The sequence below is a fragment of the Winogradskyella sp. genome (assembly GCF_013213835.1).
Taxonomy (GTDB): domain Bacteria; phylum Bacteroidota; class Bacteroidia; order Flavobacteriales; family Flavobacteriaceae; genus Winogradskyella.
This window is the reverse complement of the sequence record NZ_JABSSU010000004.1, coordinates 346,029-403,699: the sequence shown is the minus strand read 5'-3', so window position 1 is coordinate 403,699 and position 57,671 is coordinate 346,029. Positions and strand designations below refer to the sequence as shown.

The following is a 57,671-nucleotide window of genomic DNA, read 5'->3' as shown; positions in this document are numbered from 1 at the left end:
AAAAAATCTAAGTTAGAAAGATGCTTATTTCGTGTATAGATTTTGTTAATCGAAGAAATCTTTAAAACCTTCATGAGGATCCAACCAAAAAAAGTACCCAAAAAGCCATACTTGTCTGCATTAATAGCCTTGGCAACCTCCTTTGCGGTAACTAAACCAGAATTAGTTGATTTCCCCATATAACAAATCTAAAAAAAATTACTTAGTAACAATCTGTACTGTTTCTTGTGTTAATTGCTTCAATAATACGGTTTTTTCTTTTTCTAATTCTTTAATCGCGCTATCATTGTAGTGTCTTATAGTGTAGAGACTCACATTATCGTGCAATGTTACATTAAACTTAGCCTTTAGATGCTGAATTAACTTATCCCTATTGTCATAAAGGTTATCTATACAAACCGAGAAACTAATTGCTGAATTTTGAATAAGGTCTACCTTCATCTTATAGAGATGTAGCAGGCTAAATATCTCACTAATATTTTCTTCAACGATATATGAAAAATCTAATGAGGACAATGAAATAAGAATTAGATTTTTCTTTACAATAAAGCACGGAATCTCAGGCTCTAACGTTTTACCTTTGCTTACACAAGTTCCACTAGCTTTAGGATTTAAAAAGGACTTTACATGTAGTGGTATTTCTTTTTGCTGAAGTGGCTGCAGTGTTTTAGGGTGAATAACGGAGGCGCCATAAAACGCCAGCTCTATAGCTTCTCTATATGAAATTTGATTGAGTAGTTGGGCATTTTCAAAATATCTTGGGTCTGCATTTAATACACCTGGTACATCCTTCCAAATAGTAACATCAAGAGCATTTAGGCAATAGGCAAAAATTGCAGCTGTATAGTCACTACCTTCTCTTCCTAAGGTCGTTGTAAAATTATTAGCATCACTTCCTAGGAAACCTTGGGTAATATTAAGTTGTGTTGTATCAAAATTAGATGATATAATATCTTGTGTTTGTTCCCAATTTATATTTGCTCTTCTGTAATAATTATCTGTTTTTATAAATTCCCTCACATCTAACCATTGATTATTTAGTCCTATTTGATTTAAATAGTGACTTACGATAGTTGTGGAAACTAACTCTCCAAAACCAATAGTTTGGTCATAGACATAATTGTAATCTGGCGACTTATTAGTCTTAAAAAAAGTCTTTAATTCATCAAACAGCGCTTTAACAGATTTAAAAACCTCGTGCTGTTCATTATCAAATAAATCTAATAATATTTCATTATGAAACTTAATAACTTCATGGATGGAACTCTGCAACTCTTCTTTGTTTTCAAAATAGTTCTTTATCACAAGCTCCATGGCATTAGTTGTCTTTCCCATTGCGGAAATAACAACTAAAGTATTGGCGTATCCTGTTGTTTTTAAAACTTCAGCCACGTTTTTTACACCTTCTGCATCTTTAACTGATGCTCCACCAAATTTGTAAACTCTCATTACTTCTATCTTGTCTAAAAAACTTAAGACGTTATATTTTTTACATAGTTATTAATCCCCTTTTCATCTAACTGTACCACATCCCAATCTCTCATTACGTTTGCACCTTTACTTTCGTAAAAGTCTATAGCTGATGTGTTCCAATCTAGAACTTCCCAACACACACGTCTTACCTTTTTTTGGTATGCATATTTTACAACCTCATCCAATAACAAAGAACCTAATCCTTTTCCTCTGTGTTTATGACTTACTATTAAGTCTTCGAGATGAATTGCTTCACCTTTCCAAGTAGAGTATCTTGAATAAACTAAAGCTATACCTTCGACCACACCATCAATTTCTAAAACAAAACATGTGAATTTTGGTTTGTCTCCAAAACCATCATTTTGCAAATCAGAAACCGTTACTTCTACAGCATCAGGTTCTTTCTCAAAAACAGCGAGTTCTTTTATAAGTTCAAGAACTCTTGGCATATCATTTTTAGTGGCTAATCTTGGCTGATTCATCATCAAATAAATAAGGATATCAAATATACTTTAAAAGTAGGATTACTTAACAATTAATTTCACTTACGAAAACGTTGTAGTTTGTTAAAAAATGCGATATTTGTGTAATAATCAATATCTCACTCCATGTCTCAAACCAATCAAACTCTAGGAGAGTTTATCATTGAAAATCAAACGTCTTTTAAATATTCTTCTGGTGAATTATCTAGACTTATCAATTCCATTAGACTTGCAGCAAAAGTGGTAAACCACGAAGTTAATAAAGCTGGACTAGTTGATATTATTGGTAATGCCGGCGATACCAATATACAAGGTGAAGATCAACAGAAGTTAGACGTATATGCCAACGATAAATTTATTCAGACTATGACCAATAGAAATATTGTTTGTGGTATTGCGAGTGAAGAAGAAGATGACTTTATTACCATTAATAGCCAAGATGAAAACCATCAGAATAAATATGTAGTTTTAATCGATCCATTAGATGGCTCGTCAAATATTGACGTAAATGTATCTGTTGGGACAATTTTTTCAGTTTACAGAAGAGTAACACCTGTTGGAACGCCGGTTCAAATTGAAGACTTTCTTCAAAAAGGTGTGAATCAGGTTGCTGCTGGATATATTATTTATGGTACCTCTACAATGCTTGTGTATACTACCGGTGATGGCGTTAATGGTTTTACATTAAACCCAGCTATTGGTTCTTATTATTTATCACACCCTAATATGCAATTTCCAGAAGACGGTCGTATATACTCTGTGAATGAAGGTAACTATACGCATTTTCCAAGAGGTATAAAAGACTACATTAAATATTGTCAAAAAGAAGAAGGAGATAGACCATACACTTCACGCTACATTGGTTCGCTGGTTTCGGACTTTCATAGAAATATGATTAAAGGTGGCATATACATGTATCCAAAAAGTTCAAAATCTAGTAATGGTAAACTTCGTCTGCTTTATGAATGTAATCCTATGGCCTTTTTAGCAGAGCAAGCAAATGGGAAAGCAAGTGATGGCTATATGAGAATTATGGAAATTGAACCAACTGAACTTCACCAACGTGTACCTTTTATATGCGGAAGTAAAAATATGGTAGATAAAGCAGAAGAATTTATGAAGAATGCTGAATCCTAATAAAATCAAAAGCGACTAAATTAAAACCTAGTCGCTTTTTTTATGTTTTTAAATCAGATAATACTACTGATTCATTTTCTTCATTCTATCTGTAAACTCATCTAAGTCTACTTCATAATGTACAAGTGTTAATGCTTTATCTGCGATGTACTTTACATTATCTTGATTAAAACCTAAACCAACACAAAGTTTTTCTAATAAACCTAATTGGTTTGGTCCTTCTATATGATCAGCCCATACCATTCTAGCTAAATCATATAAACGTTCTAAACGCATATCATAAGATACTGGCGGATTAATAGGATGTGAATTATAATCCTTAAGTATAGCTTTATAATCTGACTCCGTGATGTCTAATCTTGTAGCTAATCGATCTAAAAAGGCTTTTTCGGCATCATTAATAATACCATCGCTCATAGCAACTCTTACAATTGCCGCAAAATGATCTTCATTTCGCTTCTTAAATCCACTTTCGAATAAATCTGAAATTGACATATATTGTTTTGATTTTTAGTATGGCAAATATAACTTAAAGGTTTAGCTTATTAAAAGGAAATATGGGCTTTTTTAACATATTGGTTCTAAAGACTTACAATCTTACAAGCTTCAAATTCTGTATCGGTAAAACTTTCGGCAGTCCATGTACTTAAAGCCTTTAAAATTGGCAATAGAGCTTCACCTTTTTTAGATAATGAATACTCAACCCTTGGTGGTGTTTCAGCAAAACGCTCTCTTATAATTAAACCATCTTCTGCCAATTCCTTTAACTGGTCTGTGAGTACTTTTTTTGAAATATTAGGTATAAATAACAGCAGTTTTCCAAAACGTAAACTTCCGTTGGCTAGTAAGTAAATAATGATTGGTTTCCATTTTCCACCTATAACGTTCATTGCAAATACTAAAGAACAATGATTCGGATTATCAATTACTTTTCTTGCCATAGTTACCTTTTTGTTACCACAAATTTAGGTAAAATTTTATTAATTGTTTATAAAAGAAACTATTAATAGTATATTTGCTAAACTTTTAAAATAAAGAATTGAAAATATTATAGATTATGAAAAAAGTATTCATTATAAACGGTCACCAATATTATCCTTTTGCAGAAGGAAGATTAAACAAAACTTTGGTAGATAAAGCTTCCAATTTACTTGAAGATGCTAACTTCGAAATTAAAACAACTGCAACGCAAGAAGACTATAATGTAGAGGAAGAATTAGAGAAATTCCTTTGGGCAGATGTTGTGTTATTTCAAACACCACTAAACTGGATGGGCGTGACTTGGAGTTTCAAAAAATACATTGACGAAGTACTAACTGCAGGTATGATGGGAACCTTATCTCAAGGTGATGGTCGTAGTAAAGAAGAACCAAAGAAAAACTATGGTTTAGCAGGTTTACTAAAGGGGAAATATATGATTTCTGTAACTGCAAATGCACCAAAAGAAGCATTCAATAATCCTGAGGAAAAGTTCTTTGATGGCAAAAGTGAAGACGATTTATTATTACCAATGCACCTTAACTTTAAGTGGTTTGGTTTAGAACCATTAACAACATTTTTTGCTTACGATGTGATGAAGAATCCAGATATAGAAAACGATTTTATTCGTTTTGATAAGCACATTAAAGAAGAATTAATCGCAAAAGCATAACACAATGACATTACAAGATAGTTTAGATAAATTAAAAGCAAAGATTGAAGGCAGTATGCCTGCTGAAAATGTTGCAATTATGCACCAAACAACCAGAGATTTAGAAAATTCTGGTATTGGTGAAGGCATTTTAAAAGTTGGTGATAAAGCACCAATATTTTCATTACCAAATCAAGAAGGTAACCTTGTGTCTAGTTCAGAATTATTAAGCAATGGTCCATTAGTGGTTACGTTTTACAGAGGTGTTTGGTGTCCTTATTGTAATCTAGATTTAGGAAATCTAAAGCGTTATAACTCTCAATTAGAAGAGCAAAATGCAACAATGTTGAGTATTTCACCTCAGCTACCAGAATTCAACCAAAAAATTGTTGAACAACAACGCTTAAACTTCGATTTGTTAAGCGATTCTAAAAACACTATTGCTGATGCGTTTGGCCTACGATGGACAATGGTTGACCCATTAAAATCATTATATAATGATACATTCAGAATAAATTTACCAACTTACAATGGTGACGAATCCTGGACACTTCCTGTTCCTGCACGTTTTATTATTGGTACAGATGGTATTATTACATACGCTGAATATTCTGTAGATTACACAAAACGTCCTAATCCAGATGTTTTAGTTGATGCTTTAAAAGCTATTTAATTTGTATATTTCAAGAACATCTGAGATATCAACATATGACTACTGAGTATTTAAAATCTACACATTATTTTGATTACGAAAGTCCTGAAATCCAAACTTTGGTTCAGGACTTTCATAGTCTTTCAGAACAAGAAAAAATAAAACAATTATATCTTAAAGTTAGAGATGGTTGGCGATACAATCCGTATAATATCGGATTAACCAACGACCATTTTAAAGCAAGTGCTATTTACAACAAACCAACCGCGCATTGCATTGACAAATCTGTATTATATGTTGCAGGACTGAGAGCTTTAGGAATTCCATCAAGAATACGTTTAGCAAAAGTCTCTAACCATATTGCTGTAGAACGCTTAGTTGAAAAATTAGGCACTAGCGACATTGCACCTCACGGCATGGCTGAAGTGTTTTTTGATAACAAATGGGTTAAATGTTCACCTGCCTTTAATACAGAACTTTGCGATAAATTCAATGTAGATGTTTTAGAGTTTGATGGTACTGAAGATTCTATTTTTCAAGAATTTAATAAGGATGACGCTCAATTTATGAGCTACAAGGAAGATTATGGAAGTTTTGATAATGTACCCATTACATTTATAAAAGAAACTTTCAAAAACAACTACCCTAAATTATACCATCAATTTAAGGACAGTAAAGAAATTAATATTTAAAGATCCCAGAAAGTTCCTAAAGAATACGGTATCAATAGGTACTTAGCGTTATATTTGCACCACTAATTTCTATTATACGTGAGCAAAACACATATTTCGCAAACGTATGCACAGACTTTACAACTTCAAAGTCTGCAAAATACTATTGCTCAAACTCAAGTAAAAACACATCTAAAAGGACTTATTGGTTCCTCGTTATCATTTGCAATTTCTAGTGCTTTTAAATCCGCAGAAAAGCCATTCTTATTAGTCTTTAATGATAAAGAAGAAGCGGCTTATCATCTGAATGATTTAGAACAATTACTTGATGCTAAAAACGTCCTTTTCTATCCAGGAAGTTATAGAAGACCATACCAGATAGAAGAAACAGATAATGCAAATGTGCTATTACGTGCAGAGGTTTTAAACCGCATTAATTCGCGCAAAAAACCTGCTGTTATTGTTACTTATCCAGATGCATTATTCGAAAAAGTTGTAACCAGAAGAGAACTAGAAAAGAATACTTTAAAAATTGGCGTCAACGATGAGCTATCAATAGATTTTGTAAACGAAGTTCTTTTTGAATACAACTTTAAGCGCGTAGATTTTGTAACAGAACCTGGTGAGTTTTCGGTGCGTGGTGGCATTGTTGATGTGTTTTCATTTGCGTATGATGAACCTTATCGTATAGAGTTTTTCGGTGATGAAGTAGATAGTATTAGAACTTTTGATGTAGAAACACAACTCTCAACTGAACAGATTAAAAAGATTAGCATCATCCCAAATGTTGCTAATAAATTTTTAGAAGAAAGCAGACAAAGTTTCTTTAAATATGTCGCTCAAAAAACAGTAGTTTTTGTCAAAAATGCTGAACTATTATTTTCGAGAGTAGACAAACTTTTTGAGAAAGCCTCAGAAACCTTTGAAACACTTTCTAACGAACTCAAACATTCTGAACCACAAGAGCTTTTTTGCGATTCAGAATTACTAAAAAGACAGTTGTTAGATTTTAACTTGGTTGAATTTGGATCAACAGCACTTTTTAGTTCAAATAAAAAAGTCATTGAATTCAACACCAAACCACAACCTTCATTCAATAAGCAGTTTGAACTTTTAATTGATAACCTTAATAGTAATCATAACAAAGGTTACACCAACTACATCGCTTGTTCTAGCGAACAACAAACAAAACGTTTGAATGATATTTTTGAAGACGTTAAACAAGATATCCACTACAAAACAATTGTATTACCATTATATCAAGGTTTTATAGATGATGACAATAAAATAGTATGTTATACCGATCATCAAATTTTTGAACGTTATCACAAATTCAACCTTAAAAATGGCTACGCTAAAAAACAAGCCATAACACTCAAAGAGTTAACCAATCTAGAGATTGGTGATTACGTGACTCACATAGACCATGGTATTGGTAAGTTTGGAGGATTACAAAAAATTGATGTTGAAGGAAAAAAACAAGAGGCTATTAAACTTGTTTATGGTGAACGCGACATTTTGTACCTCAGCATTCATTCTTTACATAAAATTACCAAGTTTAACGGTAAAGATGGTAAACCACCAAAAGTCTATAAACTTGGTAGCAAAGCCTGGAAAACGCTTAAACAAAAAACCAAGAATAGAGTTAAAGAAATTGCATTTAACCTTATTCAGTTATATGCTAAGCGAAAACTAAAAAAAGGCTTTCAATATGCACCAGACAGCTACTTACAACATGAGCTAGAGGCATCATTTATTTACGAAGACACACCAGACCAAATGTCTTCTACTGCAGATATAAAAGCCGATATGGAAAGCGAACAACCTATGGATCGCTTGGTTTGTGGTGATGTTGGTTTTGGTAAAACTGAAGTTGCCATTAGAGCAGCTTTTAAAGCAGTAGATAATGGTAAACAAGTTGCAGTTTTGGTACCTACAACTATTCTGGCTTTTCAACATTTTAAAACATTTTCTGAACGTTTAAAAAACTTACCTGTTACTGTAGATTATGTGAACCGATTTAGAACGGCAAAACAAAAACGCGAAACCTTAGAACAACTAGAAAATGGTCGAGTTGATATTATTATTGGCACGCATCAATTAGTCAACAAAAATGTAAAGTTTAAAGACTTAGGATTGCTCATTGTTGATGAAGAGCAAAAATTTGGAGTTGCTGTTAAAGACAAGCTAAAAACCATTAAAGAAAATGTTGATGTTTTAACGTTGACGGCTACACCAATTCCGAGAACGCTTCAGTTTAGTTTAATGGCAGCAAGAGATTTATCTGTTATAAATACGCCACCACCAAATCGCTATCCTATAGAAAGTAGAGTCATTCGCTTTAGTGAAGAAACCATTAGAGATGCTGTGTTGTACGAAATTCAGCGTGGCGGACAAGTGTTTTTTATTCATAATCGTATAGAAAACATTAAGGAAGTTGCTGGTATGATTCAGCGGTTGGTGCCAGATGCTAAAATTGCAATTGGTCATGGACAAATGGATGGTAAAAAGCTAGAACAGTTAATGCTCGGTTTTATGAATGGTGAGTTTGATGTACTAGTCAGTACAACCATTGTAGAAAGTGGTCTCGATGTTCCTAATGCGAATACTATTTTCATAAACAATGCTAATAATTTTGGATTAAGCGACTTGCATCAAATGCGTGGTCGTGTAGGTAGAAGTAACAAAAAAGCCTTTTGTTTCTTTATCACACCAGAATATTCTGCAATGACTACCGATGCCAGAAAACGTATTACTGCTTTAGAGCAATTTACAGAACTTGGTAGTGGATTTAATATCGCTATGAAAGATTTAGAAATTCGTGGTGCGGGTGATTTACTTGGTGGCGAACAAAGTGGATTTATTAATGATATAGGCTTTGATACGTATCAAAAAATACTAAATGAAGCCATTGAAGAACTCAAAGAAAATGAATTCAAAGACCTTTACCAAGACGATACCGAAGATAAAGTGTATGTAAAAGACATCACGATTGATACTGATTTTGAATTGTTATTTCCGGATGATTATGTAAATAATATCACAGAACGATTGAATCTTTACACCAAACTCAACGCGCTTAAAAACGAAGAAGAACTAATTCAGTTCGAAAAAGACATTATAGATCGTTTTGGTGAAATGCCTCAACAAGTTATCGATTTATTTAATAGTGTTCGTATCAAATGGATTGCAACGGCAATTGGTATTGAAAAAATCATCATGAAGCAAAACAAGCTTATTGGCTACTTTATAAACGATCAGCAAAGTGCTTTTTATCAAAGTGCTAGTTTTACTAAAGTGTTGCAATTTGTGCAAACCAATCCGAAGGCATGCAAAATGAAAGAAAAGCAAACCAGAAACGGATTACGTTTGTTACTCACTTTTGAAAATATTAAATCTGTAGATATTGCTTTAAAAGCATTGTCGAGAATATAGTATCACGTCAGTTTGAGTGTTTTTACCATAGCAAAAATGTATCGAAAACAAGTGATGCTATTTTCAAACTCTTATTCTCGATACAAATTTTACTCATTAACAATCGTAAAATTCACTCGAATTGACGACTTTTAAATAATGAAACAAAACTCACATCTAAATCACGTCTTCTGGCTTATTATCGCCTGTGTTTTTGTGAGTAGTTCTGGTGCTTTAGGTAAATTTATTGATATGCCCACACCAGTTATTATTTGGTTTAGAGCTGGTTTAGCTGCATTATTTTTATTTATCTTTTGCATCATTAAAAAGATTAGCTTAAAAATTGAAAAAGGTAGGGATCGATCTACTTTTTTATTGGCTGGTTTCTTCATGGGAGCGCACTGGATCACCTATTTCTATGCTTTAAAATTATCTAATGTTGCTATAGGAATGTTATCTCTATTTACATTTCCTGTTATTGTCGCACTATTAGAACCTTTATTCTCTAAAGTTAAATTTGACCCAATGCATGTGCTATTAGGGATCCTCGTTTTAGTTGGCATTTATATACTTTCACCAGAACTAAATATAGAAAACAACACGCTTCAAGGCATACTTTTCGGAATACTTTCTGCGGTTTGTTATGCACTTCGTATTCTAATTCTAAAAGGACATGTTGCAAGGTATAACCCTACAATGCTTATGTTTTATCAAGCTGCAATTATTACAATACTTCTAGTGCCTGTGTTATTCTTTATGGATTCGACGAATATCACAACGCAATATCCATATCTTATTTTATTAGCGTTGTTAACCACAGCTATTGGACATACACTATTCGTAAACAGCCTCAAATATTTTAAGGCAAGTACAGCAAGTATAATCGGTAGTAGTCAACCTATATTCGGAATTATTATTGCCTTCTTTTTCTTGAATGAAATACCAACATTAAATACATTTGTTGGAGGCTCACTAATTTTAATTACTGTAATCATTGAAAGCTTAAGATCTAAAACTTAAATAATGGCGTAATTATTGAGTATACTATCTAAAAAAACATCAAAAAATGCATAAACTACTATTTCTTATTCTGCTTTTACCAAGTCTTTTAATTTCACAAAGTGTAAAAGGTACATTTTCACCAGCTGAGGATTTTACACATGCATTTTTATATCAGGCGACACCAGATGGTGCAACTTACATCAATCATGGTAAACTAGATGAAAACGGTAGTTTTGAAATCGCTTTAGACTCTACGGCAGCACCTGGTATTTATAAAATTGTGTATGCAGTACCAGCAGAACAAAATAATTTTGACTTTATATACGATGGCAAAGAAAATGTGGCGTTCAATTTCAATCTAGAGACTGGAGTTGAATTTACAGCTTCTGAAGAAAATAAACTTTGGACCTCTTATTTAAATAGTATGGCCATGGTAAACCAAACCATAAGTAATTATTATGCTTCCAACAAAGACGATAAAGAAGGTTTCAATTCAATTTTTAAAGTTGCTAAAGACACACAAGCAGCTTATGAAGAATCTGCTAGTGGTAAAATTGTATCTGCGTTTATAAGTGCCAACAAACCATATTTACCTAACGAATATGAAGATGTAAGTACCTATTCACAACATCTGAAAGACAACTTTTTTAGTCAAATAGATTTTAGTAATTACATGCTTCAATGTTCAACATTTTTGGTAGATCGTGTGGTCGGATATGTATTTAATATAGTTGAAAATCCAAATGATAGCACCTATAAAAACCTTGTCAATGATGTGGCTAATACTATAAGTGACGATAATGCTGCAATTAAAACCAGCATATTAGAAATTTTATGGCAACGTTTTGTATCCTTGGACAATCACGAACTAGCAAATTACATTACAGATAACTATCTTCTAGAACTAGCAAACAAAGTAGGAAATATTGCAATGGCAGAAATGCTAGTGTCATATAAAAATACTTCCATTGGTGCTTTAGCGCCAAATTTTGAAATAGCTTCTACAGAAGCGACAACAAGCCTTCATAATCTCAATGGTTCTCAACACTATTTATTAGTGTTTTGGAGTAGTGGTTGCGGACATTGTTTAAATGAACTTCCAAAATTAAAAGAGATTGTAGCAGATAAGCCAGATCTTAAAGTAGTTGCCTTTGGATTGGAAGATGACCCAATGAATTGGTCTCAAGAAATTAAAAAATACCCTGAGTTTATACACACGATTGGCTTAGGTAAGTGGGAAAACAAAACTGTTAAAACCTATGGTATTGCAGCTACACCTTCATACTTTTTACTTGATAGCTCTAAATTAATTGTAGCCAAGCCATATGAATTTAAAGATTTAGAGGTCATCTTAAGTAATTTATAGATATGCCTTCTTTGAAGGAGTTAAAAGAGAACTATAGAGGATTCTCTGATTCAAAAATTGAAAATATAGCCAGAAAAGAGTCTAAAGGACTCATGAAAGAAGTACTTCCCATTCTTAAGGAAGAAATTATAAGAAGAAAACTCGATCAAAATTTAATTTCTCGGATAGATACAGAAGCGAACCCTTTTGAAGGTGTTGAACGTAAACAGCTAATTCAAACAATAAAATCTCAGAGATGTCCCAAATGTAATTCGGAGCTAGAACTTTTTGGATTTGAAACAAATACAATTAAGAGTTTTTTGTTTTTTACTTGTATTGAAAAAAGAGAATATATCCTGTGTATGTCTTGTGGTGTATCAAAAAAACTTACTGCCATAGTCACAACTCTATTATTAGGTTGGTGGTCTCCAAAAGGATCCCTTAGTACTCCATTTATTCTAATTACTGACATCATTAACTTTATGTACTTGAATAAAATAAGCAAGCGTATAATTAATGATTTTATTGATGAAACCAATGGAACAATAAGACGATACGGGTCAAATGATGATGTTATCAAGAGACTTATTCAATGGAAGAATAAATCTAGCAAATAATACAAAAAACGCCCAGCAAAAAAAGTGTTTGCTGAGCGCTTTGAAACTAAATAACCAACCAAAATTTAGCTCTATGAATGTCTTTTACTTTCTCTAGGGTTATCTACCTTAGGTGTACGTTGTTTACGCTTCTTTGGTTCACCTTCTATATTAGACTTTCCTTCTACATTAGAACCTCTATAAAACGCCGTGTATCCTCTACCTTCAAACTCGTAGACTGTTCCGGAATTTGCATGAAACAACTCTATAGTTCCATCATTAATAACTGTCATTTCAAAGAATTCATTGCCTAAGAAATCATAATCTAATGTTAAGTTTTTAGTGTATAAACTACCGTTTATATTTCCAACTCCATAAATCCCTGTGTAATCCCAAAATATGTTATTGGTATTATTAATATTAACGTCTTGAGAACTTCTAAATGTCGAATCATTTCCACCAGCTAAAAACTGTAAATAGTTCTCATTATCAAACTCATTTAATGCTCCAAAATTACTAGTATATACTTTTTCCCAAGCCTCGTATTCTTGTAAGAAATAGTGAATATTTTCTGAAAAGACCAGATCATAGTCGAAAGTCGATCTTTGGTAACCATCTAAAAAGTATGATGTATCATTAAATGGGTTGTATAACTCTATAGTATTATTATCTATTTGATATACATCAAAGCTGTTATAGCCATCAATGACATGATTAATATCTAATATCATATCATACGCATTATAGGTTCCTATTTCTACACCAAAACCATTTCCTTGACTTCCAAAACCTACCAAGTTATTGTTAGCATAGACTACACCTCGATCAAAAGTTAAGGTAAATGCAATCTGTAAAAATGGTGTTTCGCCGTATCCTTGTGTTCGGTTTACATCAACATACCATAAGTCGTAAGAGTGCAATAACTGATCTAATGAAATCGATGGACCATTATCTACAATTACCTGCTCTGTGTAGCACGATGTCAGCATCGTAGCACTCAACATAAATCCTAAGAGTAATTTTATCGTTTTCATAATTAATGGTTTTAAGGTTTCTATTGAAGTAAATTCAAAACCTATGCCAAAATGAAAATTGACTCATAGACTAACACTTTTCACAACCTAATAATTCTTTAAATTTTGTTTACTTTTGGGTAACTAAATTCACACTATAATATATGAGTGACACTAAAAAATATGCTGTATTTGGTTCTGGTAGTTGGGCAACGGCAATTGTAAAAATGCTTTGCGAAAACTTAAATGAAGTTGGCTGGTATATGCGTAGCGAAACCATTAAAGAGCACATTAAAAATGAACAGCATAATCCTAGTTATCTCAGTTCTGTAGAGTTTCATACTGAGCAGTTAAAACTCAGTAATGACATGAATGAAATAGCATCATGGGCAGATGTTCTCATTTTTGTAATTCCTTCGGCTTTTATGCATTCTGAATTACTGAAACTTTCAGTAAATATTAGTGAAAAAACTGTGGTCTCTGCGGTAAAAGGTATCATTCCAGAATCTGGTTTATTAGTTGGTGAACATTTTCATGACATCTATTATATTCCGTTTGAAAATATTGCTGTTATTGCTGGCCCTTGCCATGCTGAAGAAGTAGCGCTAGAACGTTTATCATACTTAACGATTTCGTGTGCTGATGCTAAAAAAGCACAAGAGATTGCCGATAAATTTTCGAGCTCTTACATAAAGACTAAAATTAGTGATGATATTATTGGTGTAGAGTATGCTGTAATGCTTAAAAATATTTATGCTATTGCAGCTGGTATTGCACATGGATTGGGTTATGGTGACAATTTTCAGAGTGTATTAATGAGTAACGCCATTAGAGAAATGAAACGTTTCATTAAGAAAATGCACAAAATGAAACGTAACATCAACAACTCAGCATATCTAGGTGATTTGCTCGTTACTGGATATTCTATTTTCTCTCGTAACCGTATGTTTGGCAACATGATAGGAAAAGGTTATACGGTAAAATCAGCACAGATGGAAATGAACATGATTGCAGAAGGTTATTATGCTACTAAGAGTGCTCACTTACTCAATAAGAAAAATCTAAAGAAAACAAGATTGCCAATTATAGATGCGGTTTATGCGGTGTTATACGAAAACAAAAACCCTAAAAAAGTCTTTAAAAAACTGACTGAACAGTTGGATTAAGAATTGGCTTGAAAGTCACCAATACTGAATATAAAAATCTATTTTTTGCTAGCGTCGATGATAGGGCTGAAAACTTCTGGATCGATTTTGCAGTCTCGTCTGCAATAGGTGTTGGTTTTGCTTGGATAACGTACACTGGAATAACAACTACTGTTTTAATTTATTATTTCTGCAGATTCTTGTATTACTTTTTATCTGAAATAAACTCAGGACGTACTTTAGGAAAGTGTCAGACACAAAACCTCGTAGTGGATAAAAGCGGAAATGAACCTTCAATAATGCAACTTGCTATTAGGTCTTTATCTAGATTCATAAGTTTACCCTCAGGAGTTAGCGATGACGAAAGGGCTATCCATGACGTACTTTCTAAAACCTTTGTAATAAAGGACAACTCTTAAAAGAAAATTGAAATAAAACAACCACTATATCTAATATTTAGACAAGTAATTTTTGTTTATTTTATATATTATTTTCTAGATCAGCCTACATATAAAACTATAGATTATATCGCTATTGTAGCCTTCTCACTAGGAATAATTGGTGGTTTTATAGCCCTTTTTCGAAAGTAAAAATCTACTCTTCTTCATCAAAAGCCATAATCTCATCAATTTACTTTTGAGTTTTTGCTAATCGCTTATTAAGGAAGTAATTCCATCCTAGAATTGATATTAAGGATATAAGATTTAAAGGTATGTAGATATACAACACCCATTTTACCCAATCATAATCCCATAGAAAGTATATGATTGTAACGGCAATTAGTGTTCTTACTAAATAAACGAGTAATTTTTTATTTCTATGCTTTTTTGAAAGAATAGGATCTTTAGATAACTGTTGTAGTTCTTTTTTTAAAGCATCCATAGCACTATTATTTGATTAAAACACCTTTCACTTCCATTAAAGGAATATTCTGTAGCGCTTTCTGATTAATGGTATTCTTTCTAAAAAGATAGGTTTTATCAAACATTTGATTACCATCAAAAAAAGTGACCTTAAAGGTATTATTAAGTTCTAGCACCTTCTCTTGTAAAAACTCAATTTTCGCGTAACTTTTAGCTGGTAGGTTAGCAATTGAATGTCTCATAGGAGGTGTCATCTTCGACTCTGAGTACCCTTGTGATACAATTAAAACAGTATCTAAATCCCTATCAGAATCATTTATGATATATGCAAACCAGTCCGAATCTTCTGATGTTTTTTGCTACTTTCGTACAACGGCAATATGAACACCTTTAACTTCGGGGATGGTGATGTCTTTTTTCACGACTTTAAAGTGCTGACTTAAACTGCTCTAAGAAACGGACATCATTTTCGCTTAATAAACGAATATCACTAATTTGGTTAAGTAGCATCGCAATACGATCTATTCCCATTCCGAATGCGAAACCAGAATACACTTTAGAGTCAATGCCGCAGTTTTCTAATACGTTAGGGTCTACCATACCACAACCCATTATCTCTAACCAACCTGTACCTTTAGTGATTTTATAATCTGTTTCGGTTTCAAGTCCCCAATACACATCAACCTCTGCACTAGGTTCTGTGAACGGAAAGTAAGATGGACGTAATCTAATCTTAGATTTGCCAAACATTTCTGTTGTGAAATATTGAAGTGTTTGTTTTAAATCAGCAAAACTCACATCCTTATCAATATACAAGCCTTCTACCTGATGAAAGAAACAATGTGAACGCGCAGAGATAGCTTCATTTCTATAAACTCTACCTGGCGAAATAGTTCTTATTGGTGGCTTATTATTTTCCATGTAACGTACCTGTACAGAACTGGTATGTGTACGTAATAATATATCTGGATCTGTCTGAATAAAAAAGGTATCCTGCATATCTCTAGCAGGATGATATTCTGGTAAGTTTAAGGCTGTAAAGTTATGCCAATCATCTTCAATCTCCGGACCTTCACTTACGTTAAAACCAATCCTTGAAAAAATATCGATGATTTCATTCTTTACAATAGAAATTGGATGGCGCGCACCAAGAGATACTGGCTCTCCAGGACGAGATAAATCACCATAAATACCTTTATCTTCTTCTAAACTTTCAAGAGCTTCTTTTAGCGTGTTTACTTTCTCTTCAGCAGTTTTTTTAAGCTGGTTTATAGTTTGCCCAAACTCTTTCTTTTGTTCGTTAGCAACATTTTTAAATTCAGCAAAATATTGCTTCAATAATCCTTTAGAACCAAGGTATTTAATTCTAAACGCCTCAACTTCTTCTTTTGACTGTGCCGTAAATTCCTCTGCTTCAGCTATAAGCTCTTTTAACTTGTCTATCATCTTATGCTATACCTGTTAATTATCAGGTAATTGAGTTTTTATTTTGAACCGCAAATTTATAAAAACTTAATCTATATACTCAGTTTCTACAAAATAGTTTACGATTGCTTCTTTCATTAATACACTTTGCTCTCCTGCCTTAAGAAAAGGCAATTGTGCTTTTACTTTATAATGTGGCCAACCATCTTCGTCTACAAAATCAAATTCATAAAATCCATAGGGTTCTAAAACTATACAAATGGCAATATGCATTAAATCTAATTTTTGATCTTTTTTAAACTCACGATGCAATTGACCAAGTTCTTGAACACCTATTAAATAGATAATTGAATCTAAATCTAAGGTGTCTCCATCCGCAAACTGATTAGAGAGTTTCTCCACTACCAATTCCCATCGTTCTTTAAGTTTTTCGTCTCTCGCCATGATTCTAAACTCTATTTTCTGCCTTCATTTTTTAGAAGTTTCAAATTTAATAAACTAATACGGCTTCATCCACGTTATTATATTAAATTCAAAAATATCTTTAAATAGAGCGATGTGCTTTATAAGATTTGGATATTTTTCAACTTAAAAAATGATGTATTTTTGTCTAAACAACTAAGTCAATGAGTTTTATAGATATTATTTTAGGAGCCGCCCTATTATTTGGATTAGTTAGAGGTATCATGAAAGGACTATTTGTTGAAGTCGCCTCACTTTTAGCGCTTGTGTTGGGTGTTTATGGTGCAATTCACTTTAGTTTCTACGCAGCAGATTTAATTCAAACTAAAGTAGATTGGAATCTTAAAACTATAAATATAGTGGCATTTGCAATCACCTTTATTGTAATTGTTTTCGCGATTAGCTTAGCAGGCAAAGCATTAACCAAACTTGCTGACTTTGCTGCATTAGGTATGTTAAACAAACTACTTGGAGGTGCATTTGGTGCATTAAAGATTGGACTAATTTTAAGTGTTCTTCTTATTGTTTTTAACAAACTTAACAATGCTTTACCATTTTTAGAAGATGAAGATATTGAACAGAGTGTGCTTTACAGTCCTGTTAAATCTATTGCACCAATATTATTTCCAACACTTATTAAAAGTGATGAGCTAGAAGACTCAACTGAAACCACCACGGACGAAACCGCATAAAAAAGCCACTCGTTAAGAAAGAGTGGCCCAATTAAGTCATTATCTATTGATTAAGTTTTGGGTTTTCCTTAAAGAACCTTACAAAACTCTGAGGGTTTTCAACGGTTCCACGTTCTGAATATAGCTTTATTGTAATATTTCGTTCTCTAGCTTTAATAGCAAAATCTTCAAGAATTTCGATAATATCATTATCTAAATACGTTGTTTTCCTTACATCTAATTCAAAATAGGTGTTCTCAGGTAAATTATCTAATTCCTTCAAAATGGCACCTTTGTTAAAAAAGGTTACTTCTTCTGCTAAGGTCATTTTTATCTTGCCATCATCAACATCTTCACCTTCTTTATGTAAGAAGTGTGAATTCTGAAAACTTCTATATAATACCACAAAAATACCAACCGCAAGACCTAAACCGATACCTTTAAGTAAATCCATGAACACAATACCGACAACAGTAATTATAAAAGGTACAAATTGTGTCCAACCACCTTTATACATGGCTTTAAAAGTCGAAGGTTTTGCGAGTTTATAACCCACAATAAAAAGTATGGCTGCCAAAACGGATAATGGAATATAGTTAAGCACATGAGGAATAGTTACTACCGAAATCAATAATAAAAAACCATGAATAATAGCACTAGCTTTAGATTGACCACCAGATTGAATATTTGCGGAACTGCGCACTATCACTTGTGTAATAGGTAATCCACCTATTAACCCAGAAACAATATTCCCAGCACCTTGAGCCAATAACTCTCTATTTGTTGGTGTTACTCTTTTGTGAGGATCTAATTTATCTGTCGCTTCCACACAAAGCAGTGTTTCCAGAGAAGCCACTAATGCAATTGTAAAAGCTGTTAAAATCACATCTGGTCTCGCTATAACTGCGAAGTATGGAAAACTAAACTGACTTGCAAACGATTCAATACCATCAGGAACAGGAACATTTACTAAATGTGTTGTTTCAATCGCTAATAATTCGTTGCCGCTGGTTAATAAATAAAATATAATACCAACCACAACTGCAACTAAAGGACCTTGAACGAGTTCAAAAAACTTTCCTTTTTTCATTAAGACATTACTCCAAAGAATTAAAATGATTAAACTCACTACACCTATTATAGTAGAGCCAATAGTGATATCATCTATAGCTGAAAAAATAGCCGAAAATGTATTTTCACCAGAAGCCTCAACAAAGCTATCAGCACCTTCGGGCTCTTTATCATAGCCAAAAAAGTGTGGTATTTGCTTAAGAATTATAATAACGCCAATACCTGTAAGCATTCCTTTTATTACAGAAGAAGGAAAATAGTACCCAATAATACCTAGCTTTAATATTCCAAAAACTATTTGTAAAATACCTGCTAATACAACGGTAACTAAAAATACTTTGAAACCCATTATTGGATCACCAAACTCTTTAGTGAAATTTTGAATAGCCAATAATACAATGGCAGCTAATCCTGCGGCAGGTCCACTGACACCAATCTGAGAGCCACTTAAAAACCCTACAATAATACCTCCTACAATGCCTGCGATTAAACCTGAGAACAACGGAGCACCACTAGCCAATGCTATTCCTAAACATAATGGCAGGGCAACGAAAAAAACGACAATACTTGCCGGAAAATCACTTTTTAGTGTTTTAAACATAATGATAAATTGATTGTAGTTTTAGAGATAAACTCTAAAACATGATTTAGTTAGTTACAGATTCTTAAAATCTATTGATGATTGATTTTAAACCGATAAGAACTCTGGAGGTGGCAGCACTAAATTGAGATGTGGTTGTAAGTAGTTCTTTTGCGAATAAGCGTCTCTTGTACCATCAAATTTTGTTGTGAATGTATCTAGAGTTATGATTGAGGTCATTTCAAAAAGAAGTTCAAAATCCTCCAATTCTTCTTCCTCATTACAACCATATAATATTGTAGTATCCACAGAGTCTTCTATGGACAGAATAATTGTTGGAGCACTTACAATTGCCATGAACAGAATCATTAAGCAGAGTGCTAAGTTTTGCTTTAAAATCATAGGTTGTGCCTAACAAATATAGCATTAACTATGAATTATCAAAGATATTATGTCTTAAAAAGAGCGTAGTAATTGTATATCAGCGCTAAGAATCCATCCGGTTGAGTCGTCAGACAATTTGATCTTACTCCAATCTTCATAGGTTTCTAGTACCTGAACTTTAGTGCCTTCATGAAGTCTGAAAACTTCCTCAGAACTTTTATTAGCCTCAGCCTTTACTCTACTTTCTTGGGCAAATACAATTGCAGGATTATCTTTTTTATGTAATCGCTCTTTCTGAAAAGCCATAAATACAGAAAAACAAGCTACAATGAGACTTATAGCACTTACAATAAATGCAATCCGCTTTCTTGTAGTTGCATAAGCAAAATGGTACATTAAAAAGAGTAGCACAAATAGAATGACACCTGATATGGCAATTTTAGCCCATGAATCCGCAGAAAATGTGTTTACAATATTGTTTACGATTCTTGCAAAACCTACCTTAGGTACTTTATCAATCGCATCAATGCGCATTTTCTCAGCATACCTTAAGTTATTTTTAATCTCACTGTCATCTGGATTTAACAATAAAGCTTTTTCAAAATAATAAATACTTTGAGCTGTATTATTAAGTTTATAATTGGCATTACCCAAATTATGGTACAGTTCTGCTGAATGTATACCAGAGTTTAAAATTGATTCATACTTCTCAATAGATTCAGCATATTTTTTATCGTTATATAGTTTGTTTGCTTCATCAAATAATGCATCATTCTGAGAAAAGCTCAACACACTAAAACAAACCGTAAATAAAAGTAGTATCGCTCTCATGTTATCTCATTTGTTTATCTATTGACGAAATGGTTTTGGCTGCTTTCTCATAATCATTCTCCATTGTTACCTGTGTAATTGGAGTATATCTTGCTAATTCACAACTTTCTAATATTGAAATAAAATCCGATACAATTGCACTTTCAACCTTTAGATCAATAAGTAAACCTTGAATCTTTTCTTTATTAAAATCACTAGTTTCAATATGTAATTTTGCTTTTAAATAATTGTGTAAAGCACGCTCCAGTGACTCATAAAACGTTTCTTTCTGGCCTAAGTTTTTCTTTGCTTCACTTAAGTATTTTTTAGCCAACTTATCTGCTTTTCTTCTTTTCATGCCCTTAACATCAGCATTGCGCGCATCTTGTTTCTTTCTAAGAATAATTGCTATCGGAATACATAAGAATGGAATAAGAAGTAATGCCCAAAATAAATTTGATTTAAAAAACTTTTCCTCCGAAATCGTTACCCAATTTGATGTTGTTTTTATAAACGCAAAAGATCCACTTGTTGTCACTGTCTGTTTTGGACTGTCTACAGTGTCATTGGTTGTGCTATTTGAACCTGCTGTTGGACCTTTTAAAACATCTATAATAATCTCATCTGAAGTAATACGTTTATAAGTTTCAGTAGCTAAATCAAAATATGAGAATGAGATTGGTGGCAATGGGTATTTTCCACGATATTGCGGTACTATAGTATACGTATCAGATACTCGACCTTGCATGCCACTCAAAGTTGTACGAATATTTTCTTTATGTTCTGGTTCGTAAACTTCTAGTGAACTTGGAGTAGTCAATTCTGGTAATTCGAATAAATTCATATTTCCTTTACCTGAAACCTCAACCGTAGCTTGTAAAGATTCTGTTGCATCCAGTTGCGTCTTAGATGTTGTAACGCTAAATGAAAAATTACCTACAGCTCCCTTATAGTCAGCCGGCTTTCCTTGCTCTGGTAGAGGCTTAACGTTTAAAGTACGGCTTCCTGCTGTAACTGTTTTTGGGACTTTGGTCATTAATTGTCTGCCAAAAATATCCGTACGACCTGACGGCACTTCAACATTTACATCTAAGACTAAAGGTTCAATTTTTAGCTTACCAGATTTTTGCGGGTAAAGCACTGTTTTTCTTAAAACAACATATCTATAATCTTCACCTTTATACTTTGTCTTCTGAACATTAAGACCTTTAATTTCAATATTCTGACTCCAAAAATCATTATATCTGGGTGTTTGTTTTTCGCGCCAATTACCATCTATACCAACTTCTCTAGAAACATATAACTTATACACAACAGTTACAGGTTCATTTAAATAAGGATTTGTTTTTGAAACCTCAGCAATAAGATGAATATTATCATCAGCAATATCTGCTGCACCTGGTGGTGCATTTGGCCTATCTACAGCGTTAGTAACTGTTACAGTAATTGGGAAAGTCTTATAAATTTCTCCTTCAATTTCAATTTTAGCCTGCTTTATAGTTAGCTTACCTTTCTTATTAGGTGCTAAAAAGTAACTATAAGTCTTTTGATACGTTTTCTTACCATTAACGTAAGAGTTCATTAGAGAAGTGTTAGGTCCACCAACAACAGTAAAACCATCAAAGCTTGGTGGCACAAAATTATCACCGTCTTTATTCATCTCAAAGTCGATGCGTAATCTTTCGTTTACTCCAAGTTTCTTCTTACTTACTTTCGCTTCAAACTTCACATCTTGAGAAGTTGCAATACTAGTTATAAGTATTAAAAATAGTAGTGATATTGATTTAGTTAAGTTCATTTATAATCTAAAAGTGCGCTTTATAATTGATGAGGTTATAACAGTGACTATATTGAGAGATTACCAGTCTTTACCTGTTTTTACTTTAGCCCCTTTTTGTTTTTCTGCATTAATCTTTTGTTGCACTTTTTGTTCTTGATTTTGCATAGCCTCTAGGATATTCTTCATCTGTTGTGGTGACATTTGTCCTGGTTGAGGCTTAGGCTTTTGATTTGGATTCTTTTTGTCTTTATCTCCTTTACCATCATCTTTTTTATCTTCTTGAGGCTTACCTTTGTCGTCTTCTTCCTTATCGCCTTCTTTCTTGTCTTTGTCTCCTTCGTCCTTCTTATCCTTTTCTTCGTCTTTTTTCTCGTCTTCTTTCTTCTGTTCTTCTTCTTTATCCTTTTCTTCCTCTTTGTTATCGTCTTTTTTATCATCTTCACCACCACCATCTTGCTTCTGCTGTTCTGCACATTCTTTAGCTAAAGCGAAGTTGTATCGTGTTTCTTCGTCAGTAGGGTCATTTCTAAGAGCATTTTTAAAGGCCTCAACCGCTTCTTTACACAATTCTTTCTCCATTAAAATGTTACCAATATTGTGATAAATTCTATGCTTTTCGTCTTTAGATTTAGCATTCTGAGCAGCTTCTTCGCTTCTAAACAAGGCTTCTTCTAAACTACCACTCTTAATATAGGAATGCGCTAAATTATATGATCCGACAGCTTTAGTAGGAGCTTTAGAAATTGCTTTTCTATAAGCCATTTCAGCTTCTATATGATTTTCTTCTCCAATTAGTTCATTACCACTATATACCAAATCAGTAGCAGCTTTTTCATCTTTTAATTTCTCCTTTTGGCTTTCCTGTGCAATTGCCGAGAAACTTATAAAAAATCCAAAAAGTAATATATATAGTTTCATAGTCAACTTACTTTAAATTAAAAGTAACAAACCCAATGTTTTAAATGCGTTAAAGAACTTTTAATATTTAAAAATCCTCGTTAAAAAGGTTTAATTTTTTTAACCACGCTGTTTTTCTCTCTAAAAAGAATATATCTATAAACAATAACAAAATACCTAATCCCAAGAACCATTGAAACTGGTCTTTATAATCAGCAATTTGTTTAGATTCAAATTCTTTTTTATCCATTTTTTCTAACAAATCCTTAATAGTATCAACAACCTCTGAGGTATTACTACCATTAATATACGCGCCATTAGTTTCCTCTGCTATTTCCTTGAGTGTCGTCTCATCTAACCTTGTGATAACAGTCTCACCGTTTCTATCTTTCTTGTAATTAAGAACTACTCCGTTTCGTTTTATGGGTATTGGTCCACCTTTAACATTACCAACACCTATTGTGAAAATTCTTATACCTTCTTCATTAGCTTCCTCAGCAATATCTATAGCATCACCTTCATGATCTTCCCCATCTGATATGATGATAAGAATTCTATTTTTTTGTTCTTCATCATCATAATATGTTTTAGCAAGTTGAATCGCTTCATGTATTGCTGTTCCTTGAGAAGACAACATATCTGTATTCATGTTTTGAAGAAACATTTTAGCAGAAGCATAATCTGTTGTTATCGGTAATTGTGGGAAAGCTTTACCTGCATAAGCAATGATCCCAACTCGGTCACTAGCGAGATTGTTAATAATTTGGGTCACCAATTGTTTTGATTTGTCGAGCCTGTTAGGCGCAATATCTTCAGCTAGCATACTTTTAGAAACGTCAACTGCAAAAACAATATCAACACCTTGACTTCTCACAGTTTCTAACTTAGTTCCTATTTTTGGATTGACTAATGCTAAAGACAAGCACAAAAATGCACCACAAAGAACCAACACTTTTAATACACTCTTAAAAAGTGACTGATTAGGACTTAAGCGCGACAGCAAATGCGTATCAGCAAACTTCTTCTGTGCAGAACGTCTCCATATCTGTAAAAACACAAACAGCATTATAATTACTGGTATCACCAATAACGTCCAAAACCATATTTTCTCATCGAGTCTAAACAAAACTTCTAAATATTGTATTTCTAAGCAAGAGTTCTATCAATAATAATAATCCGGCGAAAAGGATAAATGGTCTATACTTCTCGTCATAATTATAATACTTCTTCTCTTCAATTTCTGTCTTTTCTAGCTTATTGATTTCCTTATAAATCTCAGCTAACTTTTTATTGTTTGTCGCTCTAAAGTATTTACCACCGGTTGCATCAGCAATTTCTTCAAGCAACTTCTCATCAATTTCTACTTGTTGACGACCATATCTAAAGCTACCATTAGCATTGAAACCAATTGGTGACAAGGCCATACCATTTGTTCCTAAACCAATAGTATATACTTTAATGCCATATTCTACAGCTAATTCACTGGCAATTTTAGGATCTATAAACCCTGAATTATTCACACCATCAGTTAAGAGAATAATTACTTTACTTTTTGCCCTGCTATCTTTTAGACGGTTAACTGAAGTCGCTAATCCCATACCAATGGCAGTGCCTCCTTCAATGATGGTGTTGTATTTAATATCTCTAAGAGATCGTTGTACGATAGACTTATCTGTAGTTATTGGTGTTTTGGTATATGCTTCACCAGCATACTCAACCAAACCAATACGATCATTAGGTCTTCCATTTATAAAATCTGCGGCAACATTCTTTAAAGCTTCTAGGCGATTCGGTCTTAAGTCTTTTGCCAACATACTCGCTGATACATCAATTGCCATTACAATATCAATACCTCTAGTAGTTTTTGTTTTTGTAGAAACATCTACAGTTCTTGGTCTTGCTAAGGCTGTAATCAAAAGTGCTAATGCAATAAGTCGTAACGCGAATAACACATGTCTAAATTTTGACCAAAATGACGATGCAGCTTTAAAACCTTTAATACTAGAAATTTTCAACTCAGCAGTTTGTCTACTATGTTTTAAGGCATACCAAATTATAGCTATTGGCAAAAGCAATAGAAACCAAAACAATTCCTTATTTAAAAACTCTAAATTCTCAAACATTATTTTTGTTCTTCTTCTTTTTCTTGGCCTTGAGTATATATCTTAATAGAATTATAAATCTTTTCTTCTATTTCAACTGAATAAGAATCATCAGTCTCAAATAACACATAAAACACGAAGATTTTCTTCTCACTTTTAAAGCTCACTATTTTATAACTTGTACCAATTTTGTTCTCACTTCCTTGAATAGGAATATTCATAGTTCCTTTGACCTGAAAACCTTTAAAGCCATTATCTGTCTCAAATTCACCATCTATAACAACTATATTTTCAGCTTTTAGTTCCTTTTCAAAAGCATTAATCTGAGCTAAACCTAAAGTCTTTTCATCTAATAGCTGTATGGATTCATCAGAGTTATCTGCTATAATTAAGCATATTGATAAATGACTCTCTTCATTGACATACAAAAACTTATCGTAGTCGCTATCATTAAACCCTTTTTCTTCTTTTGTTAATCGTCTTAAAACATCTGGAGTACTAATCTCAAAAGGTGGAATACCGTATTTACTGGTCACCCATTCACCTTCTAACAACACTTTACTTTCATGTCGTAATAAAGTATCATTCACGTACCCAAATCCAAACTTAAGTCCAAATCCAACATACGTGGCAATAAGCAGAAATAACGAAATAGCACCAGTCAAGATTACCTTATTTCGCTTTTTCTTGCGCTCTTGTTCTTCTTTATATTTCTGGTCTAAAAGTTTTTCTTCCTCCGACGGTTCTGGCAAAGAAGATTTTACATTATCAAGTTCTTTTTCAATGGTGGCTCTATCCATTTCAATAAGCCCAGTTTCAGGTAATGATTTAGCAAACTTCACCAAATCTGCACGTTTTAGTATGGACTCAAGATTCTTTATGGTATCTTTAGTTAAAGGCACTTGATTGCCTTCCTTTAGTAATTGAAGTCTTTCGATTAATTCATCTGTTGTACTTTCTAACGAACGTTCATAGACCTTTTCATCTAGATAACTTCTTATGATCTGGGTTAATTCTGAATAGTATTCCTTAACCTCTGAACGAATTAAGTACTGACTTTCGTCTAATTTTTGAAGTCCAATTTTGGCACGCTCATAAGGTGGCAACAAAGCAATTTCCTCTTCTTCAGTCAGTGGTTTTTTCCTCCAAATGAACCAATATAGCAGAAACCCTATAACACCTATAATTGCGAGGATAAGTAATAGCCATTTCCACCAATTACTACTACTTTTATCTACTTCTATAATTGGCTTAATGTCATAAAGCTTTTGCTTTGTGGTATCAACCTTAATTGTATTTACTTCTACACGAAGTGAATCCGTATAAAACGGCTTGTCACCAACAATTATTTTTTGTCGCGGAATGGTGTAAGCACCCGAATCAAACTGTGTGAGTTTGTATATTCTAGATAACACAAACTTTGATTCCTTTTTTGTGGTATCAATTTTTAAAGCTTCAACAGCTTCTAATGGCATAAATGTTTGACCTTCCGGAAAGACCACTAAATTAGTAGTGTCTGTTTCTACATTTATTTTATAATTGATTTGTTCGCCGATTCTTATTTTGGTCGTATCAACTTCGGAAGTAACTTGGCTAAATGAGATTAAAGAAAAGAAACAAGAAACAATAGCTAAGACCATTGTTGTTCTTCTTTTAACAAATTTGTTATTGCACTTTTTACTTTTCACTTCTAACTTCTAACTTAACCTATGCTCTTCTTTTAAAATACCCTAGCAACTTCTTCACATAACTTTCATCTACTCTACAGTCAATAGAACCAGCACCAGATTTAGTAAAACTGTCTTTAAAGTAGTTAACACGCTCATTATAGTATTTACCGTAATTTAATCTTACTTTCTTTGATGCAGTATTAACCAACATCAGCTCACCAGTTTCTTCATCTTGCATTTGCACCATTCCAATATTCGGAATCGTTTCTTCATGCTTATCATAAACTCTAATCCCAGTAATATCATGTCTACCTGCCGCTATTTTAAGATTCTGCTTGTAGTCTTCAGCTATAAAATCTGACAGAACAAAAACGATTGCTTTTTTCTTCATTACGTTAGACAAGAACTTTAAGGCTTCAGCAACGTCGGTTTTAGTACTCTTTGGTTGGAATTCTATAAGCTCTCTGATGATTCTTAAAACATGAGAACGTCCTTTTTTTGGAGGAATGTAAAGCTCTATATCATCTGAAAATAAAATGAGTCCTATTTTATCATTATTTTGAGTTGCAGAAAAAGCCAAAGTAGCTGCAATTTCAGTAACGATTTCATCTTTAAATTGATTTTTTGTTCCGAAGAATTTACTACCTGAAACATCTGCCATAAGCATCATGGTTAGTTCGCGCTCTTCTTCAAAAACTTTTACATATGGCTCATTATAACGTGCGGTAACATTCCAATCTATGTTTCTAACATCATCTCCAAATTGATATTGACGCACTTCAGAAAAAGTCATACCTCTTCCTTTAAAGGTAGAATGGTATTCGCCCCCAAATATATGATCAGACAAACGACGTGTCTTAATCTCTATTTTTCGTACTTTTTTTAGAAGTTCTTTAGTGTCCATTGTTTCAGTTTGCAGTGTTCAGTATGCAGTGAGCAGTCCTAAAAGCATTCAGCATAAGCTTTCAGTAAAATGAGTACTGATTACTAATGACTGAATACTGCTTACTAATTAAGGTACTTCGATTTCGTTTACAATCTTATTGATGATATCTTCTGAAGTGACGTTTTCAGCTTCAGCTTCATAGGTAATACCTATTCTATGACGTAATACATCGTGCACTACAGCGCGCACATCTTCTGGTATTACATAACCTCTTCTTTTTATAAATGCATAACATTTAGCTGCGGTTGCCAAATTGATACTTCCACGTGGTGAAGCTCCAAATGAAATTAGAGGTTTTAAATCTGGTAATTTATATTTTTCAGGATAACGTGTAGCGAAAATAATATCGAGAATGTACTTTTCGATTTTCTCATCCATATACACTTCTCTAACGGCTTCTTGCGCGCTAATTATTTGCGATACAGAAACCACAGGATTTACTTTATCGTAAGTTCCTCTTAAATTCGCTCTAACTATAAGTTGCTCTTCATCTAACTTAGGGTAATCAATTACCGTCTTCAACATAAAACGGTCAACCTGAGCTTCAGGTAGAGGATATGTTCCTTCTTGCTCAACAGGGTTTTGAGTTGCCATTACCAAGAAAGGCTTATCTAATTTAAAAGTTTCATCACCAATGGTTACTTGCTTTTCTTGCATCGCTTCTAACAGTGCAGACTGTACTTTTGCAGGTGCTCTGTTAATCTCATCTGCTAAAACAAAGTTGGCAAATATTGGACCTTTTTTTATAGAAAAATCATTCTCTTTTATATTGTAGATTAATGTCCCTATCACATCTGCAGGAAGCAAATCTGGTGTAAACTGAATTCTACTAAAGCTAGCGTCTATAGCTTTTGATAAAGTATTAATTGCTAAAGTTTTTGCAAGTCCAGGAACACCTTCTAATAAAATATGTCCTTGACCTAATAAACCTATTAAAAGGCGCTCAACCATATGCTTCTGACCTACAATAACTTTATTCATTTCTAAAGTAAGTAGATCTACAAATGCACTTTCTTTTTCTATCTTCTCATTAATCGATTTTATATCAATTGTATTCGTCTCTTCCATGTCTAATTAAGGGATTTAAAGCGAACGCATTATACGTGTTTTTTACGAAGATGCAAAGTGTTAATTTTATTTCTTAGTTGCTGTTAACAATTGGTTAAAAAATAAGAGCAACACGTCAGTGCTGCTCTATATCTCAATTTAATTATGGATCAATAAAATTAATATTCAAATTGTCTTATTGCTGTATATATTTTAGGTGTTAACACCATCATATTTTCTTCGTCATCGTAACTTACAGATTCATCAATATCTATATCTATTACAACATCATATCTTCCATTAGAGCTGAGTCTTGTTTTAATCAAGTTTGATGGAGTAGCATTATTTACATCTAAAGCGTGCAAAACATTACCAATATTCATAAAATTATTTTCACCTAAAACAAGCCTAATTTCGTGAACATAGTCAGTATTTAAATCAAAATTATCCACCAAAAGTAATTGGGTCTCTTGTGATATTGTAGATGTATCACACACACCTAAGTTAATAGCATTTAAACTCAACCATTCACCTGATTCTTGCTCTGATGCGCTTACTCTAATCTGTACATCAACCACATCAAGAAAGACCTTATCTAATTCACCTAGGGTACTTTTTAATTTCACGGTGATACTGGTCGTATCAGTATTAAGATTAGAATCATCTGTAGAACAACTTGTAAATGACAAACACATTACACAAAGTATAAAAAGTGCTTTAATGAGTTGTTGATAATTCATGTGTAGTAGGTTTGGGTGATTAATTCTGAAACAAGGATACTTTAATCTTTTGGTTTTAAGTATTTTTACATACCAATGGCTAATAAATCCTATAAACAGAAAAAAAAGTGAAATATTCTCGATTAATTGCAGGTACAATGACATGGGGAAGTTGGGGCAAACAACTCTCTAAATCAGAAATGAGTGACCTTATGCATCATTGCATTTCTAATGGAATCACAACATTTGATCATGCCGATATTTATGGTGCGTACACGACAGAAGCTGACTTTGGTGAAGCCTTCAAAGACTCAGGAATCAAAAGAGAAGATATACAATTAATATCCAAGTGCGGCATTCAGTATTTATGTGAAAATCGAAGTAATAAAGTAAAGCATTACGACTACAGTAAAGATTATATTATTTGGTCTGTGGACGAATCTTTGAAAAATCTGAATACCGAATACTTAGATTTATTATTACTTCATAGACCAAGTCCATTGATGATTGCAGAAGAAATTGCAGATGCTGTAAATACTCTAAAAAAGGATGGAAAAATTAAAGAGTTTGGCGTGTCAAACTTTACACCATCACAAATCGAAATGGTAGGTCTAAGAATTGATATTGATGTTAACCAAATTGAATTCTCGTTAACACAACATACAGCAATGCACGATGGCACATTAGATTATATGAAAACCTGTGGTATAAAACCTATGTCATGGTCTCCTTTGGGTTCTGTATTTAGAGAAGATACCGAACAAACAAGACGAGTACACAAACAACTTGGCGAATTATTGGATAAATATAACGCCACTGAAGACCAGTTACTCTTGGCGTGGATTTTAAAACATCCTGCAGGTATACATCCTGTTGTTGGCACTACAAATAAGGAACGTCTTACAAATGCTATTGCAGCATCAAAAATTGAACTAGAGCTTGAAGATTGGTTTTTAATTCTAGTAGCCGCTCAAGGACATAAAGTACCTTAAACATTAAACTAAAAAGCAATGAATAAAACAGCATTAATCACAGGAGCTACAAGTGGCATTGGTAGAGCTACAGCACACGAATTTGCGAAACACGGCATTAATTTGGTATTATGTGGAAGAAGACAGCATCGCTTAGATTCGGTTGCAAAAACCTTATCTAAACAAACCGATGTGCATACTTTGAATTTTGATGTTCGAGATAGAGCGAAAACCTTTGAAGCAATCGCATCCTTACCTGAAGAATTTCAAAACATTGACATTTTAATTAATAATGCTGGTAATGCACATGGTTTAGACCCAATAGAAACAGGTAGTCTGGATGATTGGGATGCTATGATGGATATAAACGTTAAAGGCTTACTCTATGTGAGTAAGGCCATTATTCCAGGAATGACTGAACGCAAATCAGGACACATCATTAACATTGGATCTTCCGCTGGTAAAGAAGTATACCCAAAAGGAAATGTCTATTGTGGTAGTAAACATGCGGTTTTAGCGATTACAGAAGGTATGCGCATAGACCTTAATCCTTACGGTATAAAAGTTAGCGCTATTAATCCTGGATTAGTAGAAACTGAGTTTTCTGAAGTGCGTTTTAAAGGTGAAAGTCAAGCTGATAATGTCTATAAAGGTTACAAAGCCTTGCAAGCTGAAGATGTTGCAGAGGTCATTTATTTCGCGGTGTCAAGACCTGCACATGTTAATATTGCAGATGTTTTAATGTTCTGCACTGCGCAGGCAAATTCAACTATAGTTAAGAAAGAATAAATAGATTCCTGCCTTGCGCCTCCGCTAAAGCTTCAGCGAACGCGGACGCAGGAATGACAAACAATGATTAATAAACGCCTACTCATAAAAAACCTACTCGCTCATAACGATGAGAACAGTTTTTATGACAAAAAGCGAAAAATCGACATCAGCTACAAAGAAGGAAAAGCAAAATTCCTGAAACATATTTGTGCGCTATCAAATAGTAACCCACAAAACAATTCTTACCTAGTTATTGGTGTCGAAGATGAGGATAACAAAATCATAGGAACAGACTTTTTTGATGATAGTAAAATTCAAAATCTCATCAACGCTTACCTTACCAATCCGCCAATAGTTCAATATGAAAATATACCTTTTCCGCATCTGCCAGATGATAAAGTAGTTGGGTTAGTAACCATTAGACCTAATGGGCAAATCATTACATCGCTCAGAAAAAATATTTGGAAGTATTATGGAGGTTCAGTTTTTATGCGAGAAGGCAGTGTTAGTATGCCAAAAGTCTTTGATATTGAGATAAAAGATGTGAATTCTAAAATTGTTTTGGCTATTGAAAAACATGCACAAAACAACATACAGTTAACTTTAGATGGCGTCTTTGATTTTATGAACAAGCGCAAAGACTTTCAACCTAAATATAAGGTATTTAAGGAGTACCTTGTGCTTTGTTGGTCTGGTGATAAAAAAGTAGTTAAAGACGAAATATTTTATTCGCGGGTTGATATCGAAATGATCAATGAGCAAGTACGTCTCTTTTATTCTACCCTTGATGAAGTTGCCATTTTTTTTAATGAGGATTCTTTTAAAATTGTTGAATATGTAAGACTTGGACTTCAGCAATCCTTTAAGTACTATAAGCTTGAAGAAAAAACCATTCACTTTGAGAATAACGCCAACTATTCTATTGAAACCAATCTGTTGTTTGAACCGCCTCAATTTGACAAGAAAGTGTTGCACCATATCTATAACTCCAACAATGCTATTTTAGAAAAACTTGAAAAGGGATTAACCCTAATTAATAGAGAATTAATTGACCTAGAAAATTTGGCTGCAAGTTATCTTATTTGTTATCTCAATGGCTTTGAGGAAGCCTTACCAAAACTTATATATGCAAAACCTCATATTAAAAAGCAAGGCACCGCATTGTACAGTTCATATAAAGAAACTATTAGGATTCTTAGAAAAGTGAAATACAGTTAATACTTAGAAGTTTTAATATTGCTTCTATATTAAATAAAGTCTAAACTGTTGTGCTTTGACATAATTATGCCTTCTGATGACACATTCATCCAATTATTGAGAATGGTTTTATAGACTGCTCTAAAATCAACTTCATACTTAATATCTCCATTGTCGTCTAAATCACTTAAACTCGCAAGTTTATTATAAAATCCTGCTTTTTTTAATTTTTTACCTATTACAAAAATGTTATTGGCTGCCCCATGATCAGTGCCATTAGCAGCATTCTGTTTTACACGTCGGCCAAATTCTGAAAACGTTAAAATCAATGTGTCTTTAAACGTATTATTGCGTTTCAAATCTTTTACGAATGCAGATATACTATCCGAGTATTGGGTCAATAATCGTTTTTGGGTATTTAACTGATTAGCGTGCGTGTCAAATCCACTCAAGGCAGTATAAAAGACTTTAGTTTCTAAGCCCGAATTTATAAATTGAGCTACATTCTTAAGTTGCTTTGCGAAAGCATTTTGAGGATACTCTTGTTGAGATAAACTAACTTTAGTATTCTCATAAATATATTTGGCCGAAGACCTCGCATCAATCATAGTTCTGTATAAATAACCTAAATTATGCTCGCTTAGATGTTTATCGTCAAAATGATCACTCAAACCCTTAAAAAAGGGATTTTTTGACGTTTTATAAAGAACGTTATGGTTATTTGTGGCAATACCGTTAAAGTGTTCTCCCTTCATGGCCAAACTTAACTGATTATCTATCTCAATAGCATTGTAGGGTTGATTGCCATGTTCGTCTAGATAACGTCCCAACCAACCACTTTGTAAATACTCATTGGCATGACTTGCTGTTTGCCAAATATCCATAGACCTAAAGTGTGAACGGACAGGATTAGGGTAGCCTACATTATTAATGATGGACATTTCACCATTATCAAACAACGCTCTTAAAGGAGCCATACTTGGATGAAATCCTAAGTCATCATTTAATTTTATGATGTTTTGGGTAATCGCCAAACGCGGCCTTGCATTGTAATAAATTTCATTATTATGGGGAATTATAGTATTAAGTCCATCATTACCACCAGACAGTTGAATGATGACCAGACGTTTATATCCGAGTGTATTTAATGGCTGAGTTTCTAATGCCTTCACAAAATTTGGCACCAAGAGTAAGCTGCTTGCTAATGCTGAGTTTTTTAAAAATTTTCGTCTTTCCATATTTAACACATTTGATATTCTGGCAAAGACATTAACTGCACACAATAATCGCGTTTAGAAGCTTTCTTTAAAGTGTCTAAGAATGCTTTTGTCCCTTTACTAAACTTCCCTTGAATTATTATATCTGCTAAATCAATTGTTTTTACTGACTGAAAATTTTTCAAGAACATATCCCAATCAGGTAAGATCTTAAAAGGTAATTTTCCATTATTTTTCTTAAAAAATCTGGACTTAAACCTTTCATTAAATGCTCCATATTCATCAACAGGTATCACTGCGTTATTCAATAACATTGATGGTAATCTTAATCGTATCATGATTGTGCTGGCGTCTATCCATGCCTTATCGCCTTTCCAACCCGCAACATTTGGCGGTTTTAATAGCATTTGCCCTAGCAACTTTTGAATACCTGCAACATCTTTTTTTCTTTCAAACTTAAAAGGAACGGTTTTAGTCATACCTACTAAGAGCTCTATTGGGGATTTAATTTTTGCTCCAATATTTTCTTTGAAATAAAACCAGTCTGATGTAAAGACAAAACGCATCAACTCTTCAATATTATAATCTTTATAAAATACCTCGGTCATAGCCTCAATATGGGTTATGTTTGGTTTAGGATTTACAAAATACCGGTATATTTTATCCGAAATAAATCGTGCACATTGTTTGTTCTCTAAGATGATGTCAATGATATCTTCACCATTAAATCTTCCCGTTCTGTTTAAAAATGTTTTAAATCCATAATCGTGCTGCAGTTTCATAAACACAAAACTGCCTTCAAAATTATGATTGTAACCTGTAAAAGCCCTTGCACTTTCCTTAATATCTAATTCTGTGTAAAAACCTTCACCTAGAGTAAAAAGCTCCATTAATTCGCGCGCAAAGTTTTCATTAGGCTTGCGTTTTCTATTCTGTTTACCGTTCAAATACTTCAACATTGCAGCCTCTTTAGAAATAGCTTTAATAAATGTTCTAAAGTCCCCGAGCGCATGAGAGCGTAACGTATTATTATATTGAAGTATGTGTTTAGGATTTTTATCTTGACAAACAAAATGATTGGCCCAAAACAACGTCATTCGTTCTCTTAAAGTATCTTTAGAGTACGTCATTCTTTCCATCCAAGCTATATTAATATCTAGAGCTTTTTTTCTATTTTTTTCTCGAAGTTTTTTAGCTAAAGAAGGATTTGTTTTTATATCTGATAAGTTAATACCATCTAGGTAAGATACATCTACATTTAGGGCTAAAGCTGACGCAGAATCATCAAAAAGAGCATCTATAACCTGCTTTTTATTAAATGATTTATTACTAAGTACTTCTTCTTGTATGCCGAAACCAGCACGCCAATGTAAATGTTTAATCTCTTCTAATGTCATGAATTTTAGACTAGATAAAAATGTAATGGTTTAATCGAATAGCTATTAAAAACTAAATCAAAAAAGCTATTTAGAGAAACTTAGTGGTTGTTTATAGATATAAAAAAACCGTTTCTAAATTAGAAACGGTTTTTAAGGTTACATATTTCTTATGATCTTACAAATCAAACTTAATACCTTGTGCTAAAGGCAAGTCTGTAGTGTAGTTAATGGTATTTGTCTGACGTCGCATGTAGATTTTCCAGGCATCAGAACCAGATTCGCGACCTCCACCAGTTTCTTTTTCACCACCAAAAGCACCACCAATCTCAGCACCAGAAGTTCCGATATTGACATTTGCAATTCCACAGTCACTACCAGCATGAGACAAGAAACGTTCAGCTTCACGCAAGTTATTTGTCATAATTGCTGAAGATAAACCTTGAGCAACGTTGTTCTGCATATCTATGGCATTTTCAACATCTCCTGAATACTTCAATAAGTATAATACAGGTGCAAATGTTTCATGCTGTACAATTTCAAAAGAGTTATCAGCTTCAGCAATAGCAGGTTTTACATAGCAACCACTTTCGTAGCCTTCACCTTCTAAAACACCACCTTCAACAACGATATTTCCACCTTCTTCAACTACCTTCTCTAAAGCATGTTGATACATTTTCACAGCATCAGTATCAATTAATGGTCCAACGTGGTTATTTTCATCTAATGGATTTCCAATACGCAATTGCTTGTAGGCGTCAACTACTGCATTTTTCACCTTATCATATATACTCTCGTGAATAATCAATCGACGTGTAGACGTACAACGTTGTCCGGCTGTACCTACGGCACCAAATACTGCGCCAATCACAGTCATTTTCACATCTGCATCTGGTGTTACAATAATGGCATTATTTCCGCCTAATTCTAATAAAGATTTTCCTAAACGTGCTGCTACTTCTTGAGCAACTATTTTACCCATTCTGGTAGAACCTGTAGCAGATACTAATGGCACACGCTTATCTTTTGTCATATACTCACCTACCGTGTAATCACCATTTATTAAACAAGAGATACCTTCTGGTAAATTGTTTTCTGCGAAAACTTCGGCAGCAATATTCTGGCAAGCAACACCACAAATTGGTGCTTTTTCTGATGGTTTCCAGATACAAGTATCACCACAAATCCAAGCTAAAGCAGTATTCCAAGACCACACAGCAACAGGAAAATTAAACGCTGAAATAATACCAACAACACCTAATGGATGGTATTGTTCGTACATTCTGTGCCCTGGCCGCTCAGAATGCATTGTTAGACCATGAAGCTGACGCGATAAACCAACAGCAAAATCACATATGTCAATCATTTCTTGAACCTCACCTAATCCTTCTTGGTAAGATTTCCCCATTTCGTAAGACACCAACTTACCTAAAGCTTCCTTCTTTTCTCTAAGCTTTTCACCAAACTGACGTACGATTTCACCGCGTTGCGGAGCAGGCATAACACGCCAAGTTTTAAAAGCCGATGTTGCAGCTAACATGGCCTTTTCGTAATCCTCCTTTGTAGATACTTTTACTTTAGCAATTAATTGTCCATCTACTGGCGAATATGATTCTATAATTTCACCATTAGAAAAATTGTCAGAACCAGTTGATGTTCCTTCATTTATATCTTTAACACCTAATTGGCTTAAAGCATCTTTTATTCCGAAATCGGTAGCAATAGCTTCCATACGTATGAGTTTTTTACGAATTATTAAATATTTCCGCGAAGTTACTAATAAATTGGTAGTTTTCTTAGAAACATTATCACTAATACTGTAACTTTAAAGCACTTTAAAACTAAACCAATATGAAGAAGTTTATTATTGCTCTTTTCGCAGTTTTATTACTTTATAGTTGTAAAAATAGCAATACCACTGTTGACCCATCTAAAACTGAAAAATCTACTCAAAATAGTAGTCAAAAACCAGATTTTGCGATAATCATTCATGGAGGAGCAGGAACCATTTTGAGAAAAAATATGACTCCTGAAAAAGAAGCAGCCTACAAAGCAAAGCTCGAAGAGGCTATAAGAGTTGGCTATAACATCTTAAAAAATGGTGGTACAAGTCTTGACGCTGTAACAAAAACCATTAATGTATTAGAAGACTCTCCATTATTTAATGCAGGTAAAGGCGCTGTGTTTACTAATGCCGAAACTAACGAATTAGACGCATCAATCATGGACGGCAAAACGTTGAATGCCGGTGCGTCCGCAAGTACAAAAACCGTTAGAAACCCTATTGACTTGGCAAGAGCTGTCATGGAAAAATCTAAACACGTGATGTTATCTGGTGAAGGTGCTGAAATCTTTGCTAAAGAGCAAGGTTTAGCAATAGTTGATCCATCATATTTTTATACTGAAAAACGCTTTGAGTCTTTACAACGTGTAAAAGCACGTGAAGAAGCTAAAGCTGGTAAAATAGATACAGAATCTGCATTTTTAGACTTTTATGATGCTGATATTAAAAACTCTAAATTCGGTACTGTTGGCTGCGCTGCTCTTGATAAAGACGGAAATCTCGCAGCTGGCACCTCAACTGGTGGAATGACCAATAAACGTTGGGGACGCATTGGTGATGCCCCTATTATTGGTAGCGGTACCTATGCTAACAATGCGACATGTGCAGTTTCTAGCACTGGTTGGGGAGAATATTTTATTAGAGCTCAAGTTGCACATGACATTTCTGCTTTAATGGACTACAAAGGTTTAAGTCTTAAAGAGGCTTCTAAAACAGTACTTGATAAAGTTGCTGATTTAGGTGGAGATGGCGGAATTGTTGCCGTTGATAAAGATGGTAATATGGTTGCCGAATTCAATACGGCAGGCATGTACCGCGCACAAATGAATGACAATGGTGAATTGATCATTGGAATTTATAAAGAATAATCACCATATTGTATTACTTAGATTGCTTTCTATAACCTTATAAATACTCATATGTCATTTTGCACAATACCACTAAAATCAACAATTAAAATTTTAATCCTCTGTTTTATCAGTAATTCTTTATACAGTCAGATGAACTCTAATGACCTTATTGACAAAAAAGTAGACTCTCTTTTAAATCTTATGACACTCGAAGAAAAAGTTGGTCAAATGAATTTATATAACGGGTTTTGGGATGTCACTGGTCCTGTACCTCAAGAAGGTTCTGCCGAACAAAAATACGAGCATCTTAAGAAAGGATGGGTTGGTGCGATGTTGAGTGTCAGAGGTGTTGAGCAAGTTAGGGAAGTTCAAAAAGTTGCTGTAGAAGAAAGTCGATTAGGGATTCCTTTAATTTTTGGATTTGATGTTATTCATGGTTATAAAACACTTAGTCCAATTCCATTAGCTGAGTCTTGTAGCTGGGATTTAGAAGCCATAGAAAAATCGGCTCGTGTTGCCGCAATTGAAGCGTCATCTGTAGGACTTAATTGGACCTTTGCACCTATGGTAGATATCTCTAGAGATGCACGCTGGGGTCGTGTTATGGAAGGTGCTGGTGAAGACCCATTTTTAGGAAGTCAAATAGCAAAGGCTCGTGTCAAAGGATTTCAAGGTGATGACTTATCCGCCAATAATACGTTGGCTGCTACCGCTAAACACTTTGCTGCATACGGATTTATTGAAGCAGGTAGAGAATACAATTCTGTAGACATTGGCACTTCAACTTTATATAATACAGTACTACCTCCATTTAAGGCTGCTGTTGACGCGAATGTCAGAAGTGTAATGAATTCGTTTAATGAAATTAACGGCATTCCAGTAACTGCCAGTAAATTTTTACAAAGAGACATCTTAAAAGGAAAATGGAATTTTAACGGTTTTGTAGTTTCGGATTGGGCATCTATTTGGGAATTAATCAACTGGGGACACGCAAAGGATAAACGTGAAGCAGCAAAACTAGCTTCAACTGCAGGTTCTGATATGGATATGGAAGGCTATGTATATATTGAAGAATTGGTAAAGTTGGTTAATGATGGTACTGTAAAAGAGTCTATAGTTGATGATGCTGTTAAGCGTATTCTTAGATTAAAATATGAGCTTGGCTTATTTGATAACCCTTATAAATACTGCAATGAATCACGTGAAAAAAGTACGCTGTACCATAAGGATCATCAGGAAGCGGCACTAGATATTGCAAAAAAATCTATTGTTTTACTTAAGAATGAAAACAATCTTTTACCTCTTAAAAAAGAAGGTCAAAAAATTGCGCTTATTGGTGCTTTGGCATCAGAGAAAAATAGCCCTTTAGGCAGTTGGAGAATTGCTTCAGACGATAATACTGCCATTTCTGTATTAGAAGGCATGCAACAATATAAAGACAATAGTTTAGTGTATGAAAAAGGTGTTGACCTTACTATTGGAAAAACCCATTTTGTAGAAGAAGTTGTTATTAACGAAACGGATAAATCAAACTTTCCGAAAGCTATTGAAGCTGCAAAAGATGCAGATGTAGTAGTAATGGTTTTAGGTGAACACGGATTTCAAAGTGGTGAAGCACGAAGTAGAACACAAATTGATTTACCTGGATTACAACAAGAATTGCTAGAAGAAGTTTATAAGGCTAATAAAAATATTGTATTAGTACTTAATAATGGACGACCATTAGCCATTGAATGGGCAGATAAACATATTCCTACAATCGTAGAAGCATGGCAATTAGGTTCACAAACAGGAAATGCAGTTGCTCAAGTCTTATATGGAGATTACAACCCAAGCGGAAAACTTACCATGACGTTTCCTAGAAATGTTGGTCAAGTTCCTATTTACTATAACTATAAAAGCACAGGAAGACCAATCAACAGAGAAGGTAATGTATTTTGGTCGCATTATATAGATTCCGAAAGAACGCCTTTGTATGCTTTTGGTCATGGATTAAGTTATACTTCTTTTGAATACGGTAACTTTAAAATTAACGGTAAAACCTTCAATATTAATGATACGGTTGAAGTGTCTGTTGATGTGACTAATTCTGGAAATTATAACGGAAAAGAAGTTGTGCAACTTTACATTAGAGATTTGTTCGGAAGCATTACAAGACCTGTACGTGAGTTAAAAGGTTTTGAGTTGGTTGAACTTAAAAAAGGGGAAACCAAGACTATTCAATTCAAGCTCGATAAAAGTCTTTTAGGATTCTATAATAACGAAGGTGAATTTATCGTTGAAGCTGGAGATTTTAAAGTATTTGTTGGCGGAAGCTCGATGACTACGCTTGAAAAATCTTTTGAGTTAATTGAATAAAACGTATGCTTTTAACGTACAAGACAGAACTTATTAATAAAGGTTTTGCTATTACAAAACCCATTTTTTCAGATGAGGAATTAAAACATCTATCTAGTAACATAGATAATTCTAATACATTGTATGCAAAACGACAACTTATAAAAACCAACCTAGAGGTTTTAAAGTTGATTTTTAATAATTCTTCATTTAAAAAGTTGTACAAATCTGTTTGCGACAATAGTTATTTCTTATCAAAGTCAATTTATTTCAACAAGCCTAAAAAATCCAATTGGTTCGTTAATTATCATCAAGACATGAGTATTAGTGTTAAAGAAAAACTTGAATTAGAAGGTTATTCAAAATGGACATTAAAAGATGGGCAATTAGGTGTAATTCCACCTGTAGATATCGTATCAAACACTATTACATTTAGGATTCACTTAGATGACACAAACGCAACAAATGGAGCTTTAAGGGTTATTCCAAAATCTCATAAACTAGGAATTATTAGAGTAGATGAAAATTTCAACAAAAGTCAATTTGAAACAGAAGAATTATGCAATGTTGAAAAAGGTGGAGTGATGCTTATGAGCCCATTATTATTGCATGCTTCAGATAAATCAACTTCAGATTATGACCGACGCGTAATCCAATTAGAATTTTGCAATCAAGATATTCCAATGGGTTGGTTAGAAAAGAAAGAACTTTCTAATTTAATTGCTTAAAAATAACTTTAAGAACATTTTAACAAGACCTTAAAGTCTAAACCTAAAAAATACGGCGTACTTAATTAACAAGAAAGCACCTACCATTCTTTTTAATCGAAGTTTATCTAAATCCATCAACCTATGCAAATCAACAAGTATTTTGCTTACGTATTCATCTTAGCGTTAGCGTTCTCATGCAAAAAAGCACCTGTAGAAACAGATAATATTTTTAAGTATAGGAATTATATAAGCTATACAACTCAAGGTCGTATTTCTGTTTCTGAATCTATTAGAATAAACCTAGCCGAAGAAGTTGAAGGTTGGGAAGCTGAACAAACCATCGAAGAAAAAATTGTTAAAACGCATCCTTATATTCAAGGCACATTAAAGGCTTTAAACAAACATTCCTTACTGTTTACACCTGATGAAAATCTAGAACCTAACACAGAATACACGGTAACGGTAAATCTTGGTGAGATTTACAAGAATGTTCCAAAAGAGTTTGAATACTATACCTTTCAATTTAAAACCATAAAACCGAGCTTTAATATTGCTACGCACGACCTTCAATCTTATAATAAAGAATGGCAGTATGTGCTTGGTGGCTTACATTCTGCAGATATCATCACCTTAGAAGATGCAAAACAATTAATCTCTGCTTCTCAGAGTAAAAAAAACTTAAATATTGTTTGGTTAGAAAATGATGCACCTTCAAAATATTTTGAATTCAAAATAGACAGTATTAAGCGCGAAATTGAAGACAGTAAAGTCAATGTAAAATGGAATGGCAAAGCCATTAAAGCAGATAATAAAGGTGACAACGACATTTTGATTCCTGGTAAAAACAACTTTACTATTGTTGAAACTAGCGTTGTTCAAAACCCAGAACAATACTTATCTATCAACTTTTCTGATCCAATAAAAAAACAACAAAATTTTGAAGGTTTAGTGACTATTCAGAATGTAAAAGACCCAAAATATGTGGTTAACGGCAATGTGCTTAAAGTCTATCCGAACACGAAATTGGTTGGAGAAATTAAAGTTGATGTCTTCACAGGAATTAAGAATACCGATGGATTCAAACTAAAAAATCCATTGACTAGAACCATTATTTTTGAAGAATTAAAACCTCAAGTAAGATTAATAAGTAATGGCTCAATTTTACCAAATTCTGAAGACTTAACTTTCAATTTTGAAGCTGTAAATCTGAGTAAAGTTGATGTAAGAGTCATTAAGATTTTTGAAGATAACGTGTTACAATTTCTTCAAGAGAACAACATGAACAGCAACTACGAAAATGGCATTAAACAAGTAGGAAGACGTATTGCTAAAGAAACCATTACCTTAATTGAAAGTCCAACTCAAAACACAGGAAAATGGAAAGCCTACAGCATTGATTTATCAAAATATCTCAATGCTGACCTAGGAGCAATTTATCGCATTGAGTTGAGCTACAAAGGCGACTATTCGTTATACGATTGTTCTTCAAACTCTAGCACAACAGATGTTGATGAAGACGACTATTATGATGATTACTACTATGACGATTATTATGAGGAAGACTTCACTTATACCGAAGATATTTCGGAAGAGGAGCAAGAACTTAGAGAAGAGCAATATTGGGATAATGTAAGCTACAGATACAGAAACACCAATTACAGATATAGAGACAGAAATAATCCTTGTACAGAGTCTTATTACAATTATGGCAATAGAACTGTGGCAGCAAACCTCATCGGTTCTAACTTGGGAGTGATTGCTAAGCAAGGCAATGACAACAGCTATTTCTTTGCTGTCACCAATATTTTAAGCACGCAACCAGAAAGTGGAGCTAAAGTATCATTGTATAATTATCAGCAACAAGAATTGGCTTCTAAGACAACAAATAATGAAGGAATTGTTGAAGTAGATATTAAAAAAAGAGCAGCATTCGCTGTAATATCTAAAGGGAAAAGTACAAGCTATGTTAAACTGTTTGATGGCAACGCGTTATCACTTAGTAAGTTTGATGTTTCGGGTAATAGACTACAACGTGGCTTAAAAGGCTACATCTATGGAGAACGCGGTGTTTGGAGACCTGGAGACAGTCTATTTTTAACCTTTATGCTAAATGACAAAGCGAATAAATTACCTAAACGTCATCCTGTAAAACTAGAAATCACAGACCCAGTTGGTAAGCTTGTGTACAGAAAAGTGTCAATAGACAATATCAATAATTTTTATGACTTTAAGGTACCAACGTCGCCTGATTATAAAACTGGAAATTACAATGCAACGGTTTCTGTTGGTGGTGCAAAATTTGCTAAAAGCCTAAAGATTGAAACCGTAAAACCAAACCGTCTTAAAATTAAAATAGACTTTAAAGACGAAGTACTCTCTAACGATAAAACATTAGAAGGTAATTTAGATGTGGCTTGGCTTCATGGTGCACCAGCTAAAAATTTAAGTGCTGAAGTAAAAGCAAAGTTTACTACAAAATATACAAGCTTTAATGGTTACAAAAACTATGTGTTTAGCGACCCAACTAAAACATTTAATTCTGAAGAAATCAATGTTTATGAAGGTGATTTAGACGAAAATGGAAAAGCACAAATTAACGCTGAGCTTAATATTGGAAAGAACGCACCAGGAATGCTAAATGCCCAATTCTTAGTAAGAGCTTTCGAAAATGGTGGAGATTTCTCACTAGATGCATTTACAATGCCTTATGCACCATACGAAAGTTTTGTGGGCTTAAAGTCGCCAAAAGGGAATAACTATGGTTCGTTCTTTACAGATGAAAATCATACGTTTGATATCGCCACCGTAACTGCTGAAGGCAAGCCAATTCAACGTAAAAATCTAGAAGTAAAAATCTATAAAATTGAATGGCGTTGGTGGTGGAATTCATCTTACGAAAATTTATCGAGTTACGTGTCTAGCAACTATCACAGACCTATTCAGCAATATCTTATTGATACAGATGCCAAAGGAAAAGCAACACTCAACATCAATATTCCTGAGAAAGATAGAGGTCGGTATCTTATTAGAGTTGTTGACCCAATTAGTGGTCACGCCACAGGTCGCATAGCATATTTTTATAAAAATTGGTGGTCTAATTCACCAGGAATGGATAAAGAAGCTGCAAAAATGCTCATCTTTTCAACGGACAAAGAAAAATATAATGTTGGTGAAACTGCGAAATTAACCTTTCCATCTGGTAGCGAAGGACGTGCACTTGTAAGTATAGAAAATGGTACTGAGGTTTTACAACACCAATGGGTAAAAACAAAACCAGGAGAAACCACTGTTGACATTGCGGTAACAAAAGATATGGCACCAAATGTGTTTGTTAATATATCATTGCTACAACCACATGCGATTACTTCAAACGATTTACCTGTGCGTTTGTATGGAGTAATTCCAATGATGGTTGAAAACCCTGCAACAAAATTAGAACCTCAAATTACAATGCCAGATGCTATTAGACCAGAACAATCTTATGAAATAAAAGTGTCTGAAAAGAACAACAAACCAATGACCTATACTATTGCTGTTGTTGAAGAAGGTCTGTTAGATTTAACCAGATTTAAAACGCCAAATGCTTGGAATACATTCAACGCAAGAGAAGCTTTAGGAGTGAAAACTTGGGACATTTTTGATCATGTTGTTGGTGCATATTCTGGCAGTATAGACCAAGTATTTGCCATTGGTGGTGATGGTAGTGCCGCTAAAGGAAAGAATAAAAAAGCGAATCGCTTTAAACCAGTTGTTACCTATTTAGGACCTTTTGTTTTAAAACCTGGTATCACAAAAACACATCAACTTAAAATGCCAAATTATGTTGGTGCGGTTCGCACAATGGTTGTTGCTGGTAACAATAATGAGGAAGCTTATGGTAGCGCAGAAAAATCTGTAAAAGTCAAAAAACCTTTAATGGTGTTAGCAAGCTTACCTCGAAAACTTAGTCCTGGCGAAAAAGTAACCTTACCAGTAACCGTTTTTGCGATGGAAAAAAAGGTGAAAAACGTCAACTTATCTTTAAAGCTAAGCGACGGTATTACAATAAAAGGAAACAACACACAATCACTTCAGTTTAATAAGCCAGACGAAAAAATGGCATATTTTGAACTCGATGTTACTAAAGCTAAAGGCATCAATACCATCGAAGTCATTGCAACTGGAAACGGAGAAAAATCAACGTATAAAGTAGAAATTGATGTAGTGAATCCAAACCCAATGACTTCAAAAGTGATTGATAAGGAAATTGAAGCTTCTGCAAATGCTACAATAGATTTTGCAACCTTTGGTGTGCGTGGTACAAATAGCGCAATGGTTGAATTTTCAACACTTCCACCAATGGATTTTTCGAGACGTATGGCATATCTTATTCAGTATCCACATGGTTGTGTAGAACAAACAACATCTAGTGTATTTCCACAATTATATTTAGCTGATATTTTCGATTTAACCGACCAAAAGAAAGCTCAAGTACAGCGAAATATTGAAAATGGGATTAAACGTTTAGGTCGTTTCCAAAGACCAAATGGTGGCTTGAGTTATTGGATTGGAGAAAACACAGCGAATGATTGGGGCACAAGTTATGCTGGTCATTTTATGATTGAAGCTGAGAAAAAAGGATTTGTATTGCCATTAGCGTTTAAGAGCAATTGGATAAATTATCAAAAGCAAGCTGCTAGAGATTGGAGACCAAGCTACAGATATTACAATAGTGATGTTGCCCAAGCATATCGATTATATACTCTGGCTTTGGCTGGAAGTCCAGATTTGGCTAGCATGAACAGATTGCGGGAATTTGAAGAATTATCAAACAACGCTAAATGGCGATTAGCGGCAGCATATGCGCTTGCAGGACAGAAAGAAGCTAGCGATGCCATATCAAAAACTGCTAATGTGGATTTTCAATCTGAAGAAGGTGATAGTTACACTTATGGTTCTATACACCGAAATAGAGCTATGGCATTAGAAACCATGTTACTCACTAATCATTCTAAGAAAATAGAATTGGCAAAACGTATTGCTAAGTCGTTATCTAGTGATAGTTGGATGAGTACTCAAACCACAGCATACAGTTTATTAGCAATGGGCAAACTCATCACTCAAAATGGTGGTAAAGACTTAAAAATTAGTTACACCATAAATGGTAAAACAGAAACCATTGACACTAAAAACGGAATGGCCCAACGTCGCATTCCAATAAAAAATGGTGAAAATAAGATTTCAATTACCAATAAAAGACAGAATAGAGTATACGTTAGAATCTTAAACTCTGGAAAACTAAAACTTGGTGAAGAATTAGCTGAACAACGTGGCTTTTCAATCTCAACAGTATACAAGGATTTACAAGGTAATATCATTGATATTGAAAAATTACAACAAGGTCAAGATTTTGTAGCCACAGTGAGTATTTCAAACCTAACAAGCCAGCGCGTTAAAGATGTTGCATTGACTCAAGTCTTTCCTTCTGGTTGGGAAGTTGTAAACACACGATTTACAGATTTTGGAGATACCACTGTAAGTCAGGCTAGACATACAGACATTAGAGATGATAGAGTTAATTTCTATTTTGATATGGATAGAAAAGGTAACTATGGCACAAAAACATTTACCGTAATGTTGAATGCTTCCTATTTAGGCACCTACTATTTACCAGGCGCACAAGCAGAAGCTATGTATGACAACGACAATTACCTAGTAAGGAATAAAGGTAAATGGGTAACCGTTGAGAAATAAGATAAAACGTCAGTTCGAGTGTTTTACTTGTAAATCGTATCGAGAACTAGTTAACAAACAGTGTCTATTTCTCGATACAAATTGAAAGCTCTAACAAGCTTAAAATTCATTCGAAATGACGAAACAAACTAAACTACTTGTCGGTCGACAGGCAAGAAAAACATCCTAGAAGAACAAACCGCTAATTTGTTTAATCTAAAACTTAGGAATTATGAACTTTTCGAAGAAAAATCACGAGCACGTAAACAATAAAAGTACAGTGAGTAACTTTTCAAAAATGATTTTAGCAATTGCGTTAGTGTTTAACATTTCAATACTAACTGCACAAGAAAATGCATATGTAGCTGCAGAAAGCGGTTTATCACTTAGAGAGCAACCAGACATTGGTGCAAAAATGCTGAGTAAGTTAGCTTATGGCGAAGCCATTGGTGTGCTTGAAGAAACTGATAAGAAACTAGTCATCTTAGATGCTGGTAAAAAGATAAGCGGTAAATGGGTTAAAGTAGAAACCAGAACTCATATTGGTTATGTGTTTGATGGCTATTTATCACCAGATAAAATTGCCAGAACCATTAGAGTGAAATTCGATAATTTAAATGTGGAATTAAAAAACATTGCAACTAGTGATTACAAAAGAAATCACGACCTTAAAGAAGATGACGTCGCTTATGTAAATGTTGACAAATCAGATTCACCGGAAGGAAAAGAAATTGTTTTAGTTGATAACGATTATAAACATGTGAGTCTATTTCAACGTTACGAAAATAGTTTCTCGTTTATGAGCGGAGATTCAAAATGTAACAACAATGAATGGACGCAATTTGATACTGAATGGAAACCTTTAAAGCAGATTAAATCTAATACATTTCAGACATTGACTTATACCGATGAAGATTGGAAAACCTTTATCGACATGGCAGCTACAAATCTGAAAGAAGATGTTGTAGACAAGTGTGGAGAAGACTGGTTAGAGTATATAAAGTCTATCGAAAACTTAAAAGATTTTCCTGTGAGTGTCACTAAAAACCGTGTTTTTATTAAATTTATTTTAACTGATTTTGAAGATAACATCACTGAAAAAATCATTGAATTTGAAATCCAAAAAGGGTCATGAGCCATAATTATGTCACCTTGAGCGCAGTCGAAAGGTATTTATACCAAGAATTAATAAGTTTTCGACTACGCTCAACCTGACATGAAAAGAAATAATATGAAAACAAAACTTCCATATTACGCTGTAATATTCACATCAACACAAACTGAAAATATTGAAGGCTATTCTGAAATGGCCGAGAAAATGGAAAACCTAGCTAAAGAACAGAAAGGCTATATTGGTATTGAAAGTGCTAGAAATACTGTTGGTATTACAGTGAGTTATTGGAAAAGTTTAGAAGCCATTAAAGCTTGGAAAGCAAACACACAACATTTATTCGCGCAACAAAAAGGTCGTGAGCAATGGTACAACTGGTATAATGTTCGTATTTGTAAAGTAGAACGTGAGTATGAATTTGAAAAAGCGAACTAATTTTTTCATTTAATAAGTTTCAGTATCTCATTGCAACAAAAGATTGCTTTGCGAAGCTCGCAATGACATGATCATCTGTCAATACGAGGAATGAGGTACGAATGACGAAGTAATCTCTCTACAATTACAACTTTAAACAATTTGAAATTAGTAAACTACATAAAACGCAACAAGAAAAAATCGATAGTGATTTTGTGCCTTTTGGTTGCCTACTATTTCTGTTTACCAAAACAACTATTCAAAGACCCAACAGCAACAGTTATTACTAGTGCTGACGAAGAACTATTAGGCGCATTAATTGCTGATGATGGGCAATGGCGATTTCCTGTTACAGATAGTGTTCCTAATAAATTTAAAACCTGTATTCTTCAATTTGAAGACGAGTATTTCTACAAGCATCCAGGATTTAATCCTATTTCAATTTTTAAGGCTTTAAAACAGAATATAAGTTCGGGCTCTGTAAAACGTGGTGGAAGCACCATTACACAACAAGTTATTCGTTTATCTCGAAAAGGAAAACCGAGAACCTATGTTGAGAAACTAAAAGAAATGATTCTCGCCACACGATTAGAATTCAGATTGTCAAAAGATAAAATTCTAAACCTCTATGCGAGTCATGCGCCTTTTGGCGGCAACGTTGTTGGTATTGATGCGGCGTCTTGGCGCTATTTTAATAGAAGTGCTCACAATTTATCATGGGCAGAAAGTGCAACACTTGCTGTTTTGCCAAATGCACCAAGTTTAATTTACCCTGGGAAAAATCAAAAACGTCTACTTGATAAACGCAACCGATTACTCAAAAAACTATTAGAAAATGGTACTATAGACCAATTAACCTATGAACTTTCTATTGCTGAAGATTTACCTCAAAAACCATATCCATTACCTCAAATTACACCTCATCTGCTTCAAAAAATTGCAAAAAGTGAAAAAGGAAAATACGTAAAAACGACTTTGAATATCAATCTTCAAGAACAGTCAAATGCTATAGTAAAGCAGCACTATAATCTACTAAAACAGAATGAAATCTATAATATTTCGGTATTAGTTTTAGATGTGAATACACGAGAAGTATTGACTTATATCGGCAACTCACCAACAGATAAAACCCATCAAAAAAGTGTAGATATTATTGACAAACCAAGAAGCACAGGTAGTATTTTGAAGCCTTTTTTATATGCAGCAATGCTTGATGCTGGCGACCTCTTACCTCATACTTTAGTGGCCGACGTACCTACACAATTTGGTAGCTACCAACCAGAAAATTATGATAAAACTTATGATGGTGCCGTACCTGCTAATGAAGCACTTTCGCGTTCTTTAAACGTGCCTTCAGTAAGAATGCTTCAAGAGTTTGGGCTAGATAGATTTTACCATTATTTAAAACAGCTAGAGCTTAAAGATTTAAAATACAATGCTAATCATTATGGGCTTTCACTGGTTTTAGGTGGTGCAGAAAGCAACCTTTGGGATTTGTGCAAAAGTTACGCAGCAATGGCTTCGACTTTAAATCATTTTAATGATAATTCGAGTCAATATTTTTCCAACGAATTTATTCAACCAACATATCATTTTAATAATACCTTAGACTTCGGAAAACTTTCTGATGAGAAAACTATTTTTGATGCTGCTTCTATCTATCTCACTTTTGAAAGTATGAAACAGGTCAACAGACCTGAAAGTGATGAAAGTTGGGAAATCTATGATTCATCGCAAGACATCGCTTGGAAAACCGGAACAAGTTTTGGTTTTAGAGACGCTTGGGCTATCGGTACAACCAAAGATTATGTGGTAGGTGTCTGGGTTGGCAATGCCGATGGTGAAGGTAGACCTGGTTTGGTAGGTGTACAAACTGCTGCACCTATTTTGTTCGATATATTTGATATATTACCTAGAAGTGATTGGTTTGCAAAACCGTATGACGAAATGCTAGAAGTCAATATTTGCAAAACAAGTGGCTATAGAGCATCTTCAATTTGTGATGATACCGAAATGAGATACATTCAAGCCAGTGGACAAAAAACTGAGCCGTGTCCATATCATAAATTAGTGCATTTAGATACTTCTGAAAGTTATCAAGTGAATTCCTCTTGTGAGCCTATTTCGAACATAAAAAATAAAGCGTGGTTTATGTTGCCGCCATTGCTAGCGCATTATTACAAGAATAAAAATCCGTTTTATAAAGAACTGCCACCTTTTAGAAGTGATTGCGCAGAAGTATCAGACACTCATATGGAATTTATCTATCCTAATGAGCAGAGCACTATTTTTCTACCCAAAGATTTTAATGGTAACACCAACGAAATGATTTTAAAAGTTGCGCACTCTAAACCCGAATTGAAACTCTATTGGTACCTCAATGAAAAATTTGTTGGTACAACAAAAGATATTCATGATATGGCAATTCTACCCGAAGAAGGCGAGCATACCATAACAGTTGTAGATGAATTAGGAAATGAGCTAAAACATAAAATTACAATTTCAGAGTAATCATATTCATGGACAAATACCTATTTTTGTGTTCAAATTAAATGAAACACAATGAGTACAATTCAATTTATACATTCTGGCTGGGCATATGTAGTGCTACTTGCACTTGTTTTAGCAACGTTTAAAGCACTTTTTAAATTTTTTGGAAATAAAGAGTTTGCGCCGAGCGATTTCAGAATTTCTTTATTCACTTTAATTGCTATGCATACGCAGTTTTTAATTGGTATTGTTTTATGGTTCTCAAAAGGTTATTTTGATGAAATGAGTGTCGGTGAGGTTATGAAAAATGATGCCGTAAGAAAACTAGCTGTTGAGCATCCTATTACTATGTTAATTGCTGCTATTCTTGTTACGATTGGTTACTCTAAACACAAAAAGAAATTGGTGTCTAAGCCAAAGTTTAAGATACTGAGTATTTTCTATACCATTGCATTAATATTGGTTTTATATATGATACCTTGGAAACAATGGTTCTAAAAAAGCAAAAGGCTCAAAATTAAATTTTGAGCCTTTTTTATGTTTTAATCTGTAATCCTGAATTTAATTCAGAATCTCAAACTATCGACGCTTGGGGTAACCTTAGCGTCCACTCAGTGTGACAGTTTAGCTTGAAAACAAATTAATTATCTTTCACTTCTTTAATTAAGTAAACATACACAGGAAAGTGGTCACTAAAACCACCGGTAAAAGTGCCATTGCTAAAACTTCTGTGCGGATAACCTTTATAACGACCTCTTTTATTAAACATATATGCCGGATTGTAGATACCTGCTTTCCAGAATCTAAATGATGAATAATCATCATCAAGTAAAGGCTTAGTCATCATTATTTGATCAAACAAACTCAACGCGTCTCTGTATGCAGTTGTTCCCCAACCTTTATCTGTAAACATTCTTTCATAAGGATTATAAATTCCTTTAAAGGGTACTTTCTTCTTATCCTTCTTTGCCTTCAACACTTTCTTTACGCTTTCATTAGTTGGGTCATCATTTAAATCTCCCATTGTAAAGATTTTTGCATAAGGATCTATAGATTGCAGTGAGTCTATAATGCGTTTATTTAATTTTGCAGCAGCGACACGCTTTGGTCTACTTCTCGCTTCTCCTCCTCTACGAGATGGCCAGTGATTTACAATTAAATGCACCAAATCTCCATCTAACTCTCCGCTAACTAATAATTGATCTCTAGTCTTAATTTTACGTCTAGAAACATCATCATAAATATTTAAAGTATGAGAACTTGTTTCAATAGGTTTAAATAATGCCTTTTGATATAAAAGGGCTACATCAATACCTCTACCATCAGGACTTTCAAAATGAATAATGCCATAATCTTTCGCTAATAACAAAGGATCATTAACAAGATCTTCTAAAACACTTCGATTTTCAATCTCACAAACACCAATAACAGCAGGTGAATTATTAGCTTTATCCGCACCAATATTGGCAATAACTCTTGCCATATTTTTTACTTTCTTTTTATAGACCTCGGCACGATTACTCTTCATTTCCATAATCGGACTTGCCTCATCATTTTTTAAGGGATCATTAATGGTATCAAATAAATTTTCTAAGTTATAAAACGCTACAGTGTGAATTTTAAATCGCTTATCTTGTTGAGCTGATAGATTTAAAGAAAACACTAAAACAATAAGAGAAATAAGGGTTTTTGATATTTTCATTTCAGTAATATTATCTAATTGTTATATCCTAGGCAAAATGCTTGCCAAAAGTATGTAATAATTATAAATAACGTACATTTGCACGCCTTAAATAACTTTAATTTAATCTACTAACAATAACAATCAATAATTAGGCATGAAAAAATGTTTTTTACTCATTCTGTTCGGAATGGCCTTTTCCTTAGCAAGTTTTGCACAACAAACCGTTGTTAAAGGAAGTGTTTTGGACGGAACAACAGGAGAACCAATTCCTGATGTAACAGTTACTATTGAGTCAACTGAGCAAACACAAAAAACGGATGCTAAAGGAGAATTTAGTTTTACACAAAATGTTCCTCTAGGTGACCAAGTGTTAAAGGTTGAAAAAGTAGGCTATGTTACTAAACGTTATCCTATTATCGTAAATGAAGGTCAAACTGTAGATATTACAGGTATGACTTTAGATTTTGATACTAGCGATAAGAAAGATTTATTCATCATTTCTATTTCGGATGATAACTTAAATGGTGAAGATGATGGCTTAACAGATAATGTTTCTGGTCTTTTACAGGCTTCTAGAGATGTTTTCTTAAGTGCTGCAGCTTTTGATTTTAGTGCAGCCTTTTTCAGACCTCGAGGTTTAGACAATGCTAATGGTAAAGTACTTATCAATGGTATTGAAATGAACAAACAGTTTAATGGAAGACCGCAATGGGGAAATTGGGGTGGACTTAATGATGTACAGCGTAACCAAGAGTTTACAATGGGAACTGCTGCTAACGATTACAATTTTGGTGATTTAGCAGGTACTAACAACATTATGATGCGTGCTTCAAAATACAGACGTGGAGGTCGTATTTCTTATGCTTCTGCTAATAGAAGTTACCAAGGTCGTATTATGGCAAGTTACAGTTCTGGTTTATTAGAAGGTGGCTGGTCTTACTCTATTTTAGGGTCTAGACGTTTTGGTGAAGAAGGTTTTATTGATGGTACATTATATGATGCCAATTCATTTTTCGTTGCTGTTGAAAAACAAATAAACGAAAAGCACAGCCTTAATTTTACTGGAATATATGCACAAAACAGACGTGGTCGTTCAACAGCTATTACACAGGAAATTTTTAATCTAAAAGGTAGAGAATACAACCCATTCTGGGGAATGCAGAATGGTAAACAACGTAACTCTAGAATTAGAGAGATTGAAGAACCAATCTTAATGTTAAATCACTACTGGGACATTTCACCTAAGGTGAGACTAAACAACAACATTTCTTACCAATTTGGTGAGGTTGGAAACACAAGAATTGACTTTTTTGGATCTCGTGCCGATGGAGATGGAAATCTTTTTGGTGGCGCAAGAAATCCAACACCAGAGTATTGGCAAAGATTACCAAGTTTCTTCTTAGCTAGTCCTAATCCTAGTACTGATGATTTTGCTAATGCCTATTTAGCACAACAACAATTTCAGCAAGATGGCCAGTTAGATTGGAATCAGTTCTATGAAGCAAATGCGCTTAATGGATACAACATTTTTGCGTTACAATCTAATGTTAACCGAGATCAGCAATGGACATTTAATTCTATTATAGATGCGGAAGTTTCTGATAATATCAGAATTAATGGTAACATTAACTATAGATCCTTAAACAGTGAAAACTTCGCAAGAATGGAAGACCTTTTTGGAGGTCCAGGATATTTAGATGTGAACTTACCTTTCCAAGATGGTGAAGGTTTTGGACAAAGTATCGACATTTTCGCTCAAAGTAATATTAGAACGCCAAACAGAATTGTTCAAGAAGGTGATAAGTATAATTATCATTATGATATCAATGCTGAAGTACTTTCTTCATTTGTACAAGCACAATTTAAATACAATAAAGTTGATTTTTACTTAGCAGGAACTGTATCTAACACAAGCTATCAACGTGAAGGATTCTATGAGAATGGCTATTTCCCTGATAATAGTCCTATTATCAATTCATTTGGAAAAAGTGAAAAGGTAGATTTTACTAATTATGGTGTAAAAGCAGGTGCAACGTTTAAAGTCACAGGAAAGCATTTAATTGATGTTAACGGTAGTTATTTCACAAAAGCACCTGGTATTAGACAAACATTTGCTAATGCGAGACAAAACAACTTATTGGTTACAGATTTAGAAAGTGAAACGATTTCTTCAGTAGACGCAAGTTATATCTTTAGATCTCCGGTATTAAAAGCGCGATTAACAGGATATTACACTAACTTCACAAATGGTACAGAAGTGAATTTCTTCTTTACGGAATCAGGAGGTAATTTAGTACAAGAGATGATCCAAAATATGGATAGACGTAACTTCGGTGGTGAATTAGGTATTGAAGCACAGGTAACACCAACAATTAAGTTAAAGGGTGCTGCAGCGATGGGTCAATTTACTTTTACAAATAACCCAGACTTATATTTATCCTCTGACAGATATGCAGAGCTTACTTTTGAAGATGGTAAGACTAACTTAAAAGATTATCGTGTAGCTAGTGGTCCAGAACGTGTTTTCCAAGTTGGATTTGAATACCGTGACCCAGACTTCTGGAACATTGGAGTAACCACTAACTTTTTCTCTCACACTTATGTAGATCCTAGTGCACTAAAGCGTTCAGGCGCATTCACTCAAGATCCTGATGCTTTTGATTTAGACGACCAAATTAATAGTTCATCTAATGGCATAGTAAATATCAGCGGAAATGGTTTTGAAAACTATGATGAAGACGTTGCTAGAGAAATATTAAAGCAAGAACGATTTGAAGATTATATGTTAGTGAACATCATTGGAGGAAAATCTTGGAAAGTCGGAGATTATTTTCTTGGCTTTTTCGCAACTATAAATAACGTCTTTAGCGAAGACTATAGAACTGGTGGTTTTGAACAAGCAAGACGTTTAGATTACGGAAGTCAAGTTGAGGAAAGAACTAACGCCGGTGGACCTATTTTTGGTAACCGTTATTTCTTTGGTAATGGTACTACATACTACCTAAACCTGTATGTAAGATTTTAAAAAAAGCTATGTCAGAACAATATAATATACAAAAAATGAAAACTTTAAAAATTAACAAATTAATACTATTACTCATCGGTTTAGTGGTATTTAACAGCTGTGTGGAAGATGATGATTTCAACATTCCTAACACAAATATTCAAGAGCCAGTTTTAGACGGACCGGTAATTGAAATTAGCGATGTTCTTGGAAGATTAATACAAGAGCAGGTGAGTGAAGATGATAATGACTTTCCAAATCCTAACAACGGATTAAATTATGAATCTGAGGTTACATATCAGTATTCTGAAGATGTGATTGAATATATGGAAGGTTACGTAGTATCTACAGATGAAGCTGGTAACTTCTTTGAAGAATTAATATTACAAGATAAGCCTGAAAATCCGACTATTGGTATTAAAGTACCTATTGATGTAAATCCACTTTTCACGAGATATGACATTGGTCGTAAAGTATATATTAAAGTAACTGGTTTACATGTTGGTATTTCTAATGGTGTTTTAGCTATTGGTGCTAAGGATGGTAATTTTATTAGTAGAATTCCATTCCCATTAGAGTTTGACGTAATCAAGCGTTCGGCAGAAAAGGCAGACTTAGTGCCTTTGACATTAGGTTTAGATGAGTTTGATGACTCTAAAACGAACTTATTCATTAATATTCCTGATGTACAATTCAACAGAACTCAAGCGTTAATAGACGAATTAAGCTTTGCTTCTGAAGGTTTTGATGAATTTGATGGTGAGCGTACTTTAGAAAGCTGTACCTCTTCTGCTTCTAGCGTATTTAGCACAAGTACTTTTGCTGATTTTAGTGGTTTAAACTTACCAACAGGTAGAGGTAATATGGACGCTATTTTAAGTAAAAACTTCTTTGGTGATGAGTTTAATGTAGTTATTAATACTCCTGAAAGTATAGACTTTGGTGGTATTGAAACGCGATGTGATCCTGACTTCTTAGATTGTACAGGTCCTTCTGGTGGAGGTGCTGCAATTTTCGAAGAAGATTTTGAAGCTTTCGGAACTTACGCTGCAGAAGGTTGGGACAACATCAATGTAAGCGGTACTGACACAGATTGGTTTATCAATAGTTTTAGTGGTAATACTTATTCTCGTATCTCTGCTTTCAACTCTGATAACAGTGAAGCAGATGTATGGTTAGTAACACCGGTTATTAATATGGATACAACAACAGGAGAAGAATTATCTTTTGACATCCAAGCAAACTTTGATAATGGTACAAACTTATCAGTTTGGGTTTCTACTGACTATGCAGGTGACCCTACAACTGCGACTTGGACAATAATAGATGCTGCTATACCTGTTGGTCCTTCAAGCACATTTGGTAGTTTTGAAACTGTAGGTCCAATCAACATTTCATGTGTTGATGGTGATGCTGTATTTGGTTTCTTCTACGAAGGTTCAGACCCAAGTGCCACAACTAGATATCACTTAGATAATGTTGTAGTTACTGGTAACTAATCACAATTTAATATTAAAAAAAGCCACATCTTTGTATAAAGTATGTGGCTTTTTATTTTCAATAATCTTTCATCTTCATAAAAAATTCTCGTAGAATTTTATTCGAAGTGACATATATAATTGTACTTTTTACCAGATTATGCTAGATCAATTTTATATTTCAATATTTAACCAGTACAAAAAGAAGTTTGGCAAGAAGAGTTTATCTATAGCCCTTTTTTACATTAATTTTCTAGAATTAACCATACTTCTTGTTTTTGGACTATTTTTCATGGCTT

General features: G+C 33.8%; 50 protein-coding genes (2 of these 50 cut by a window edge). 25 read left to right on the top strand and 25 right to left on the bottom strand.

Features of this window, described 5'->3' with window-relative positions; genetic code table 11:
* The 3 genes in view from HRU50_RS07595 to HRU50_RS07585 are tightly spaced (at most 23 nt apart) and all read right to left on the bottom strand, a layout consistent with a single transcriptional unit that may run on beyond the window.
* Nucleotides 1-179, bottom strand: partial view of a GNAT family N-acyltransferase gene (locus HRU50_RS07595; RefSeq protein ID WP_296349848.1) — the start only. 1,642 nt of this gene lie to the left of the window's left edge; the window shows 179 of its 1,821 coding nt (coding positions 1-179); its start codon is at nt 177-179; its stop codon lies off the left edge, out of view.
* A gap of 19 nt (nt 180-198) precedes the next feature.
* Complete coding sequence (locus HRU50_RS07590; protein WP_296349845.1) at nt 199-1,449, bottom strand: aspartate kinase; 1,251 nt, start codon at nt 1,447-1,449, stop codon at nt 199-201.
* Between the two features lie 23 nt (nt 1,450-1,472).
* On the bottom strand, nt 1,473-1,955 hold the full coding sequence (locus tag HRU50_RS07585; RefSeq protein ID WP_296349843.1) for a GNAT family N-acetyltransferase: 483 nt from the start codon (nt 1,953-1,955) through the stop codon (nt 1,473-1,475).
* Between the two features lie 126 nt (nt 1,956-2,081).
* Between HRU50_RS07585 and fbp the strand changes: the two genes are divergently transcribed.
* Complete coding sequence (fbp, locus tag HRU50_RS07580) at nt 2,082-3,092, top strand: class 1 fructose-bisphosphatase (RefSeq protein ID WP_296349840.1); 1,011 nt, start codon at nt 2,082-2,084, stop codon at nt 3,090-3,092.
* A 63-nt stretch (nt 3,093-3,155) separates the two neighbouring features.
* Here the strand turns inward: fbp and HRU50_RS07575 are convergent, their stop codons facing one another.
* A complete protein-coding gene (locus tag HRU50_RS07575) occupies nt 3,156-3,587 on the bottom strand; it encodes a TerB family tellurite resistance protein (protein ID WP_296349838.1) in 432 nt (143 codons plus the stop codon).
* An 86-nt stretch (nt 3,588-3,673) separates the two neighbouring features.
* Nucleotides 3,674-4,033, bottom strand: a complete 360-nt coding sequence (locus tag HRU50_RS07570; RefSeq protein ID WP_296349836.1) for a helix-turn-helix domain-containing protein — start codon at nt 4,031-4,033, stop codon at nt 3,674-3,676.
* Between the two features lie 116 nt (nt 4,034-4,149).
* On the opposite strand from HRU50_RS07570, the gene HRU50_RS07565 reads away from it, so the two are divergent.
* From HRU50_RS07565 to HRU50_RS07535, 7 genes are all read left to right on the top strand, one after another.
* On the top strand, nt 4,150-4,743 hold the full coding sequence (locus HRU50_RS07565) for an NAD(P)H-dependent oxidoreductase (protein ID WP_296349834.1): 594 nt from the start codon (nt 4,150-4,152) through the stop codon (nt 4,741-4,743).
* A 4-nt stretch (nt 4,744-4,747) separates the two neighbouring features.
* Entirely contained in the window at nt 4,748-5,395 is a 648-nt protein-coding gene (locus tag HRU50_RS07560; RefSeq protein ID WP_296349832.1) for a peroxiredoxin-like family protein, read from the top strand.
* Between the two features lie 35 nt (nt 5,396-5,430).
* Nucleotides 5,431-6,066, top strand: a complete 636-nt coding sequence (locus tag HRU50_RS07555; protein ID WP_296349830.1) for a transglutaminase family protein — start codon at nt 5,431-5,433, stop codon at nt 6,064-6,066.
* 78 nt (nt 6,067-6,144) lie between these two features.
* Nucleotides 6,145-9,480 (top strand): transcription-repair coupling factor, encoded by a 3,336-nt coding sequence (gene mfd / locus HRU50_RS07550; RefSeq protein ID WP_296349828.1) that lies wholly within the window; start codon nt 6,145-6,147, stop codon nt 9,478-9,480.
* Nucleotides 9,481-9,618: 138 nt separating this feature from the next.
* Complete coding sequence (locus HRU50_RS07545) at nt 9,619-10,479, top strand: DMT family transporter (protein WP_296349825.1); 861 nt, start codon at nt 9,619-9,621, stop codon at nt 10,477-10,479.
* Nucleotides 10,480-10,525: 46 nt separating this feature from the next.
* Nucleotides 10,526-11,827: a TlpA disulfide reductase family protein gene (locus HRU50_RS07540; RefSeq protein WP_296349823.1), complete on the top strand. Its 1,302-nt coding sequence runs from the start codon at nt 10,526-10,528 to the stop codon at nt 11,825-11,827.
* A 2-nt stretch (nt 11,828-11,829) separates the two neighbouring features.
* Complete coding sequence (locus HRU50_RS07535; protein ID WP_296349821.1) at nt 11,830-12,423, top strand: hypothetical protein; 594 nt, start codon at nt 11,830-11,832, stop codon at nt 12,421-12,423.
* A gap of 71 nt (nt 12,424-12,494) precedes the next feature.
* Here the strand turns inward: HRU50_RS07535 and HRU50_RS07530 are convergent, their stop codons facing one another.
* Nucleotides 12,495-13,436 carry a nicotinic acid mononucleotide adenyltransferase gene (locus tag HRU50_RS07530; RefSeq protein WP_296349819.1) on the bottom strand — a complete coding sequence of 314 codons (942 nt, stop codon included), beginning with the start codon at nt 13,434-13,436 and terminating at the stop codon, nt 12,495-12,497.
* Nucleotides 13,437-13,579: 143 nt separating this feature from the next.
* On the opposite strand from HRU50_RS07530, the gene HRU50_RS07525 reads away from it, so the two are divergent.
* Both HRU50_RS07525 and HRU50_RS07520 read left to right on the top strand, forming a co-directional pair.
* Nucleotides 13,580-14,581: an NAD(P)H-dependent glycerol-3-phosphate dehydrogenase gene (locus HRU50_RS07525; protein ID WP_296349817.1), complete on the top strand. Its 1,002-nt coding sequence runs from the start codon at nt 13,580-13,582 to the stop codon at nt 14,579-14,581.
* A gap of 8 nt (nt 14,582-14,589) precedes the next feature.
* Nucleotides 14,590-14,979 carry an RDD family protein gene (locus tag HRU50_RS07520; protein WP_296349815.1) on the top strand — a complete coding sequence of 130 codons (390 nt, stop codon included), beginning with the start codon at nt 14,590-14,592 and terminating at the stop codon, nt 14,977-14,979.
* Nucleotides 14,980-15,190: 211 nt separating this feature from the next.
* On the opposite strand, the gene HRU50_RS07515 is transcribed toward HRU50_RS07520, so the two are convergent.
* The 4 genes from HRU50_RS07515 to HRU50_RS07500 form a co-directional block, all read right to left on the bottom strand.
* Complete coding sequence (locus HRU50_RS07515; protein WP_296349813.1) at nt 15,191-15,442, bottom strand: hypothetical protein; 252 nt, start codon at nt 15,440-15,442, stop codon at nt 15,191-15,193.
* Between the two features lie 7 nt (nt 15,443-15,449).
* Complete coding sequence (locus HRU50_RS16035; protein ID WP_366927358.1) at nt 15,450-15,665, bottom strand: hypothetical protein; 216 nt, start codon at nt 15,663-15,665, stop codon at nt 15,450-15,452.
* A 184-nt stretch (nt 15,666-15,849) separates the two neighbouring features.
* Nucleotides 15,850-16,869 carry a phenylalanine--tRNA ligase subunit alpha gene (gene pheS / locus HRU50_RS07505; RefSeq protein WP_296349811.1) on the bottom strand — a complete coding sequence of 340 codons (1,020 nt, stop codon included), beginning with the start codon at nt 16,867-16,869 and terminating at the stop codon, nt 15,850-15,852.
* A 66-nt stretch (nt 16,870-16,935) separates the two neighbouring features.
* Nucleotides 16,936-17,292 (bottom strand): hypothetical protein, encoded by a 357-nt coding sequence (locus tag HRU50_RS07500; RefSeq protein ID WP_296349809.1) that lies wholly within the window; start codon nt 17,290-17,292, stop codon nt 16,936-16,938.
* A 182-nt stretch (nt 17,293-17,474) separates the two neighbouring features.
* Here HRU50_RS07500 and HRU50_RS07495 point away from each other — a divergent pair, with 182 nt between their 5' ends.
* Nucleotides 17,475-18,002, top strand: a complete 528-nt coding sequence (locus tag HRU50_RS07495) for a CvpA family protein (RefSeq protein ID WP_296349807.1) — start codon at nt 17,475-17,477, stop codon at nt 18,000-18,002.
* Nucleotides 18,003-18,045: 43 nt separating this feature from the next.
* Here HRU50_RS07495 and HRU50_RS07490 read toward each other — a convergent pair whose 3' ends face one another.
* The 11 genes from HRU50_RS07490 to HRU50_RS07440 all read right to left on the bottom strand — a co-directional run bounded on the left by HRU50_RS07490 (nt 18,046) and on the right by HRU50_RS07440 (nt 30,008).
* Nucleotides 18,046-19,653 (bottom strand): SulP family inorganic anion transporter, encoded by a 1,608-nt coding sequence (locus HRU50_RS07490; RefSeq protein WP_296349805.1) that lies wholly within the window; start codon nt 19,651-19,653, stop codon nt 18,046-18,048.
* 87 nt (nt 19,654-19,740) lie between these two features.
* Entirely contained in the window at nt 19,741-20,034 is a 294-nt protein-coding gene (locus HRU50_RS07485; RefSeq protein ID WP_296349803.1) for a hypothetical protein, read from the bottom strand.
* Nucleotides 20,035-20,088: 54 nt separating this feature from the next.
* Entirely contained in the window at nt 20,089-20,847 is a 759-nt protein-coding gene (locus tag HRU50_RS07480) for a tetratricopeptide repeat protein (protein WP_296349802.1), read from the bottom strand.
* A 1-nt stretch (nt 20,848) separates the two neighbouring features.
* A complete protein-coding gene (locus tag HRU50_RS07475; RefSeq protein WP_296349800.1) occupies nt 20,849-22,624 on the bottom strand; it encodes a BatD family protein in 1,776 nt (591 codons plus the stop codon).
* A 60-nt stretch (nt 22,625-22,684) separates the two neighbouring features.
* Complete coding sequence (locus HRU50_RS07470; RefSeq protein WP_296349798.1) at nt 22,685-23,524, bottom strand: aerotolerance regulator BatC; 840 nt, start codon at nt 23,522-23,524, stop codon at nt 22,685-22,687.
* Between the two features lie 67 nt (nt 23,525-23,591).
* Nucleotides 23,592-24,629 (bottom strand): VWA domain-containing protein, encoded by a 1,038-nt coding sequence (locus tag HRU50_RS07465; RefSeq protein ID WP_296349795.1) that lies wholly within the window; start codon nt 24,627-24,629, stop codon nt 23,592-23,594.
* Entirely contained in the window at nt 24,622-25,626 is a 1,005-nt protein-coding gene (locus HRU50_RS07460) for a VWA domain-containing protein (protein ID WP_296349792.1), read from the bottom strand. Before HRU50_RS07460 ends, HRU50_RS07465 begins: the two co-directional genes overlap by 8 nt.
* Nucleotides 25,626-27,245, bottom strand: a complete 1,620-nt coding sequence (locus tag HRU50_RS07455) for a hypothetical protein (protein WP_296349790.1) — start codon at nt 27,243-27,245, stop codon at nt 25,626-25,628. Before HRU50_RS07455 ends, HRU50_RS07460 begins: the two co-directional genes overlap by 1 nt.
* 67 nt (nt 27,246-27,312) lie before the next feature.
* Nucleotides 27,313-28,179: a DUF58 domain-containing protein gene (locus tag HRU50_RS07450; RefSeq protein ID WP_296349788.1), complete on the bottom strand. Its 867-nt coding sequence runs from the start codon at nt 28,177-28,179 to the stop codon at nt 27,313-27,315.
* A 108-nt stretch (nt 28,180-28,287) separates the two neighbouring features.
* The gene (locus tag HRU50_RS07445; RefSeq protein ID WP_296349785.1) at nt 28,288-29,289 is read right to left on the bottom strand and encodes a MoxR family ATPase; all 1,002 of its coding nucleotides are present in this window, start codon (nt 29,287-29,289) and stop codon (nt 28,288-28,290) included.
* 158 nt (nt 29,290-29,447) lie between these two features.
* Entirely contained in the window at nt 29,448-30,008 is a 561-nt protein-coding gene (locus HRU50_RS07440) for a DUF4382 domain-containing protein (RefSeq protein ID WP_296349783.1), read from the bottom strand.
* 107 nt (nt 30,009-30,115) lie between these two features.
* On the opposite strand from HRU50_RS07440, the gene HRU50_RS07435 reads away from it, so the two are divergent.
* From HRU50_RS07435 to HRU50_RS07425, 3 genes are all read left to right on the top strand, one after another.
* Nucleotides 30,116-30,979 carry an aldo/keto reductase family oxidoreductase gene (locus HRU50_RS07435; protein ID WP_296349781.1) on the top strand — a complete coding sequence of 288 codons (864 nt, stop codon included), beginning with the start codon at nt 30,116-30,118 and terminating at the stop codon, nt 30,977-30,979.
* 18 nt (nt 30,980-30,997) lie between these two features.
* Nucleotides 30,998-31,747: an SDR family NAD(P)-dependent oxidoreductase gene (locus HRU50_RS07430; RefSeq protein WP_296349779.1), complete on the top strand. Its 750-nt coding sequence runs from the start codon at nt 30,998-31,000 to the stop codon at nt 31,745-31,747.
* A 63-nt stretch (nt 31,748-31,810) separates the two neighbouring features.
* Nucleotides 31,811-32,947 (top strand): ATP-binding protein, encoded by a 1,137-nt coding sequence (locus tag HRU50_RS07425; protein ID WP_296349777.1) that lies wholly within the window; start codon nt 31,811-31,813, stop codon nt 32,945-32,947.
* Between the two features lie 29 nt (nt 32,948-32,976).
* Here HRU50_RS07425 and HRU50_RS07420 read toward each other — a convergent pair whose 3' ends face one another.
* The 3 genes from HRU50_RS07420 to HRU50_RS07410 all read right to left on the bottom strand — a co-directional run bounded on the left by HRU50_RS07420 (nt 32,977) and on the right by HRU50_RS07410 (nt 37,251).
* Nucleotides 32,977-34,164 (bottom strand): DUF1501 domain-containing protein, encoded by a 1,188-nt coding sequence (locus HRU50_RS07420; protein ID WP_296349775.1) that lies wholly within the window; start codon nt 34,162-34,164, stop codon nt 32,977-32,979.
* Between the two features lie 2 nt (nt 34,165-34,166).
* Complete coding sequence (locus HRU50_RS07415) at nt 34,167-35,540, bottom strand: DUF1800 domain-containing protein (protein ID WP_296349773.1); 1,374 nt, start codon at nt 35,538-35,540, stop codon at nt 34,167-34,169.
* 157 nt (nt 35,541-35,697) lie between these two features.
* Nucleotides 35,698-37,251, bottom strand: a complete 1,554-nt coding sequence (locus HRU50_RS07410) for an aldehyde dehydrogenase family protein (protein ID WP_296349772.1) — start codon at nt 37,249-37,251, stop codon at nt 35,698-35,700.
* 119 nt (nt 37,252-37,370) lie between these two features.
* On the opposite strand from HRU50_RS07410, the gene HRU50_RS07405 reads away from it, so the two are divergent.
* From HRU50_RS07405 to HRU50_RS07370, 8 genes are all read left to right on the top strand, one after another.
* Nucleotides 37,371-38,450: an isoaspartyl peptidase/L-asparaginase family protein gene (locus tag HRU50_RS07405; RefSeq protein ID WP_296349770.1), complete on the top strand. Its 1,080-nt coding sequence runs from the start codon at nt 37,371-37,373 to the stop codon at nt 38,448-38,450.
* Between the two features lie 132 nt (nt 38,451-38,582).
* Nucleotides 38,583-40,790 (top strand): beta-glucosidase BglX, encoded by a 2,208-nt coding sequence (bglX, locus tag HRU50_RS07400; RefSeq protein ID WP_296349768.1) that lies wholly within the window; start codon nt 38,583-38,585, stop codon nt 40,788-40,790.
* Nucleotides 40,791-40,795: 5 nt separating this feature from the next.
* Nucleotides 40,796-41,497: a phytanoyl-CoA dioxygenase family protein gene (locus HRU50_RS07395; RefSeq protein ID WP_296349766.1), complete on the top strand. Its 702-nt coding sequence runs from the start codon at nt 40,796-40,798 to the stop codon at nt 41,495-41,497.
* Nucleotides 41,498-41,620: 123 nt separating this feature from the next.
* Nucleotides 41,621-47,212 carry an MG2 domain-containing protein gene (locus HRU50_RS07390; RefSeq protein WP_296349763.1) on the top strand — a complete coding sequence of 1,864 codons (5,592 nt, stop codon included), beginning with the start codon at nt 41,621-41,623 and terminating at the stop codon, nt 47,210-47,212.
* A gap of 211 nt (nt 47,213-47,423) precedes the next feature.
* Nucleotides 47,424-48,326: an SH3 domain-containing protein gene (locus HRU50_RS07385; RefSeq protein WP_296349761.1), complete on the top strand. Its 903-nt coding sequence runs from the start codon at nt 47,424-47,426 to the stop codon at nt 48,324-48,326.
* A gap of 96 nt (nt 48,327-48,422) precedes the next feature.
* On the top strand, nt 48,423-48,737 hold the full coding sequence (locus HRU50_RS07380) for an antibiotic biosynthesis monooxygenase (RefSeq protein ID WP_296349759.1): 315 nt from the start codon (nt 48,423-48,425) through the stop codon (nt 48,735-48,737).
* Nucleotides 48,738-48,923: 186 nt separating this feature from the next.
* Complete coding sequence (gene pbpC, locus HRU50_RS07375) at nt 48,924-51,227, top strand: penicillin-binding protein 1C (RefSeq protein ID WP_296349757.1); 2,304 nt, start codon at nt 48,924-48,926, stop codon at nt 51,225-51,227.
* A 51-nt stretch (nt 51,228-51,278) separates the two neighbouring features.
* Nucleotides 51,279-51,704 (top strand): hypothetical protein, encoded by a 426-nt coding sequence (locus HRU50_RS07370; RefSeq protein ID WP_296349755.1) that lies wholly within the window; start codon nt 51,279-51,281, stop codon nt 51,702-51,704.
* A 142-nt stretch (nt 51,705-51,846) separates the two neighbouring features.
* Here HRU50_RS07370 and HRU50_RS07365 read toward each other — a convergent pair whose 3' ends face one another.
* Nucleotides 51,847-52,908, bottom strand: coding sequence for an endonuclease/exonuclease/phosphatase family protein (locus tag HRU50_RS07365; protein WP_296349753.1), 1,062 nt, complete (start codon nt 52,906-52,908; stop codon nt 51,847-51,849).
* 136 nt (nt 52,909-53,044) lie between these two features.
* Here HRU50_RS07365 and HRU50_RS07360 point away from each other — a divergent pair, with 136 nt between their 5' ends.
* The 3 genes from HRU50_RS07360 to HRU50_RS07350 form a co-directional block, all read left to right on the top strand.
* A complete protein-coding gene (locus HRU50_RS07360; RefSeq protein WP_296349751.1) occupies nt 53,045-55,915 on the top strand; it encodes a TonB-dependent receptor in 2,871 nt (956 codons plus the stop codon).
* Between the two features lie 35 nt (nt 55,916-55,950).
* Complete coding sequence (locus tag HRU50_RS07355) at nt 55,951-57,393, top strand: DUF5689 domain-containing protein (protein ID WP_296349749.1); 1,443 nt, start codon at nt 55,951-55,953, stop codon at nt 57,391-57,393.
* Between the two features lie 139 nt (nt 57,394-57,532).
* Nucleotides 57,533-57,671, top strand: partial view of a hypothetical protein gene (locus HRU50_RS07350; protein WP_296349746.1) — the start only. The gene runs 224 nt beyond the window's last position; the window shows 139 of its 363 coding nt (coding positions 1-139); it begins with the start codon at nt 57,533-57,535; its stop codon lies off the right edge, out of view.

Bases quoted from the DNA above. Each gene is read 5' to 3' on its own strand.
- HRU50_RS07590 (WP_296349845.1), bottom strand. From the start codon at position 1,449: ATGAGAGTTTACAAATTTGGTGGAGCATCAGTTAAAGATGCAGAAGGT.
- HRU50_RS07585 (WP_296349843.1), bottom strand. From the start codon at position 1,955: ATGAATCAGCCAAGATTAGCCACTAAAAATGATATGCCAAGAGTTCTT.
- fbp (WP_296349840.1), top strand. From the start codon at position 2,082: ATGTCTCAAACCAATCAAACTCTAGGAGAGTTTATCATTGAAAATCAA.
- HRU50_RS07575 (WP_296349838.1), bottom strand. From the start codon at position 3,587: ATGTCAATTTCAGATTTATTCGAAAGTGGATTTAAGAAGCGAAATGAA.
- HRU50_RS07570 (WP_296349836.1), bottom strand. From the start codon at position 4,033: ATGGCAAGAAAAGTAATTGATAATCCGAATCATTGTTCTTTAGTATTT.
- HRU50_RS07565 (WP_296349834.1), top strand. From the start codon at position 4,150: ATGAAAAAAGTATTCATTATAAACGGTCACCAATATTATCCTTTTGCA.
- HRU50_RS07560 (WP_296349832.1), top strand. From the start codon at position 4,748: ATGACATTACAAGATAGTTTAGATAAATTAAAAGCAAAGATTGAAGGC.
- HRU50_RS07555 (WP_296349830.1), top strand. From the start codon at position 5,431: ATGACTACTGAGTATTTAAAATCTACACATTATTTTGATTACGAAAGT.
- HRU50_RS07545 (WP_296349825.1), top strand. From the start codon at position 9,619: ATGAAACAAAACTCACATCTAAATCACGTCTTCTGGCTTATTATCGCC.
- HRU50_RS07540 (WP_296349823.1), top strand. From the start codon at position 10,526: ATGCATAAACTACTATTTCTTATTCTGCTTTTACCAAGTCTTTTAATT.
- HRU50_RS07535 (WP_296349821.1), top strand. From the start codon at position 11,830: ATGCCTTCTTTGAAGGAGTTAAAAGAGAACTATAGAGGATTCTCTGAT.
- HRU50_RS07530 (WP_296349819.1), bottom strand. From the start codon at position 13,436: ATGAAAACGATAAAATTACTCTTAGGATTTATGTTGAGTGCTACGATG.
- HRU50_RS07525 (WP_296349817.1), top strand. From the start codon at position 13,580: ATGAGTGACACTAAAAAATATGCTGTATTTGGTTCTGGTAGTTGGGCA.
- HRU50_RS07515 (WP_296349813.1), bottom strand. From the start codon at position 15,442: ATGGATGCTTTAAAAAAAGAACTACAACAGTTATCTAAAGATCCTATT.
- HRU50_RS16035 (WP_366927358.1), bottom strand. From the start codon at position 15,665: ATGAGACATTCAATTGCTAACCTACCAGCTAAAAGTTACGCGAAAATT.
- pheS (WP_296349811.1), bottom strand. From the start codon at position 16,869: ATGATAGACAAGTTAAAAGAGCTTATAGCTGAAGCAGAGGAATTTACG.
- HRU50_RS07500 (WP_296349809.1), bottom strand. From the start codon at position 17,292: ATGGCGAGAGACGAAAAACTTAAAGAACGATGGGAATTGGTAGTGGAG.
- HRU50_RS07495 (WP_296349807.1), top strand. From the start codon at position 17,475: ATGAGTTTTATAGATATTATTTTAGGAGCCGCCCTATTATTTGGATTA.
- HRU50_RS07490 (WP_296349805.1), bottom strand. From the start codon at position 19,653: ATGTTTAAAACACTAAAAAGTGATTTTCCGGCAAGTATTGTCGTTTTT.
- HRU50_RS07485 (WP_296349803.1), bottom strand. From the start codon at position 20,034: ATGATTTTAAAGCAAAACTTAGCACTCTGCTTAATGATTCTGTTCATG.
- HRU50_RS07480 (WP_296349802.1), bottom strand. From the start codon at position 20,847: ATGAGAGCGATACTACTTTTATTTACGGTTTGTTTTAGTGTGTTGAGC.
- HRU50_RS07475 (WP_296349800.1), bottom strand. From the start codon at position 22,624: ATGAACTTAACTAAATCAATATCACTACTATTTTTAATACTTATAACT.
- HRU50_RS07470 (WP_296349798.1), bottom strand. From the start codon at position 23,524: ATGAAACTATATATATTACTTTTTGGATTTTTTATAAGTTTCTCGGCA.
- HRU50_RS07460 (WP_296349792.1), bottom strand. From the start codon at position 25,626: ATGTTTGAGAATTTAGAGTTTTTAAATAAGGAATTGTTTTGGTTTCTA.
- HRU50_RS07455 (WP_296349790.1), bottom strand. From the start codon at position 27,245: ATGGTCTTAGCTATTGTTTCTTGTTTCTTTTCTTTAATCTCATTTAGC.
- HRU50_RS07450 (WP_296349788.1), bottom strand. From the start codon at position 28,179: ATGGACACTAAAGAACTTCTAAAAAAAGTACGAAAAATAGAGATTAAG.
- HRU50_RS07445 (WP_296349785.1), bottom strand. From the start codon at position 29,289: ATGGAAGAGACGAATACAATTGATATAAAATCGATTAATGAGAAGATA.
- HRU50_RS07440 (WP_296349783.1), bottom strand. From the start codon at position 30,008: ATGAATTATCAACAACTCATTAAAGCACTTTTTATACTTTGTGTAATG.
- HRU50_RS07430 (WP_296349779.1), top strand. From the start codon at position 30,998: ATGAATAAAACAGCATTAATCACAGGAGCTACAAGTGGCATTGGTAGA.
- HRU50_RS07425 (WP_296349777.1), top strand. From the start codon at position 31,811: ATGATTAATAAACGCCTACTCATAAAAAACCTACTCGCTCATAACGAT.
- HRU50_RS07420 (WP_296349775.1), bottom strand. From the start codon at position 34,164: ATGGAAAGACGAAAATTTTTAAAAAACTCAGCATTAGCAAGCAGCTTA.
- HRU50_RS07415 (WP_296349773.1), bottom strand. From the start codon at position 35,540: ATGACATTAGAAGAGATTAAACATTTACATTGGCGTGCTGGTTTCGGC.
- HRU50_RS07410 (WP_296349772.1), bottom strand. From the start codon at position 37,251: ATGGAAGCTATTGCTACCGATTTCGGAATAAAAGATGCTTTAAGCCAA.
- HRU50_RS07405 (WP_296349770.1), top strand. From the start codon at position 37,371: ATGAAGAAGTTTATTATTGCTCTTTTCGCAGTTTTATTACTTTATAGT.
- bglX (WP_296349768.1), top strand. From the start codon at position 38,583: ATGAACTCTAATGACCTTATTGACAAAAAAGTAGACTCTCTTTTAAAT.
- HRU50_RS07395 (WP_296349766.1), top strand. From the start codon at position 40,796: ATGCTTTTAACGTACAAGACAGAACTTATTAATAAAGGTTTTGCTATT.
- HRU50_RS07390 (WP_296349763.1), top strand. From the start codon at position 41,621: ATGCAAATCAACAAGTATTTTGCTTACGTATTCATCTTAGCGTTAGCG.
- HRU50_RS07385 (WP_296349761.1), top strand. From the start codon at position 47,424: ATGAACTTTTCGAAGAAAAATCACGAGCACGTAAACAATAAAAGTACA.
- HRU50_RS07380 (WP_296349759.1), top strand. From the start codon at position 48,423: ATGAAAACAAAACTTCCATATTACGCTGTAATATTCACATCAACACAA.
- HRU50_RS07370 (WP_296349755.1), top strand. From the start codon at position 51,279: ATGAGTACAATTCAATTTATACATTCTGGCTGGGCATATGTAGTGCTA.
- HRU50_RS07365 (WP_296349753.1), bottom strand. From the start codon at position 52,908: ATGAAAATATCAAAAACCCTTATTTCTCTTATTGTTTTAGTGTTTTCT.
- HRU50_RS07360 (WP_296349751.1), top strand. From the start codon at position 53,045: ATGAAAAAATGTTTTTTACTCATTCTGTTCGGAATGGCCTTTTCCTTA.
- HRU50_RS07355 (WP_296349749.1), top strand. From the start codon at position 55,951: ATGAAAACTTTAAAAATTAACAAATTAATACTATTACTCATCGGTTTA.